General features: G+C 41.9%; 36 protein-coding genes and 2 tRNA genes (1 of these 38 cut by a window edge). 23 read left to right on the plus strand and 15 right to left on the minus strand.

The window, feature by feature from the left end; all coding sequences use genetic code 11:
* From AAEY98_RS05130 to AAEY98_RS05140, 3 genes are all read right to left on the minus strand, one after another.
* A protein-coding gene (locus AAEY98_RS05130; protein WP_351015361.1) for a TonB-dependent receptor crosses the window boundary here: on the minus strand, positions 1 to 1,517 show its 5' portion. Its footprint begins 637 nt before the window's first position; 1,517 of the gene's 2,154 nt are visible here — the first part of the coding sequence; its start codon is at positions 1,515 to 1,517; its stop codon lies beyond the left edge, outside the window.
* Between the two features lie 496 nt (positions 1,518 to 2,013).
* Positions 2,014 to 3,693, minus strand: coding sequence for a ShlB/FhaC/HecB family hemolysin secretion/activation protein (locus AAEY98_RS05135; RefSeq protein WP_351015364.1), 1,680 nt, complete (start codon positions 3,691 to 3,693; stop codon positions 2,014 to 2,016).
* A 254-nt stretch (positions 3,694 to 3,947) separates the two neighbouring features.
* Positions 3,948 to 5,168, minus strand: a complete 1,221-nt coding sequence (locus tag AAEY98_RS05140) for a threonine/serine exporter family protein (protein WP_011635884.1) — start codon at positions 5,166 to 5,168, stop codon at positions 3,948 to 3,950.
* A gap of 163 nt (positions 5,169 to 5,331) precedes the next feature.
* Between AAEY98_RS05140 and AAEY98_RS05145 the strand changes: the two genes are divergently transcribed.
* Positions 5,332 to 5,727 (plus strand): MAPEG family protein, encoded by a 396-nt coding sequence (locus AAEY98_RS05145; RefSeq protein WP_335692675.1) that lies wholly within the window; start codon positions 5,332 to 5,334, stop codon positions 5,725 to 5,727.
* 212 nt (positions 5,728 to 5,939) lie between these two features.
* On the plus strand, positions 5,940 to 8,261 hold the full coding sequence (locus AAEY98_RS05150) for a YgiQ family radical SAM protein (protein ID WP_351015367.1): 2,322 nt from the start codon (positions 5,940 to 5,942) through the stop codon (positions 8,259 to 8,261).
* Between the two features lies 1 nt (position 8,262).
* Here the strand turns inward: AAEY98_RS05150 and AAEY98_RS05155 are convergent, their stop codons facing one another.
* A complete protein-coding gene (locus AAEY98_RS05155; protein ID WP_182744422.1) occupies positions 8,263 to 8,451 on the minus strand; it encodes a hypothetical protein in 189 nt (62 codons plus the stop codon).
* A gap of 12 nt (positions 8,452 to 8,463) precedes the next feature.
* Between AAEY98_RS05155 and AAEY98_RS05160 the strand changes: the two genes are divergently transcribed.
* Positions 8,464 to 9,066: a hypothetical protein gene (locus tag AAEY98_RS05160; protein WP_502959522.1), complete on the plus strand. Its 603-nt coding sequence runs from the start codon at positions 8,464 to 8,466 to the stop codon at positions 9,064 to 9,066.
* A 611-nt stretch (positions 9,067 to 9,677) separates the two neighbouring features.
* On the plus strand, positions 9,678 to 10,766 hold the full coding sequence (locus AAEY98_RS05165; protein ID WP_351015370.1) for a hypothetical protein: 1,089 nt from the start codon (positions 9,678 to 9,680) through the stop codon (positions 10,764 to 10,766).
* Between the two features lie 778 nt (positions 10,767 to 11,544).
* On the opposite strand, the gene AAEY98_RS05170 is transcribed toward AAEY98_RS05165, so the two are convergent.
* The 3 genes from AAEY98_RS05170 to AAEY98_RS05180 all read right to left on the minus strand — a co-directional run bounded on the left by AAEY98_RS05170 (position 11,545) and on the right by AAEY98_RS05180 (position 13,686).
* On the minus strand, positions 11,545 to 12,126 hold the full coding sequence (locus tag AAEY98_RS05170; RefSeq protein WP_101087284.1) for a YSC84-related protein: 582 nt from the start codon (positions 12,124 to 12,126) through the stop codon (positions 11,545 to 11,547).
* A gap of 161 nt (positions 12,127 to 12,287) precedes the next feature.
* Positions 12,288 to 13,229: a hypothetical protein gene (locus AAEY98_RS05175; protein WP_162022158.1), complete on the minus strand. Its 942-nt coding sequence runs from the start codon at positions 13,227 to 13,229 to the stop codon at positions 12,288 to 12,290.
* Between the two features lie 64 nt (positions 13,230 to 13,293).
* Positions 13,294 to 13,686, minus strand: a complete 393-nt coding sequence (locus tag AAEY98_RS05180) for a nitrous oxide-stimulated promoter family protein (RefSeq protein ID WP_101087282.1) — start codon at positions 13,684 to 13,686, stop codon at positions 13,294 to 13,296.
* A 358-nt stretch (positions 13,687 to 14,044) separates the two neighbouring features.
* Here AAEY98_RS05180 and AAEY98_RS05185 point away from each other — a divergent pair, with 358 nt between their 5' ends.
* The 7 genes from AAEY98_RS05185 to AAEY98_RS05215 all read left to right on the plus strand — a co-directional run bounded on the left by AAEY98_RS05185 (position 14,045) and on the right by AAEY98_RS05215 (position 19,722).
* The gene (locus tag AAEY98_RS05185) at positions 14,045 to 15,007 is read left to right on the plus strand and encodes a hypothetical protein (RefSeq protein WP_351015373.1); all 963 of its coding nucleotides are present in this window, start codon (positions 14,045 to 14,047) and stop codon (positions 15,005 to 15,007) included.
* A gap of 107 nt (positions 15,008 to 15,114) precedes the next feature.
* The gene (locus AAEY98_RS05190; protein WP_351015376.1) at positions 15,115 to 15,447 is read left to right on the plus strand and encodes a hypothetical protein; all 333 of its coding nucleotides are present in this window, start codon (positions 15,115 to 15,117) and stop codon (positions 15,445 to 15,447) included.
* Entirely contained in the window at positions 15,437 to 16,918 is a 1,482-nt protein-coding gene (locus tag AAEY98_RS05195) for a protein adenylyltransferase SelO (RefSeq protein ID WP_101087279.1), read from the plus strand. The genes AAEY98_RS05190 and AAEY98_RS05195 overlap by 11 nt, the downstream gene beginning before the upstream one ends.
* A gap of 25 nt (positions 16,919 to 16,943) precedes the next feature.
* Positions 16,944 to 17,246: a DUF3630 family protein gene (locus AAEY98_RS05200; protein ID WP_101087278.1), complete on the plus strand. Its 303-nt coding sequence runs from the start codon at positions 16,944 to 16,946 to the stop codon at positions 17,244 to 17,246.
* A gap of 10 nt (positions 17,247 to 17,256) precedes the next feature.
* On the plus strand, positions 17,257 to 18,258 hold the full coding sequence (locus tag AAEY98_RS05205; RefSeq protein WP_101087277.1) for a serine/threonine protein kinase: 1,002 nt from the start codon (positions 17,257 to 17,259) through the stop codon (positions 18,256 to 18,258).
* Positions 18,259 to 18,389: 131 nt separating this feature from the next.
* Complete coding sequence (locus AAEY98_RS05210; RefSeq protein WP_351009768.1) at positions 18,390 to 19,007, plus strand: thiol:disulfide interchange protein DsbA/DsbL; 618 nt, start codon at positions 18,390 to 18,392, stop codon at positions 19,005 to 19,007.
* A 502-nt stretch (positions 19,008 to 19,509) separates the two neighbouring features.
* Positions 19,510 to 19,722, plus strand: coding sequence for a DUF1107 domain-containing protein (locus tag AAEY98_RS05215; RefSeq protein WP_101087275.1), 213 nt, complete (start codon positions 19,510 to 19,512; stop codon positions 19,720 to 19,722).
* Here the strand turns inward: AAEY98_RS05215 and AAEY98_RS05220 are convergent.
* Entirely contained in the window at positions 19,719 to 19,940 is a 222-nt protein-coding gene (locus AAEY98_RS05220; RefSeq protein WP_011635901.1) for a cell division protein ZapB, read from the minus strand. The genes AAEY98_RS05215 and AAEY98_RS05220 overlap by 4 nt on opposite strands.
* Before the next feature lie 172 nt (positions 19,941 to 20,112).
* Here AAEY98_RS05220 and AAEY98_RS05225 point away from each other — a divergent pair, with 172 nt between their 5' ends.
* Together AAEY98_RS05225 and AAEY98_RS05230 are read left to right on the plus strand one after the other, a co-directional pair.
* Complete coding sequence (locus AAEY98_RS05225) at positions 20,113 to 20,466, plus strand: RidA family protein (protein WP_351015380.1); 354 nt, start codon at positions 20,113 to 20,115, stop codon at positions 20,464 to 20,466.
* Between the two features lie 237 nt (positions 20,467 to 20,703).
* Complete coding sequence (locus tag AAEY98_RS05230; RefSeq protein ID WP_351015383.1) at positions 20,704 to 21,795, plus strand: branched-chain amino acid aminotransferase; 1,092 nt, start codon at positions 20,704 to 20,706, stop codon at positions 21,793 to 21,795.
* Between the two features lie 91 nt (positions 21,796 to 21,886).
* Here AAEY98_RS05230 and AAEY98_RS05235 read toward each other — a convergent pair whose 3' ends face one another.
* The 4 genes from AAEY98_RS05235 to AAEY98_RS05250 form a co-directional block, all read right to left on the minus strand.
* Positions 21,887 to 26,347 carry an EAL domain-containing protein gene (locus tag AAEY98_RS05235; RefSeq protein WP_351015386.1) on the minus strand — a complete coding sequence of 1,487 codons (4,461 nt, stop codon included), beginning with the start codon at positions 26,345 to 26,347 and terminating at the stop codon, positions 21,887 to 21,889.
* Positions 26,348 to 26,633: 286 nt separating this feature from the next.
* Positions 26,634 to 27,539: a 1-acylglycerol-3-phosphate O-acyltransferase, YihG family gene (gene yihG / locus AAEY98_RS05240; protein WP_350996780.1), complete on the minus strand. Its 906-nt coding sequence runs from the start codon at positions 27,537 to 27,539 to the stop codon at positions 26,634 to 26,636.
* Positions 27,540 to 27,545: 6 nt separating this feature from the next.
* Positions 27,546 to 28,442: a 1-acylglycerol-3-phosphate O-acyltransferase, YihG family gene (gene yihG, locus AAEY98_RS05245; protein WP_101087271.1), complete on the minus strand. Its 897-nt coding sequence runs from the start codon at positions 28,440 to 28,442 to the stop codon at positions 27,546 to 27,548.
* A 79-nt stretch (positions 28,443 to 28,521) separates the two neighbouring features.
* Positions 28,522 to 30,045 carry a YifB family Mg chelatase-like AAA ATPase gene (locus tag AAEY98_RS05250; protein ID WP_351009757.1) on the minus strand — a complete coding sequence of 508 codons (1,524 nt, stop codon included), beginning with the start codon at positions 30,043 to 30,045 and terminating at the stop codon, positions 28,522 to 28,524.
* 366 nt (positions 30,046 to 30,411) lie between these two features.
* Here AAEY98_RS05250 and paeA point away from each other — a divergent pair, with 366 nt between their 5' ends.
* Positions 30,412 to 31,719, plus strand: a complete 1,308-nt coding sequence (paeA, locus tag AAEY98_RS05255) for a polyamine export protein PaeA (protein ID WP_101087269.1) — start codon at positions 30,412 to 30,414, stop codon at positions 31,717 to 31,719.
* A 32-nt stretch (positions 31,720 to 31,751) separates the two neighbouring features.
* Here the strand turns inward: paeA and ilvY are convergent, their stop codons facing one another.
* A complete protein-coding gene (ilvY, locus tag AAEY98_RS05260; protein ID WP_101087268.1) occupies positions 31,752 to 32,624 on the minus strand; it encodes an HTH-type transcriptional activator IlvY in 873 nt (290 codons plus the stop codon).
* Positions 32,625 to 32,832: 208 nt separating this feature from the next.
* Between ilvY and ilvC the strand changes: the two genes are divergently transcribed.
* From ilvC to AAEY98_RS05290, 6 genes are all read left to right on the plus strand, one after another.
* The gene (gene ilvC / locus AAEY98_RS05265) at positions 32,833 to 34,314 is read left to right on the plus strand and encodes a ketol-acid reductoisomerase (RefSeq protein WP_192116352.1); all 1,482 of its coding nucleotides are present in this window, start codon (positions 32,833 to 32,835) and stop codon (positions 34,312 to 34,314) included.
* A 567-nt stretch (positions 34,315 to 34,881) separates the two neighbouring features.
* Positions 34,882 to 36,567 carry an acetolactate synthase 2 catalytic subunit gene (ilvG, locus tag AAEY98_RS05270; protein ID WP_351015390.1) on the plus strand — a complete coding sequence of 562 codons (1,686 nt, stop codon included), beginning with the start codon at positions 34,882 to 34,884 and terminating at the stop codon, positions 36,565 to 36,567.
* Positions 36,564 to 36,821, plus strand: a complete 258-nt coding sequence (gene ilvM, locus AAEY98_RS05275) for an acetolactate synthase 2 small subunit (protein ID WP_011635912.1) — start codon at positions 36,564 to 36,566, stop codon at positions 36,819 to 36,821. Before ilvG ends, ilvM begins: the two co-directional genes overlap by 4 nt.
* A gap of 116 nt (positions 36,822 to 36,937) precedes the next feature.
* Positions 36,938 to 38,797, plus strand: a complete 1,860-nt coding sequence (ilvD, locus tag AAEY98_RS05280; RefSeq protein ID WP_011635913.1) for a dihydroxy-acid dehydratase — start codon at positions 36,938 to 36,940, stop codon at positions 38,795 to 38,797.
* Position 38,798: 1 nt separating this feature from the next.
* Positions 38,799 to 40,370, plus strand: coding sequence for a threonine ammonia-lyase, biosynthetic (gene ilvA / locus AAEY98_RS05285; protein ID WP_351015394.1), 1,572 nt, complete (start codon positions 38,799 to 38,801; stop codon positions 40,368 to 40,370).
* Between the two features lie 436 nt (positions 40,371 to 40,806).
* The gene (locus AAEY98_RS05290; RefSeq protein ID WP_192116349.1) at positions 40,807 to 41,949 is read left to right on the plus strand and encodes a pyridoxal-phosphate-dependent aminotransferase family protein; all 1,143 of its coding nucleotides are present in this window, start codon (positions 40,807 to 40,809) and stop codon (positions 41,947 to 41,949) included.
* Positions 41,950 to 42,070: 121 nt separating this feature from the next.
* Here AAEY98_RS05290 and ubiK read toward each other — a convergent pair whose 3' ends face one another.
* Entirely contained in the window at positions 42,071 to 42,319 is a 249-nt protein-coding gene (ubiK, locus tag AAEY98_RS05295; protein ID WP_059746313.1) for a ubiquinone biosynthesis accessory factor UbiK, read from the minus strand.
* Positions 42,320 to 42,462: 143 nt separating this feature from the next.
* Between ubiK and rep the strand changes: the two genes are divergently transcribed.
* Positions 42,463 to 44,475, plus strand: a complete 2,013-nt coding sequence (gene rep / locus AAEY98_RS05300; RefSeq protein WP_350996798.1) for a DNA helicase Rep — start codon at positions 42,463 to 42,465, stop codon at positions 44,473 to 44,475.
* Positions 44,476 to 44,499: 24 nt separating this feature from the next.
* On the opposite strand, the gene AAEY98_RS05305 is transcribed toward rep, so the two are convergent.
* Positions 44,500 to 47,124, minus strand: coding sequence for a sensor domain-containing phosphodiesterase (locus AAEY98_RS05305; protein ID WP_351015398.1), 2,625 nt, complete (start codon positions 47,122 to 47,124; stop codon positions 44,500 to 44,502).
* A gap of 264 nt (positions 47,125 to 47,388) precedes the next feature.
* On the opposite strand from AAEY98_RS05305, the gene AAEY98_RS05310 reads away from it, so the two are divergent.
* Positions 47,389 to 47,465, plus strand: a tRNA-Arg gene (locus tag AAEY98_RS05310).
* 51 nt (positions 47,466 to 47,516) lie between these two features.
* Positions 47,517 to 47,589: transfer RNA gene (locus tag AAEY98_RS05315), tRNA-His, on the plus strand.
* The last annotated feature ends 2 nt before the right edge of the window (positions 47,590 to 47,591 follow it).

The following is a 47,591-nucleotide window of genomic DNA, read 5'->3' on the forward strand; positions in this document are numbered from 1 at the left end:
GCTGAGCGTAACAGGCGACCGATATCTGATATGTCAGCACCTTGAGAGAAGCTAATAAAAGGGCTAAATAGCGGGTTCATATTGTAGCGCAAACCAACATTATAGGTGGTGGAGTCATAGTTAAGCTCGCCGCCTGTAACATCAAAAGGTACTGAGCAAGTGCTTGCGGTACTGCATAGTTTCAATGTTTGATAATCTTCAACACTTAAGTCGACACTGTCTTGGCGAATACCGGCTTTAAAAACCCAATCATCAGCAACAACAAACTTGGTTTGCAAATAGGCCGCTAAGTTGCGCATGTCCATTTCTGGTACCCAAATTCGACCGTCTTCCAAAGGTTGTGAGCTAACATCTTCAAGTGCATCAATGCCGTAGATAAAGGTTGATTCGATGTTATCCCAGTCAATTTGGCTAGCAAAGTTAATCCGTAAGCCTTTCTTTTCGGACTTGATGATTGATTGACCTCCTTCGTAACCTTCACTTGGATTAGCTAACGCAGTTGAGAAGAAAAACATATTTTCTATTTTTTGCATATAACCATCAACGGTTAATTGGGTGTAAATAAATATCTCTTGGTCGACGTATTTTAACATTAGGTTATGATTACCGCGCGGCCCTTGAGGTACACCGGGTTTTACTATGCCGCTAGTATTTTCAATGGCGTAGGTTTTTTCGCCAGAGTTAACACTGCCAATAACATCAATTAAGTCTGCGTCTTGTTGGGCTTCGTAGTAGTTATAAGTCAGTTGAATTGACTTGTCGTCGTCGAGTTGATAGCCGAGTTTAGTAAAATAATTATTCGATTTAGTTTCTGATAAACCATAAATCAATCCGATAACGTCGCCTTCGGCATCACGCTCTAAACCTGTTTTTTCAGTAATGGCGCTAAATACATAGCTAAAGTCATCAATCGTACCGTCTATGGACGTATCAACTCGATAACCGGCACTATCTTGTAATTTTACTGCGCTAAATTTACTGGAAGCCCCAACATTAATTCGTGCTTTATCTTCGCTGGCACGCTTAGTGATGTAGTTAATAATGCCACCAGAGGCGCCATTGCCATAAATAGAGGTGGCTCCTTTAATCACTTCGATACGTTCAATGGCACCGGCATCGATAGAGCTTATGCCTAATTGACCATTACGTAATGGCGTTGACTGAGGCACGCCGTCAATCATCACTAATGCCGCGCGACCACGAAGGTTTTGCCCAGAATTACTTGATGTGCCAGTGCTTGGCGCTAATCCAGGAACGCGAAATGCGAGTAAATTTTGTAACTGCGAAGTGACTAACATATCTCGTGCGAGGGTTTGTTGTTCAATAAGCGTGACAGAAGAAGGGACTTCATCTATCCGTTCAGCAGAGCGACTGCCTGTAATAATCATTCGCTCCATTGAGGCTTTGTTTTCTGTGGCTTGTGTTGAAGATTCTGCATTGGCATGAGTGGCGGGGAGTACTAATAAAAATAATGCACAATGTGTCGCAATAGCCAGTTGGCTAGGTTTGAATAACATAGAGATACCGATTAACAAATAATGAATAAAAGGTAATGATATTCATTATCATTAAAAAGTACACATTATTTACATTTTTTACTTTTTTGCATTAAATCAGTTAGATATTAATCATTCACTTAACTAAAAGCCACAGATCTTCATAATGAATTTAACTGCTGCTTGTCGTCATTATATAAAAATCTGACCGCGTGATATGTCGTTGCTCTGTAGGAGTAGGCGATAACGCAGAAGTAAGAAACTATAAATTCAGTTAGAAGAGGTCTGTTAAGCGGTTTTTGCTTATTTTTGTAGTAAAAGTTTACGACAAGTGATTCGTGAATAATGATTATGCAACCTTGTCGCGCATTTCTGTATAAAGCAAACCGTTTTGTTGGCGAATCGTAATCACTAAAGATCAGCTGCACTTGGTGTGTTTTTAGCGTTTAATCTAAATTTTTCACACGTTAGCCAGCCGTTCTCGTTAGACACGATAACAATTGAACGGTTTACCTAATTAAAAATGGTCTTTCACTTGAAATCTGAACTCCCAAGCGTTGATGTCGTTGCCCGTAGTGATCGGGACGGCAATATCAACATGGGCTACGTTACCGTAACTGGATTTAGAAGAGTAAATCCGTGCGCCAATACCAATACTACCAATAGGGCCATCAACTTCATTTTGTTCATCTGGGCCACCGCTTGCTTGACCTATATCGGCAAATACAGCCCAACCTAACTCGGCCAATTGATATAAATTAATGTTTGGATAGTATCGGATTTCACTCGTGAGCAACCATTGATTGTCACCATGTTGGTAGTCGTTGGGATATCCCCGTACACCTGTTTCGTCGCCAAGAGCAAACGTTTGATCAAGATAGTTATTGTGTGAGGTTGCGATACGCGCCTTGGAGTAAGCGGTCCACTTAGGGCTGATTTGGTGAAAGAATTCAGCGGCTAAACCGACATTATAAAAGTCTTGTTGGCCAGTTTGAATATCTGTTCGAGCATTAACGGTCATTAGCAATAATTGATTGTCTTCCTGCCAACCGCGACTGCTTGAAGCCGTTATGTGATAGCCCACAGCAGCATTGTCGGCAACGTCATTGGTTTCCAATCCTAAACTTACTGTGTGATGCCAACCTAAGTTAAAGTCTTCGTTATTATTAATCAGGTGGATATTGTTCAGCACTGTGTATTGGTCTTGCAGGTATTCGTAGCTGATCCAAGGGTAAACAAACTCACGATCAAAAGGTAACGGTGAAATGGGGTATTCGTCGATGTTATTGAATTGATGTTGGTCTTGGGTTATCCCTAGGCTAATACGGTGCAATTGATCTGGCGTTTTATCGACTAACCAACCAAATCCGACGTTAGCATAATCGATAACATGTTCAAATTCGTTAATGTCTTGGCCATTTTGTCTTATGGTGTCGATGCGGGTATCCGTTAACCATGACAGGGCGTACATGTTCTGAGTATCAAGAGTATAAAAGGGCTTATTAAAGGCGATAGCAGACGCTTGGCCGTCACTGTTGTCGTAAAAATCGACCGACACATTACCGTGTTTAATCCATCTTACTGGAGCATCAAAGGCAAACTTATACCCGGTGCGGTCGGCACTTGACTGGTATTTTATTTTAGTTTTAACCCCTAATCCCAGTAAGTTATCTTCCTTCATGCCAAACGAGTATTTAGTGTCGCCGCCATTTTTACTCAAACTGACCGTTGGCAGTAATGACCAGTTATCCCACGTTTCGACTAATACCACGTCTTCAACGTTGTCGTCGGCGAGTGGATCTTTTCTGGCAATGTTGATATCAGCATCACGAATGTAAGGTTCGTAGCGCAATAATCGCTGCGCTTCTTCAAGATCTTTCTGAGTGATTTTTTCACCTTTTTCAAAGCTTAAGCTATTGAGAATAGTCGACTCTTTGGTATTGATATGCAGATAGTTTGCCCAACGATGAAGGAAAATAGCATCCGGAGCTGACTCATCAAAAATAGGATGACTAACGACTACAATATTCGCGACTTTTTCGACATCATGTTTATTCGTTGTCGACGGACTAGAGGGCGTGGTGACAGAGTCATCGTTGGCTTTTAACTGTGCTTCACTGTCAGCAATAGTTGCTTGAACAGCAGACGAAGAAAGCAGGATGACGAAAAAAAATACTGCCATAAATATGATTGGCATAGCTTCGTCCTTATTTTTATTGTTATGTTTTTGAGAGGCCTGTAAGAATAGAACTATTGTTTTCAATATGAACTTTTTATGTTGCCTCTTTGTTTCATATCATACCTGAATAACATAATAGTCAAGCATTTAGCTTGAATAAATATTTCATTAATCCATTTAAATTATGTGGGTATTTGAGTTGTTAAAAAATAAGGGCAGCGTTTATAGCTGCCCTTTAATACCGATAGGAAGGTAATGTTAACTTGTAAGATTTATAACGAACGGCGAGGGGGCACGATAACGTTAGCAAAAATAAGCCCAGCGATTAAGGACATAAAAATTAAGAATATTTGTGAGCCTAAATGGGCTTGATTGAGCATGGTTTCGCCCGAAATTAATGCATTGAGACCAATATAGGTTTTGCTACCAGGGACCAGAATAACGATGCCTTGCAGTAACGCAATCGACACAGGTGCTTTCATCCAACGCGCATACAGATTTGAATAGATGCCCACGGCTAGTGCACCGACAAAAATACCAATAGACTCACCTAAATAAATCCCGCCTAACATGGCAGAGAAAAATGCCACAATTCCGGCAAATATGCCCCAAGGGGAATCTTTTAAGCGTGCTTTAAAGATAATAACCAACGACATCGACAATAACGGCACCGCAGACCAAATCGCCCAACGAGGTAATGGTATTGGTTCGACATAGATAGTTTCACCAAAGATGGCTTTACCAATGGTCATGCCAAGCACAGCACCAAAATACAGTTTAAATAACTGCATCACAGCATCCATGATACGTGCCGTACCGGAGATTAAATCGCGGGCGGCAAGTTCCGCTAAGCCGAGAGTGAGTGCAAGACCGGGAACAAAAATAATAATCCCCGATAAAATGGTTACGGGTAAATTGATACTCGGGTCTAATTGCGCAATCCCTGACGCTAAGATAGCGCAAACTACTGCCGCCATGGGTTCGAGCATCTCTGCGATACGTTTTGAGCGTTCAGCCCAAAAAACTAAGCTGTATACCAGTAAACCAAAAATAGCTGACCAAAAAACGTCATGCCAACCGGTACCCATTAACATGGCAAAAGCACCCGCACTGGATCCAAAAGCTAACAGCGTCAGTTTATGGCCATAAGGATTGGGTTTATTGGCGATTTCTTCTAAGCGTTCTAATGCTTCTTGCAAGGTTCGCTGCCCAGAACTAAGCTCTTCAACCAATTCAAAGGTACGTGCTAACGAGCCTAAATCTAAGTCGCCAGGTTTAACGCGTGCAACGTGATTGTATTCTTGCTCAGTGTCATGTTGGAGTACAAATGTCATCGATGTGGGCGATATTAAAAAATATCCTTCAATACCAAGGGTATTACATACCGTTTGCAAGTGGGATTCTAAGCGATACGCAGGAGTACCAAATTTATGCAGGTACTTACCTAGTTTAATGATAAATCTACGTTTTTCTAAAAAATCCTGATTATCCACTGGGCAGTAGTCACTCTTGTTAAGGTATTGAGCTTATTTTGGCGCGAATATTAACCGATTAAGGCGTGTGTTTACAGCCAAACTGATTCAAAATGTAGTGATCACATCAACAAATCAAAGATTAGTATAATAACAATAATATAGACGACTTAAGGAATAACACATGACATTGATGATATCGGGTTTATATGCGGGCCTAACAGCGTTGTTGGTTTTAGCATTATCTTACAAAGTGGTTAAATTTCGTCGAGTGAATAAAATAGGTATCGGTGATGGTGGCCATCAAGGATTATCCATTGCGATCAGAGCTCATGGCAATTTAATTGAAAATGCACCCATAGTACTCATTTTGTTAGCACTGGCTGAATTGAATGGCATGCCGGTTTACTTGATACACTGTTTGGGCACAGCTTGGATTGTTGCGCGTTTATTACATGCTATTGGATTAAACCAAGGTCAAGGCGGCCATCACTTCGGCCGTTTTTGGGGTGTATTAATTACTTGGATAATACTATTAATCTTAGCGGTTGCTAATATTGGCTTCTTTATTGGGTTATAACATTGAAAGCATAAGGGAATAGCAATATTCCCACGTGTTTTACAAGGTTTTACAAGGTTATAAAAGGATAAAAATATTTCACTTTTGGTGTTTTTTTAGTCACACTTAGTGTCGCTCTACTGCTATACTCCGCGTCCGTTAAATTCAGCCGTAGGCTGATGTTGTCATCGGATCAGCTAGGCTGGTTTTCCCCATTTATGTAGGTCATATACATGCAAGTTGAGTCAACGTTATTTAATTATCCAAAGTTTTGGGCTGAATGCTACGGAACAGCACCTTTTTTACCCATGTCTCGTAAAGAGATGGATATTTTAGGTTGGGATAGTTGCGATATTATTGTCGTGACTGGCGACGCGTATGTTGATCACCCAAGTTTTGGTATGGCGGTGATTGGGCGAATGTTAGAAGCCCAAGGTTACCGTGTGGGTATTATTTCGCAGCCTGATTGGTCAAACAAAGAAGACTTTATGCAGCTAGGTCGCCCAAATCTATTTTTTGGGGTAACCGCTGGCAACATGGATTCGATGATTAACCGTTACACCGCTGACCGTAAGTTACGTCATGATGATGCTTACACTGCTGGTGATATTGGCGGCAAACGCCCCGATCGTGCCGTGACCGTGTATACCCAGCGTTGTAAAGAAGCCTTTAAAGACGTACCCGTTGTTATCGGTGGCATTGAAGCCAGCCTACGCCGTATTGCCCATTATGATTATTGGTCAGATAAAGTGCGTCGCAGTGTGATTTTTGACGCCAAAGCCGATATTTTAATTTACGGCAATGCTGAACGACCATTAATGGAAGTTGCACGCCGTATTGCTGCGGGTGAGGCCATTGGCGATATTGACGATGTTCGTGGTACCGCAACAATGCGTAAAGAGCCTATGCCCGGTTGGCGTGGCATGGATTCACGCAAAATTGACCAATTACATAAAATTGAGCCATTACCTAGCCCATATGGTGCTGATGATGTTGGTTGCAGTAATTTGTCAGGTCCAACAGACGAAAAGATTTTTGATAACGAGGCACCTAAAGCCATTAGCGTTCAACCGCCTCGTCCAAAGCCATGGGAAAAAACCTATGTACTGCTTCCTGCCTATAACAAGGTCAGCGAAGACAAGTATTTGTATGCCCATGCCTCGCGTATTTTGCACCAAGAGCAAAACCCAGGCTGTGCTCGTGCGCTGTTTCAGCCACATGATGCCAACCGTGGTGTATGGGTAAATCCACCTGCGTGGCCATTAAACACCGACGAAATGGATGCAGTATTCGATTTACCTTATCAACGCATCCCGCACCCTGTGTACGGCAAAGAAAAAATTCCTGCCTACGACATGATTAAGACGTCAATCAATATCATGCGTGGTTGTTTTGGTGGTTGTTCATTCTGTTCGATTACCGAGCATGAAGGACGCATTATTCAAAGTCGCTCGAAAGAGTCGATCATCAAAGAAATTAAAGATATTCAAGAAAAAGTGCCAGGCTTTACCGGCGTTATTTCTGACTTGGGTGGCCCAACGGCGAACATGTACCGTTTAGGTTGTACCAGTGAGAAAGCGGAGAAAACCTGTCGACGTTTATCATGTGTGTTCCCGTCTATTTGCGGCCATTTAGGCACCGACCATAAACACACCATCGACTTATACAAAGCGGCACGTGAAGTACCTGGTATTAAAAAGGTGTTAATTGCTTCGGGTGTTCGTTACGATTTGGCTATCGAAAACCCAGAATATATTAGAGAGTTAGCTAAACATCATGTGGGTGGTTATTTAAAAATTGCTCCTGAACATACCGAAGAAGGCCCGCTCAGTAAAATGATGAAGCCAGGTATGGGAACCTATGACAAGTTTAAAGAACTGTTTGATAAGTTTTCTAAAGAAGCGGGTAAAGAACAGTTTTTAATTCCGTACTTTATTTCGGCGCATCCTGGTACTACCGATGAAGACATGGTTAATTTGGCATTATGGTTAAAAGGGCAGAAATTTAAGCTCGACCAGGTGCAAAACTTTTATCCATCTCCGATGGCAAATGCGACCACGATTTATCATACCGAACTTAACTCACTGAAAAACATTAAGCATGATAGTGAACAAGTGACAGTGCCTAAAAAAGGTCGTCAGCGTAAATTGCATAAATTCTTGTTGCGTTACCACGACCCAATGGGCTGGCCGATGATCCGTGAAGCCTTAGCTGCTATGGGTAAAGAGTCGTTAATTGGTAATGGTCCAAATCATTTGGTACCACCCGAAACGCGTAACGAGCAAACTAAAGTGAAGTGGGGCCAAAAGCCATCGGCTAAAGCGAAAGAACAAAGCGGCCAAAAAGCCATGACCCGTTTTTCTGCAGATCAGTTTGAAGACCGTAAAGGTAACACTAAAGCGGATAAAGGCAGTGCTAAGCCGGTAGGGCAGAAACCAAAGTCTCCAGCTAAGGCTTCGGGCCAAGCGGCAAAAGGGCAAGCGCCCACAAGCCAAGGCGCTAAGCGTCCAGCTAAAGCGACCACTTGGGCGACTAAGTCTAAATACGCTAAGTAAGCTAACACGTTAACTTATTGTCATAAAAACCCGCATTAACGTTTGCGGGTTTTGTTTTTCTAGCAGCAATAGATTCAATAACAAGGTAATCTTGTTCGGTACTTTCGTCTTTTAATTTAGTCTGCTCAGTAGCCGTTGTGTTACACAACTGCACTTTATTGATTAAATTACTCAATGGTTTGATAAACAAGGAATGATCATTATGCCAACATTAATTAGGCTTAGCGCATATCTTAGTGGTGTATTACTGTGTGGTAGCGCTATGTTGGTTAATCCTGCTTATGCCGCAAACTCGGTACAGCAACAGCAATTTTTTGAAGCGATTAGCGCTCTGTGTGGCAAAGCTTTTGCCGGTAAAATCACTGCTGGTGGCAGTGAAGGAGATGGCTTTAGTGGCAAAACATTAATTATGCATGTAAGAGATTGCACCGATCATCAGTTGCGTATTCCATTTCATGTTGGCGATGATCACTCTCGCACTTGGGTGATAACTCAAACTGATACCGGATTGCGCTTAAAGCATGATCATCGCCATAAAGATGGCACCGATGATAAAGTGACTATGTATGGTGGAGAGACCCGCGATACTGGCACTGCCAACTTGCAAACGTTTCCTGTGGACGATGAGTCTATTGCCAACTTCAAGCAACATGGCTTAACGCAATCGGTCACTAATGAGTGGCAGATGATGATTGAAGCGCATACTTTTACTTATCGTTTAAGTCGTGAGGATCGAGATTTTAAAGTCGAGTTTGACCTCTCTAAGCCTGTAGCATTACCGCCAGCACCTTGGGGATATAAATAGGTTGTCTACTTACGCAGGCTAATTTAATCGTCATCCCGGCAATGCTCGTGAGCCGGGATCCAGGTTTATTTTTTTGTGTTTTATGCTTAGTACTTATGTACTTATGTACTTATGGCCTGCGGCCACTAACGTCGTGGCGCTTCACCCACACCAGACCAAGAGGAAACCAACGGCTGTTCCCTCTTGGAACTCCCAGCCGCCCCGCAACATTTTCAAACAGCGAAAAGGTCGCCATGGGGATTGATCCAGCTTTTAATTTCGCTTGTAGTCTGCTTCGGCCTTATTCGAAAATGCTAACGCTTCCGATGGTACATCCTGTACCGCGAAAGCTAGCTGGCCATCCTTGGCCAGCTCACGTCATTTTCTTCAACGTCCTCAAGTTCAGAGTTGAATCGGTCCATTTTCAAGTAAAGAAAACTAACTCGTTTTTGCCCCTTTCTGTGTTTCAGCCTCTTTGTAAAAGATTCCAAAGCGCATTTTCTATTAAATTAGATAAACAGTCGTATTATTATCCCATTAATTTTGCTTCGTAATTATTTTCAGAGTTCTAGACTAATGCTAAATTGATGGTATTTTAATACTTATTAGTCAGTTATTAGGTTAGTTAACGAATGATAAACGTGGTTAGTGACGATAAGATCACAGAATTTAGAGATTTAGTAAATTCTAATTCAAGCTTTGTCTATCAGACTTATAAAGATAAAAATGGAAAAAATCTCTTCAACTTAGTCTGTTCTTGTATGGACTGGATCACAGTATCAATTCGACACTTAGAGAATGTGCCTGATTTTGACAAAAATATTGATACAAGAGTTATGCAAATGTTTACCCTTATCTCTTCAATTGACCTTATTTCAGAGTCAATCACTCAATTGCACCGTGTATTTATCAACCCCCAAACGATCCCCTTTACAGGTGAGAATAAATGCTTTGCTAATCGACTATTCGCTGATGAAGATGATAATAGCTACTTTAAAACGGTAAGAGCTTGCTTTGGTGCTCACCCTGTTAATCTTAATCAGTCTAATACTAAGCGTTTCGCTAGTTGGCCGTTCGATAGTCATTCCAACACTGCCGAACTTACTGTTCATTTATATAGTTCAAATATAAATGATGAAGATTTACCACTTCATCTAAATAGAAATGAATTATTGGAATTTCTAACGACTCGATATGACTATCTTGATGTAATTGCAGACAAGATAGAAAGTTTGTTCATCGAGTATCAGAAAAATTTATCAAAGCAGCTAATTGAGAGTAAGTTCGATCCCCTAGAACAGCTCTATGTTCTTAAAGCAGAGTCTGTGAAGAGGTTAGACAACGATTATTATAACGGTGAGATTGATGATCTGATTATGATTTTCGAAGCAGAAGTAACGGATCCTGACCTTATGCCAATTGCTGATAGCTACAAAGATTCTCTCATACCCCTAATTGATGAAATTAAGACTAATCTTCAATCTATGAATATCGTTGATTTGGAAAATGACTGTGAGCTAAGAATTAGGTCAGATCTTAGCAGAGAGTTGAGTTATGAACTTGGGAAATTTTATAGTTGGATACACGGTGATAGATACGATCCATTGTTACACTACTACTTAGAACGGTTCAACGCTTTAACTGGCGGAAAGTTTAACTTCACTAATACTGATGAAATTAACCTGACTTTTCTTAAAGCGAAGCTAATGTTAGCTGAGTAATTACCTGGACAATTGAATAAAACTGCACCGGATAATTGAAGATTAATTTTATCTGATTTATTCGCATTAACATGAAAAGTCTAACAAGTTTCTGTCCATAAATGAGTCAGAAGTCATGATTGAAAATGGATAAATTCAACTCTGAAATTGAGGCCGTTGAAGAAAATAGCGTGAGCCTGACAGGACGTCAGGCTAGCTTTCGTTGGCCATGGATGGCCTATCGGAAGCGTTAGCATTTTCGAATAAGGCCGAAGCAGCCTGCAAATGTAGGTCAAAGTTAAATCTGACCCCATGGCGACTTTTCGCTTTTCAGAAAATGTTGCGGGGCGGCTGGGAGTTCCAAGAGGGAACAGCCGTTGGTTTCCTCTCGGTCTGGTGTGGGCGAAGCGCCACGACGTTAGTGGCCGCAGGCCATAAGTACAACGTATGAAAAAGCTGGATTCCGGCTTAAAAACATTGCCGGAATGACAAAGTATTTGGCCCGTGCAGGGTGGAACCTTGCGATGTTAGTCTGGTGTGGGCGAAGCGCCACGACGTTAGTGGCCGCAGGCCATCAATACCAAACATAAAAGAATAAACCTGGATGCTGGCTCAAAAGCATTACCGGGATGACGAGAAGGTTGTCCACAAATGCATCAGCAAGGTTAATTTGACCGCTGTGTATATGCTAATGCCATTGTTTGGACTCTGCGATAATAAACCACTTATTCCAAATAATTCAGGCTGCCAATGGCAGCCTGAATGTTATGTACTTAACGAGTGTTAAGACTCGCAGTGGTTACTTGCCATCAAAGGTAAACGACTGACCTGCAAGAGCGGCTTCAAACATTAACCCACCCTTTGCGGCGGTAAATATCGCCATACCATTGATATAGGCTGCGGCTGCGGCATGATTACTGCCTGCTTGTCCTGCGCCTGCTGAATTACCTGTAGTACCAACTTGCGCATTGGCACCAACGTTAATGGCCACTGCTGACGCTTGCGCGCTAAATTCAAAGCTACCGCTGGTGAACTCATTATAAGCTTTGGCATCTTTAAAGAAGATAATTTCACTATAGGCTTGTCCGCCTAACTGAAAGCCAATAGATAGTTGGGTTAATGTGGAATCCCCCATATAAGCATCGCTTTGGTATACACGACCATTTCCATATGCGGCACCAATTCCGATACCGCCTTTGGCTACGGTTGGGAAGACTGCATAACCATAAGCCGTATTAAATAAATGTCGGCTTTCATTGGCCTTTTTAAAATTAGTGATGGCATCGTTATAAGCATCTTCGTTTGCAAAACTAGGAGCTGAAAACGCGAAGCTTAATAACACGAGTAAACTGGAAAAAACTAAGCTAATTGAACGTTTCATAAATAACCTCAGTGACTAAATTGTCATGGTAAAACTCGCCATAGAGTAGCATAACCCCTAATGGGTGCGAGTTAATAAACATTTATACTCGGCGAGCATCGGTAAACGGTTGAACATTTTTTCAGTGTGATGTGTACGGGGAAATCAGTCAGTTTTCTGTCTTACTCATCCTTTTTTTTATCCCTCTCTACAGCTGAATTATCGTTTGGGTCGCGCCCATCCTCATCGACCATTAAATGATGTAAGTAAGTTATTTCTTCCTCGTCCAGCAGTGGATCAGTGTGCGGCTCTTTGCTTGATGGCGTAGCTTGGTTGGAGGCATTGAGCGACCCGCGCAAATAGGCCGATCGGGTGACTTGCTGGATGCCATATAACGCCAACACATATACGGTTAATAATAGGCTTAAACGTGTTACCGCTTGGGTTAATAATAAAACGGAGTCGCCTAAGTAAAACGGTAAATAGACCAACACGATACGCAGTATCCAATTAATGAGAATGCCGATAGTTAATACACTTAGCCAGCGAAATCGTATTACTTGTAAGTTAGGCTGCCTATTGGCCAAATATTGTGGGCGATAGTGGGATAATAAACGATAAATAGCCCCAAAATAGCCAAAGGTTTGTAGCATTAATAGGATGGGTAAAACCACAGCTAATAGATTAATACTGTTTATTTCACCCAGAGTTCCAATGGTGTTATTGGAATTTTTTGGATCGATACCAATATGAAATAATATGGTTGAACTGGTCACTAAGGCGATGATAATGGCAAAGCCAAAATGTTTGATTAACAGTGGTTGGTAATCTTGTGCTGTTAGGCTGCTTTTACAATATAAATACAGCATTGGCATTAGTAAAAAATAGATAGGGATAAACAGTGTAAGGGTTAAATGTATCGGGATAGGGGTGGTTTCAGGGGTAAGTAAACCGGTTAAAAAATAACAGCCGATAAGTAAAAAGATCCCAGCCAACAGGCTATGGCTGCGGGTGGCACTTTGGTAAATATAATGAACATACAAGCCTACTCCAAGACAATGAATGCCTCCTAGCAAGGAGAGCCACCAGTATGTTTGAATGAATAAATCGTTAAATTGGTTCATTTTCACTCTCTTTGACGATAGTGAATACTAACCTACTTTGTGTAAACCGAGTAGTTCTCGGTTATTAACTTTGCTTTACTTTACGTAAATGTCTGTTTGAAACTCTTTCTGGCGGCAGGCCTGGTGCCGGTTTGCGTTCTGCCAATAAATGCTTAATGGCAAAAATTGGATGAGGCAACAGCATTCTTGGCCCTGCATACATCATGATTTCACGTGCTCTTTGTTTCATATGAGGTTTGTAACAATGCACCGGGCATTTATTACAAGTGGGTTTGTCTTGGCCGTAGGGGCACCGATCGAGTCGAGTATTGGCATAGCTTAAAAACTCACTACATTGCAGGCATACACCCTGGGAGGGTTTAAGAGGATGGTGTGCTTTACAGTAGATTTCGACCATGGCTTGCATGGTTCGAAATTCGTAGAGTAATTTACCGCTTAATAGTTCTGTATCATCCATAGTGTTATCTCTTATTAAATACCTTAGTAAAACAGTCGGATATTAGTAGTGTAAACTTGGCAATAGTAGCTGACAAACTCCGCTTATTTAACTTTGATCTTTGGCTCAAAATGTCCTTTTTTTGAGGTTGAGATCGCAAAAATGATTAAAACTGATGCGAAATGGCGAGTGGTCTACGACTTGTTACAGATTAAAATAGATAAATACTTGATTTTATAGTGTACATTGAAATAATAATGGCTAGTGCTTAAAAAAACAGCGCAGTATCATTAAACCATTACATTGCCTCACAATGAATGCTGTTGTGAGTGAGTTAAAACAATGTGCTCTGGCACATAATCAGCAAGGTGGAAGCCTAATGAAGGTAATTTTAACTGTCATATTGATTGCAATTGCTCTGTATTTGTACAGACGTACTCAAGCAGTGGCAAAACAAGAACGTGATAAAACCGATCGTAATGCCACATCGCATTCATCAAGTGAGGTTGCTCAACCTTTAACGGCAGCAGATGATACGACTATGGCAGAGTCTGAGCATGTCGTTATGGATAAGTCGGCAGCAGATGAGGTATTAACTGAGGTTACAGTGAAGACCGATGAACTTATATTAGTTGATGTTGATCCTGTTGACGAGTTCAGCGAAAAGCCAACAGCGCCAGTTGAGCAAGTTTGTGAGCCTGTTGATGCTGTCAAAATTGCTCCGGAACCGACTAAGCCCAAAACTCCTAAATCCGAAAGTATAGTCACTGAGGTGGTTTCTGCGCCTGAAGTTGCCCCTAAGGATGTTGCTACGGCAAACGAGAACAAAGCTAGCGAGAACAAAGCTAACGTGAGCAATGCAGACGCCGAGCCTAAAGTATCTGCTACTGCAGAGGTTGATGCGCCAAGTGATCAAGGCTTGTCCTTGAGTCTAAACCGTGTTGAAGGCGATTGGGCCAGCGAAAGTTTTCTGCAACAGGTTGATGCTGCCAATAACGCTAACGATCTTCAAAGCCAGCATAATGGCTTAGCCAGTGTGATTAATCATTGCTATAAAATGCGTAAACAGAGCGATTATTGTCAATATGGTGCGGCGTTACAATTAACCTATGTAGGGTTATATCGCTCATTACATCAACAATATGTCTCTCAAAAAAGCACTGATGAAATCAAATCGCCAGCGTTTATGCAGTTATCGACATTGTTAAATGATGTTGGTCAGTTTGATGAGGCGATTAAGGTGTGCGAGCAAGCGCTTGAATACCAGCTAACCGACGGCACTGTCACTGGCTTTGAAGGACGCATAAAGCGGATCGAAAAGGCCAAAACCAAAGCGAGCTAACAGGCTAATCAATACTGTTGGATGGATATCAGGTATGATATTCAAAAGGAAAGCGGACCTTGGTTCGCTTTTTTGTTGCTTCAAATCCAATGCTTTCAAGGTTTAAAATGACATTAATGACTCGTACATTAACAAAAACATTGCTGTTTACTGCCACAGTAGTTTTACTTGCCGGTTGTATTCGTACACCTGAATGGACCTTATTTTATGTTGCAGACAGAACGCCTATACCGACCCAAATAGTACTGCAAGACCACATTACCGGTTTTTACGATTCATTGGAGCAATGCCAAGCTAAAGGTGCTGGAATGTTACGCTTGCAAGCCTCGTCAGTGCCTGCAGAGCAAGCGTTTGCATGTGGCGAGTTGTGTCAGATAGATGAAAAGCAACAATTGCAGTGTGAAAATCAGGTCGTGGGTACAAAGCATCATGCAGTTTAAGCAAGATTTTTTTGAGCAACTTGAAGGCTTTTATTCGCAAGTTTATCCTTTACCCATCAGTAATCCTCATTGGCTGGGTTGGAGTGATGACGCGGCTCAATTAATTGGTTTAGAAAAACCCAATACTGAACTGTTGATGCAATTATCGGCCAACTATGCAGCTCCTGGTGCCAGTTATTACGCTCAAGTTTATAGTGGCCATCAATTTGGTGGCTATACACCAAGATTGGGCGATGGTCGTTCAATTATATTAGGTGAAGCTATTGGTCCAAATGGGGCTTGGGATGTCGCGTTAAAAGGCGGCGGTCCAACACCGTATTCTCGCCAAGGTGATGGTCGGGCGGTAATGCGCTCAGCAGTACGAGAGTTTTTAGTATCCGAAGCGCTTGCTGCGCTAAATGTACCTACCAGCCGTGCGTTAGCGGTTATTGGTTCCGATTTACCCGTATGGCGCGAAAGCCAAGAAACGGCCGCAATAACGGTACGTTTGGCAAAAAGTCACATTCGGTTCGGCCATTTTGAATATTTCTTTCATAGCGAGCAAGGCGATGCAGCCAAACTGACTCAATTAGTTAATTTTACCATTCAACAGCATTTTCCACATTTATCAACCGATGCAGCAGGTTACAAAAAATGGTTTTATGAGGTGGTGCAGTCTACCGCTAAAATGATTGCTCATTGGCAGTCTGTTGGTTTTGCTCACGGGGTGATGAATACCGACAATATGTCGATACTTGGTGATACCTTCGATTTTGGCCCATTTGCTTTCTTAGACACCTTTAAAGAAGACTTTATCTGTAATCACTCCGATCACGAAGGTCGTTATGCCTTTGGACAGCAACCAGGAATTGGATTATGGAACCTCAAGCGTTTGGCGCAAACATTAACGCCTATTATCGAGTCGGATGATTTAATCGCAGCGCTAAATACGTATCAATTTGAATTAGTTCAGCAGTATTTATTACTCATGCGCGCTAAGTTAGGCCTTTCTCAATCCAATATTAACCCAAATGTTGTTAATGCAGAGGAACAGGCCGAATTCGATAACAAAGATTTGCAGCTTGTGGGGCAATTAACCGGATTACTCGAAACTAACCAACTTGATTATACCAATAGTTTACGCCGTTTTGGCCAGCTAGACCCGAGTAGTGTGCATTCTAGTTTACGAGACGATATGGTCGACCTTGCTGGCTTTGATACTTGGCATCAAGCTTATCAAAACCGAGTAGGTGAAGTGGCGGATGTGAATGCATGGCAATGTGAGCGTAATAGTGCCAACCCTAAATATATTTTGCGCAATTACCTTGCCCAGGAAGCTATTATCGAGATTGAAGAAAATGGCGACAACAGCAAGTTATTGCAACTTCAACAACTTTTACAACGTCCTTTTGACGAACAACCTGAGATGGAAGATTTTGCCAAACGCCCACCTAAATGGGGACAAGGCTTAATAATGTCTTGTAGCAGTTAATTGATGTATTTTATCTGAGTCGATTATGAAATTATTATCAGCCAAATTAGATCCCGCAGCATTGAGTATTGTTATTCAAGCTGAAGTGGATTTTGAGCAATTTGAACGATTTGCAGAACCGCTAGCGGCTGCACTTGATTGTGATATTCGAGAGCGCCAATGGGGCGCAGATCGTCATCAATGGTTACTGAACTTTGAAGGCAGCCCTTTATGGTTACATTATGAGTTTTATGGTGATATTTGTTGGATTTCCACCGATAGCGCAAATGAGTTAGACGTATTAGCGTTTTTATTAACGCTACTTGCCCCACATATTCAAACTGCTTAAGAAGGTATACATGGACAACGATACAGGCGCAGAGTTTCATTTTCAGGCATTGAGACCCGATCTCATTTTAGATGCCATCGAAAGCATCGGCGTCTTCCCTGAGACGGGGCTATTAGCATTAAACAGTTACGAAAATAGGGTGTACCAATTCCGCTGCGATCAAGGCATTCGTTATGTGGTGAAGTTTTATCGGCCGCATCGTTGGAGCAATGAACAAATTCAAGAAGAGCACGATTATGCCTTGGCATTGGCGGCAGAAGATATTCCTATTGCCGTTCCTGTCGTTATTGAAGGTAAAACCTTATTTGAGTATCAAGGTTATCGTTTTGGTCTTTTTCCGTCTATTGGCGGGCGGGCATTTGAAGTAGACAATCTTGAACAACTTGAATCGGTTGGCCGCTTTATTGGCCGAATTCATCAATATGGCGCAATGCAGCCTTTTAAATACCGTGAATCGCTGACCCCTGCCATTTTGGGCGATGAGTCTTATCGCTATTTACGCGAAAGTGGTATTGTTGCCAGTTCAATGCAGACAGCTTTTTTCACCGTAGTAGAGCAAGTTTTAGAGAAAGCCAAGCAGATATGGCAGCAGCACAATTTTACCTCTATACGCTTGCACGGAGATTTACACCCTAGTAATATTTTATGGACACCAGATGGACCTGGATTTGTTGATTTAGACGATGCCAGGCAAGGGCCAGCAGTACAAGATTTATGGATGATGTTGACCGGAGATCGTCAGCAGCAATTATTACAAATTGATATTTTATTAGAGGGATATCAAGAGTTTTGTGATTTTGATGCGAGACAGTTGGCACTCATTGAGCCGTTAAGGGCTTTCCGGATGGTGCATTATAATGCGTGGTTAGCCAAGCGCTGGGATGACCCTGCATTCCCGATGAATTTCCCATGGTTTGGCGATATTAAGTATTGGGAACAACAAACTCTGGCGTTTAAGGAGCAGTTATCTGCGCTTAATGAGCCACCATTGAGTTTACCTAGTTTTAATTAACAATATTTCATAATCACTACCTAATAGTATTTAGTTACAAATACAATTGACTAGCGATTGAGTTACAGGCTAACGCTAGACTATGATAGAGCCAGCGTATTTATATTTTTGCCTATTTAGAAGGAAGTAAAATGAAAAAAGCATTACTGATGGCTGCTGCACTCCTGCTAGCGCCTATGGCTGCGATGGCTGCCGATTATAAAGAAGGTGTACATTACACGGTTATTAATGATGGCCCTGAAACCGCCAAGCCAGAAATTACTGAGTTTTTCTCATTCTATTGTCCACATTGTTTTAATTTTTCTAAAACAGTAGTGCCTAAAATTGAAGCGAACTTACCTGAAGGTGTCACATTTAATCAGTCCCACGTTGAGTTTATCGGTCGTGAAATGGGCGTAGAAATGTCACGTGCTTTTGCGGTTGCTCAGCAGTTAAATGTCGAGAAAAAAATGGACGCAGCTTTATTTAGCGCTATCCACGACAAGCGTCAGCAATTTACTCGCGCAGACGATATCAAAGCAGTATTTATCGCTAATGGCGTAGATGGTAAAGCTTACGATGCAGCAGCAAGTTCATTTATGGTTAACGCACAGATGTCGAAAATGAAGCGTGATACTGAAAATGCTAAAATTTCTGGTGTACCAACATTAGTAGTTAACGGCAAATATCGCGTCGAAACCAGCTCGATTAAATCTTATGATGAATTAATTGATATCGCATTTTACTTAACATCAATGAACAAAAAGTAATCTACACAACTTATGTTTGTTAAATAAGGAGCTTCGGCTCCTTTTTTGTTGTCTAAATTTCAGCAAAGGTTATCAAACAATACTCATATTTTTAAACAAGAGGCTGACGCTGTGATTTAGGCGGGATGTTGATTGCGCGGAGTGGAAGTTTATCGCAGGCAAAAAAAAACCGTATGTCTATAAAAGACGATACGGAGATGAGTCAAATGACTCTTTTTTACCCTGAGTAACATCAAAGATCTTAACATGGCGTCAAAATATTGGCAAGCGGCATTAAAGTGTCACTTGAGATTTATGGGATTTATCAGAACAATAAAAAATAGGATGTTAATGAAACTCTTTCGGCATCATGTGGTCAAACTTGATGACATTGAAGTTGTGCTTAACAAGAAAGTGAATAGTGGTTTATATCTGCTTTGAACATTTACATTTCCGACTTATACATGGCTTATCGTCGTTATTTCATTGCACCTTGTGCATGTATTTTCTTGGAGGAAGTCGTATGAGAATGTTCCCTGTTTATGCACCTAAATTGATAGTTAAGCATGCTAGGATCTTTTTGAGTGGCGTGATTTGGGTAAAAGACTTAGGGTTACTCGAGTTTGATAAAGGGCGCTTTTTGCAGACGAAAAAAAGCCTGCCGAAAGTTAAGCAGGCTATCAGTGAATTAAATGCTTTGATTGAAATACAATCAAAGCAGTATCAATCCATTTAGATTTCGTTATTCAATAAACCAACAAGGCCGTTGACCTTATCACTCCAAGAGTTTAGGTCTTGCTGCAATTGTTGGTTTTTTTGTGTCAATTCTTGTTGCTGTGAAAGCAACGCTTCGTTCTTTTGCTTCTCTTCATCAAGCTCCATTTTTAGTAGCTCAATATTTTCGAGAGTTGCCTGGATTTTGGTTTCCAGTTGGGACAATAATTCAAGGCTCATGGGGAGTCCTATACGTTTCTGGATGGAAACCCGATTCTAGCAGTGACAAGGCCTATAGGAATAGCCTTTAAAACTAAGTGGCTAAAATATATTCAATAAATCGTACTATATTGTGCTTTATCTCAGATCGCGCTATTTTCATCTGCTAACCAAGACAGTAAAAGACCTTTTTATGACAATTACCCGACTCGATGTTAACACTCGCATGAGCGGTATTGTGATCCACAACAATACCGTTTATCTGTGCGGCCAGGTGGCTAAAGATAAGTTCACCGATATTAATACCCAAACTATTACCATGCTTGAAGAGGTCGAAAGCTTGCTCGTACAATCTGGTAGTCGACGCGATCATATTTTATCAGCCACTATTTACCTTAAAGATATGGCTGATTACGATGCAATGAATCAAGTGTGGGACAACTGGTTACCCAAAGGGCATGCCCCAGCAAGAGCTTGTGTACAAGCAGCGATTGCCGAACCTGAATACTTGGTTGAAATTTCGGTGATTGCAGCAGTGGCAAGTTAGCCATAAATGGATAATCATTCTTGGTGACATAACTTTGATTAATCTTGATTGATGCGTTGTGATTAGGCTAGTGACAGAATGAGATATGCACTGACAGTTTGTCTGTTGCAGTATGAATAAATATATTGATGCTTGTTACGTTCAATTGACGTATTTTGATTTAGGATCTAGGGCTGCGACTTGACATTATTCTCTAGCCTCCATAGTCTGCAAGCTCAGTTTTTAAGGTGGTATGCAATGGACATAAAATATAATTTAAAATCAGCGTCAGAGCGCCGCACAGAGCCATTTAAGCCTGAAGGCGATGTGGGTTTCGGTAAGCTTCGTACTGATCACATGTTTTTGATGGATTATCGTGATGGTCAATGGTGCGATCCGCGCATAGTTCCTTACGGCCCGTTTGAAATGGCACCCGGTGCAATGTCATTGCATTATGGCCAATCAATTTTTGAAGGCGCTAAAGCCTTTATGCACGAAGATGGCGAGATTTACACCTTCCGCTTAAATAAAAACGCTGAGCGCATGAACCGTTCTGCCGATATCGTGTGTATTCCGAATATCGATGAAAGTATGCAAGTAAAGGCAATTAATGCCCTTATTGATGTTGACCGTTTGTGGTTCCCACAGCAACAAGGTGCGTGTTTATACATTCGACCTTTTATTTTTGCAACAGAAGATCGTTTGTCTGTTAGCCCTAGTCAGCAATATACATTCTGCGTCATGCTAAGCCCATCTGGAGCGTATTATGCCTCTGGGGTTAATAATGGTATTCGCTTGTTAATCAGTACTAAGTACCACCGTGCAGTATCTGGTGGTACTGGTGCTTCAAAAGCTGCTGGTAACTATGCTGCTTCACTGCGTGCAGGTAAAGCCGCTGTAGAATATGGCGCATCGCAGGTATTGTATTTAGATTCAACTAACACTCAAATTGAAGAAGCTGGCGCGATGAATCACTTTCACATTTTAAAAGATGGCACTGTGATTATTCCGACATTCACAGACACCATTTTAAAATCCATTACCTCTCAGTCCATTATGGAACTTGGGGATATGCTGGGTTGTGAAGTGAGACAAGAAACGGTGATGTTAGATAAATTCATTGCTGATATTGAAGCGGGTGAAATTATTGAAGCGGGTGGATTTGGTACTGCTGCGGTGGTATCGCCTGTCAGTTCATATATCTTCGAAGATGGTCGGGTTTTGACCGTTGGCGACGGTAAGGTAGGTCCTAATATTCAGCGTATTTATAAGCTGTTTACTGAGCTACAAAAAGGCAACGTTACTGCACCGCCAGGCTGGGTAAAACGCGTTGAACGTGTTGCACCGTAGTTTATAGCTTATAGTTTATAGTTTATAGTTTATAGTTTATTCAATCAGTAAAATACACATAAAAGCTCCTAAATGGAGCTTTTATTTTGCCTTATGAATGACTAATCTTAACTTTGTCTTGCGTTAATAATGCAAGGCAATTAACCGCACTCAGTGGCTTACTGAGCAAGAAGCCCTGTACTTGATCACAACCCCCCTCACGTAAGAAATTCAATTGCGCTTGGGTTTCAACACCTTCAGCCACAACGTTAAGCTCTAAACTGTGGGCCAAGGTTATAATGGCGCTAGTGATGGCAGCATCGTCAGGATCTTCAGTTATATCACGCACAAATTCACGATCAATCTTCAAGGTATCAATTGGGAAGCGTTTCAAATAGCTTAAGCTTGAGTATCCGGTACCAAAGTCATCAATCGCAATGGTTAAGCCTAATGCTTTGAGTTGCGATAGCACGGCAACGGAATCCTGTGGATTACCCATAATCATCGATTCGGTTAATTCGAGTTCTAAGGCGCTTGCCGGTAATCCAGATACCGCTAATGCGACTTCTATGGTCGAAATGATATCGGCTTTCAATTGTCTGGCTGAAAGGTTAACGGCGACAGATATATGCTCAAACCCTTGTTGATGCCATTGCGCCAGTTGGTTACAGGCTTGTTGAATCGCCCAATGACCAATCTGATTGATGATGCCTGTTTCTTCCGCCAGCGGAATAAACTCAACCGGTGAAATAAAGCCAAGTTCTGGGCTTTCCCAGCGCATTAACGCTTCCAGTCCGATAATTTTTTCAGTTTTTACATCGTATTTAGGTTGATAAACCAAGTATAGCTCATTGTCTTGAATCGCTTTTTTAAGTCCGGCCTCTAACTGAACATGACGTGTAGCATATTGGTTTAATTGCTCGGTATAGAATTGGAAGTTATTGCGCCCCAGTGATTTTGCGTGATACATGGCGGTATCAGCATACTTAATCAATGAGGTGGTATCATCTGCATCTTCTGGGTACAAACTGATACCAATCGACGGTGATATAGTCAGTATTTTATCGTCAAGTAAAAAAGGTGTTTGAAAAGCGTGTAACACTTTTTCGGCAATAATGGTGGCGGCTTTCGTTTTGGCAACACCTTCTAAAATAATGGTAAATTCATCTCCGCCTAAGCGTGCAACGGTATCGCCATCTCGTACAGCATTTTGCAGGCGATGCGCGACGGCTTTAAGCAGTAAATCACCGATGTGGTGGCCCATTGAGTCATTGATATGTTTAAATCGGTCAAGATCTAAAAATAACAATGCTACGATGCTATTGGCACGGTGTGCTTTCGTCACGGCTTGGTTGAGCCTGTCCTGGAATAAAGTGCGGTTAGGCAGTCCGGTCAGTGGATCAAAGTTAGCCAATACTCGTAAATCTTCTTCGGCTTTTTTACGGGCAGTAATATCGGTGAACACCGCCACAAAGTGACTCGTTTCACCTTTATTATCGATAACTTGGTTAATTTCTAGCCATGCAAGAATACCGCGACGGTTGCGGGTTCTAATGTGAATTTCACCGGCCCAATGTTTGTGTCTTAATAGCTGGGTTTCAACTGAGTTATAAAACTCGCGCGACTGCTTTCCCATGGTTAAAAACAAGAAATGCTTACCGACAACATCACGATGTTTAAAGCCAGTAATGCGACTAAAAGCTGGATTGATTGAGCGTATTTGATAGTCTAGTTCACCAACGACAACGGCTTCGTTCATACTAAACAAGACTTGCGATGATAGCTTGAGTTCGTTTTCTGTGATTTTTCGGCTAGTAATGTCTTTATGAGTTCCAGCCATTCGCACTGGAATATTATTGCCATCACGTTCAACAATTTGACCACGATCTAACACCCAAGCCCATTCTCCAGGTTTAGTTTCAACGCGATACTCTGCTTCAAAGAACTCACTTTCACCGTTAAGGTGATCGTTAAGCAGTTTTTGCACTCGTGGTCGGTCTTCTGGATCAATATTTTTATTCAATAACTGATCTTTTAACGAAAAACTCATCGGCTCGATCATGTTAGTTCGATAGACTTTATCGTCTTTAATATTCCAATCCCACATACCATCGCCAGAAGCCCAAAGTGCCAGTTTTAGACGCTCTTCAGAGGCGCGAATACTGTTGTCAAATTCACGTTGCTTGGCCTGTTTTTTCTTTCGGGCATAAAAAAACCAAACAATAATTAATAATCCGACCGTAATATACAGAATATAAGCTGTGTTGCTCATATACATTGGTGGCACTACTGACACGTTCACATTAAGTGTGTATTGGCTGTATCTATTCGTCCCTAGCGCATGACGAACCACTAACTTGTATTCACCAGGTGGTAAGTTGGTATAGGTGATTTCGTTGCCATGGGATAATTCGCGCCAATCGTTGTCATAACCGTCTAAAAAGTAGCTAAAACGGCTTAATCCTGGGTAACTGAAATTGAGCGAGCCGACTTCAAAGCTGATGAGTTGTTGTTCATAAGGCATGATAATGCGCGGAGCATGGCTTAAGTCGCGAATAGGGTGTTGGGTTTCACCAATCGTGTATTTTGTCAGCGCCAGTTTGTTCTCAGACCTTTGGCTTGGAATAGTGCTTGGGTTAAATTGGTTAAGGCCTCGAATACCACCAAACCATAAGGTACCGTTAAGCTCTTTAAACTTAGCTGAACCATTAAATTCATTGGCTTGCAAACCTTCGAATTTATTATAAGAAATAAAGCTTTTATTACTCGGGGTAAAACGTGAAATACCCGAGTTAGTACTTAGCCATAAATCGTGTTTTTCGTCTTCTAAAATCGCATAAACTGTATTACTGCTTTTGTCTGCGTTGACGTCCATTCTTTCAAATTTAAATGTGCCGTATTCTATTGTTAGCTTGTCTATACCACCATGAGTCGCCACCCAAAAGTCGCCATTTTCTGCTAACAAAAAGTCTCTGACACGATTGTCACTCAGACTGTAAGGGTTTTCTGAATCATGGCTCAAAAAGTCTAGTTTTTGTGCTTCAGCTGAAAGCCTTACCACTCCGCCCATAGTGCCTAGCCATAAATAACCTTGGCTAAAATAAAGCTTAATAATTTGGTATTTGAATGGCGAAAAATCAGCTTGAAAGCCGAAGTTATAAGCCATCATGCGATTTGTATACTCAGAGATAAAATACAAACCTTGTGAGCTGGCTATCCATAAACGGTCTTTGTCATCAAAGGCTAAACTGCGGATTTGGGTATCGGCATAAAATTGTGCGTTTGCCGGTTTAATTTGCTGCAGGGTATTGCTCTTATCTAAGGTAAACAGCCCTACGTTGGTGGCAAACCATAGTAAACCTTGTTTATCTTGTTTAATGTCATGCACTATCAAGGATAATTGTTCTGTAGGTATCGCTAATGTTTTTGCAAATAAATCATTGATGTAATGATATTGGTTATCATCGGGGGCCAAATACTTAAGTCCAGCACCATCGGTGCCTATCCACAGGCGTTGCTGTGTGTCCCTGAAAATGACGCGGATCATGTTTGCCATGCCCGGAGCATTGGTTTGGTAGTCGTAAAAGTGGCTAAAATATTGATGGCTGAGATTTAGTTTATCGATGCCCGAATAACCTGTACCAATCCATAGGGTGCCGTTTTGATCTAGCATTAGGTTTTGTAGTGTATTAGCACTGATGGAATTGAGTTTTTGCGGATCATGTTTATAAAGCGTGCTGTGCCACTTGCCACCCATAAAATCGAGTTTGAATAAACCGGTATTGTTGCCGATAGCAAAAATTTGATTGGCATTAACCACGATAAAATCAATTATCTTTCGGTTATCGCCAAAACTATCATCATGCGACCATATCAGTTCTTTTTTATGGGTATCGAGATTGTAGCGCCAAATTTGGTTGTCGATGGCCAGCCAGACGGAATAAACAGAGCTGGATTTGATTTGGTTTACCGTCATATTGAGCGGGATATCAAGCCGAATAATAGTATTACTATCAATGGCAAATGTGCCATGTGATTGAGTACCAACGACAATATATTTATCGTCAATATTGGCAATGCTGGTAATATTGGGCGTGATATTATTGCCTAAACTGACGAGAATAATTTTTTCGGTTTTTAAGGATAGTATGTACAAACCCGAACGAGTACCTACCCATAAGGTATCGCCAATCACGGCAAGATGGGTTACCTGAAGTTCAGTTAAGCCTTGGGGTTGTTTAAACGCAGTAAACTCCCCTGTAGTAAGGTTAAATCGATTGAGTCCATTGTTGAAGGTGCCTATCCATAAATCGCCGTCAGGTGACTGCAAAATATCAGTAATTAAATTGCCTGAGATAGAGTTGGTATTTTTTGGCTGTTTTAAGTATAAATCAAACTCAACACCATTATAGCTGTGTAGACCGTCTTGAGTCCCTATCCAAAGCATTCCTGAGCTGTCCATAAACAGACGAGTAATCGAGTTTTGATTAAGGTCCCCTTCGGTACTGAAGTGGTCAAATTTTACTTCGGTTAAGCTGTCATAAGGATCATTTTTTTGCGCTGAAACAGACACTGAAAAACTCAATGTTATGACTAAAATTAGCCAGTGTGTTAAAAGCGTGAATGCACGAAAATTCAAATTTCACCTATAAAAAATTTATTGGAAAGGCTGTGACAACTTTCAATTATATTAACAATAAAACCCGACATTAAGTCTTACACATTCAATTGTTAATTAATTTTATCAATTGAGTTATCGATAAACTCTTTTTCCTTATAAAACTGACAGTTTTACACCTTTAACGCAACAGAAAATCGTCATTTGTCGGTTTTATGACAGTTTAACCTCTTCAATGCAGTTACTGCTGTTGGTAAGCTTTTATTATGTCATCTATTTGCTGATCTTTTTCAAGCCAAAGCTGATTTAACCACCGCTGAAATTCGACACGAGTTTCTGGGCTTGAAAAGTAGACCTCTGAGTCCACTTTGGGTACGGGCAGAGTTTCAATACGGATCACCACTTTTTTAGTGCGTCCGTGCATCACATTCGCCAATACTTTTTCCGAGGTTTCAGGATAAACCAAGGTGATATTTAGCAGGCCGGTAAACTGTTCGCCCATTGCTGAGAGTGTAAAAGCTATCCCACTGGCTTTAGGACGTAATAAATGGCGATAAGGTGAATTCTGACGTAGTCGTTTTTCTTCGGTAAACCGACTGCCTTCAACATAATTAATAATCGATGTAGGCATGTCCTTAAAACGCTCGCAAGCTTTGCGGGTTGTTTGCAGATCTTTGCCTTTCAATTTAGGATTTTTTTTCAGTTTTGCTGCACTCGTACGATCCATAAACGGCATGTCGAGCGCCCAGCAACCTAAGCCCATTATTGGTACATATAATAGTTCTTTTTTTAAAAAGAACTTCAACATTGGAATATGGTTACGCAATAAATACGTTTGGGCTGCAATATCAAAGCCACTGACATGGTTACTGATCAGTAAATACCAACCGTTTGGGTCGAGTTTATCTAACCCTTTTACATCCCATTCAATGTTGGATATCAAATATAAAATACCGCCATTGCATGTGGCCCATGACCACATAAAACGGTTCATTATTCGCGTTAATAATCGGCGAGCAGGCAAGAACGGAAGTAATAATTTAGCCACACCGCCAATGGTTAATAATGAGCTCCATACAATGGTATTGATGATCAATAGCGTCAGACTGATAATAAACAGTATTGGACCAGGTAAAAAAGCCAGCATATTGTGTTAACCCTCTTGTTTTGCTTGTGACGCAAAATTTTGTAACTGCAGGTCTTTATCTAGCCAAAGTTGATTGAGCTGCTCTTGAAATTCAATTTTAAATTCGCGATCTTTTAGGTAGTCACCACGCATACGCTGAGGAATATCAGTGATTTTAATGTCCACTCTTACCTCTGATAATCCACCACAAATATAGTGCCAATAAGTCGGTACGGTATCTGGATAATATATGGTGACATTAACCAGTTTATTAATGTGCTCTCCCATAGCGGATAATGCGAATGCCATTCCTCCAGCCTTAGGTTTTAGAAGGTGCTGAAAAGGTGAGCCTTGTTTATCATGTTTAGCTGCTGTAAAACGAGTACCTTCAACAAAGTTCATAATACTCACAGGTTTCGTTTTAAATTTCTCACAGGCTTTACGAGTAATCTCGATATCTTTACCTTTCAATTTAGGATTTTTTCGCAACTGTGAGGTGCTGTAACGGCGCATAAATGGAAAGTCTAATGCCCACCAAGCGAGGCCAAGTACTGGGACAAAAATCAGTTCTTGTTTGAGGAAAAACTTTAAAAAGGGAATTTTGCGGTTAAATACTCGCTGTAAAATGAGGATATCGACCCACGATTGATGGTTAGCAATAACCATGTACCATTCTTGTTCAGAAAAAGATTGGTCGCCAGTGACATTGATACGCATTGGATGAAAAATTGATTCTACTATCGTATTGACACTGATCCATGCAGTAGCGCAATTATCGAGAATATAACTACATATTTTTTGACAAATGCCAATCGGGATCAATTTTACAATACTGAACGCCAAGATAGGGATGGTCCAAAAAATGGTATTAAATAAATAGCATAAGAATGCAATTGAACCTTTGATTTTCGAAAGCAGCGACATTTTTCTCTCCTATTAAACGGAGGGCTATGTTACTCGTAGTCGCAGTTTTGCTCAATCTATACGATAGGTTAAATTACGTTTATTGCTGATTCAATTTTGCCAGTAATCGATCCATGGCCCTATAACCAAGGGCTTGAGCTATGTGACTGCGCTCAGTTGTAGGGGATTGCTGTAAGTCGGCAATGGTACGAGATACCCGTTGAATCCGATGAAAACTACGTACAGACAATCCTAAGCTCACGACACTTTGTTCCAAAAAAGCGAGATCTGGTTGAGTTATAGCGCCATCTTGTTTGAGTTGTTTTGGGGTTAATTCACTGTTTAATACCCCAGCGCGGCTGAGTTGTAGATCGCGTGCTTGTTTGACCCGTTTAGCTATTTCAACGCTGGACTCACTGGGTTGGTGTTGTTGGGTTAAGGTGCCAGCAGGAAGTTTAGGAACATCTACGGTTAAATCGAAGCGGTCTAAAAACGGCCCAGATAAACGTGATAAGTAACGCTGAATTTGATCCGGGGTCGAACGTGCGCGCTCCGTATCACCACAAGGGCTTGGGTTCATTGCGGCAATGAGTTGAAATCGACTTAAGAAGGTCAATTTTGCTGCCGCACGTGAAATCTCAACTTGACCCGTTTCCAAAGGTTCACGCAGACAATCCAATACTTTACGAGGAAACTCTGCTATTTCATCAAGAAATAATATTCCACGGTGCGCCAATGATATCTCACCTGGTTTGGGATGGCTGCCGCCGCCAATAAGTGCAATAGATGATGATGTATGATGCGGCGAGCGAAAAGGGCGGTTAAGGAAGTTTTGCGGTTGTACATGTAATCCGGCGACAGAGTGAATCGCTGCTACTTCAATGGCTTCGTCGTAGGTGAGTTTTGGCAATAACGGAATAATACGATTGGCTAACATACTTTTCCCCGTCCCTGGGGGGCCAATAAATAGCATGTTATGTCCTCCGGCTGCGGCGATTTCAAGCCCGTGTTTTGCCTGATATTGGCCAATAACATCGCTCATACATAGCGATGATTGCATCAGAGGTTCTTCTTCAATCCACTCGGGTAAGGTATCGAGTAACGGTAATTGTGCTTGGCCATGTAGAAATGCCGCCAAGTTTTGCAAGTGAGCGACAAAATAACTGTGCTTATAGCCAACCAGCTCTGCTTCATGTCTATTTTCGATGGGCATAAAAAAATGGTGCTGATCATTACGTGCCGCAATAATGGCTGGCAATAATCCACTGCAAGGTCTAATTTGCCCAGAAAGAGCCAGCTCACCAACAAACTCGCATTGGTGTAACGCTTTAGCTGGAACTTGATTTGATGCGGCGAGAATACCGACTGCAATAGGCAAATCATAGCGGCCACCTTGTTTTGGTAAATCTGCTGGGGCTAGGTTGACGGTAATTCTTTTTTGAGGGAATTCAAATCCCGCATTAATCAACGCACTTCTGACACGCTCTTTGGCTTCTTTGACAGAAGTTTCTGGCAGTCCGACTAGATTAAATGCGGGTAAACCGTTGCTTAAATGAACTTCAACAGTGACTCTTGGCGCTTCTACACCACAACTTGCTCGAGTAAATACACAGGCTATCGCCATCAACAATTCCTTTTGTTTGAATAATATACAAATGAAGAGGTGGTTACAGTTTAGCAGTGATGTTTTTTTTTGCGTGATAAAGGCTAAATAAGTGAGATAAAGTTGTGCTTGTAAGCTAGTTTAAATGACTGATGTTGAGTAGAATACCGTCGCTTTATAGTTCGCAGAGACCGAGTATAAATAGGTCTGTTGTCGTGAAACACTATAATGATATTCCATCACTCGTTATTTCTATCTGTATTGAATCATTAGCCTTATTAATTTGAATGTTAATAAATGGCTGAGGTCTTGCATTTGCCCATTTTGCAACAAAGATATGTACATACATTCCTGATATTTTGGCTAGTATTCAGGTAAAGGTAAACTATGAGCCTCTCTGATAATTTATTGATCATCTTGTGCCTGATCGGCATTAGTTGTTTTTTTTCTATGTCTGAAATTGCCCTCGCGGCATCACGAAAAATGCGTTTGCAATTAATGGCTGATGAGGGCGATTTACGTGCCGCAAAAGTGCTTAAACTTCAGGCGCATCCAGGCAGTTTTTTTACCGTGGTACAAATCGGACTCAATGCGGTCGCGATTATGGGCGGTATTGTGGGTGAATCAGCCTTTAGACCTCATTTTGAACAATTACTGTTGCCTTTATTGGGCAATGAGTGGGGTTTACAGCTGAGTTTTGTTTGTTCATTTGTGACGGTCACTTCGTTGTTTATTTTATTTGCTGATTTGATGCCTAAACGAATTGCTATGGTGATCCCAGAGCAAGTCGCGGTCACTTTTGTAATGCCAATTATTTTGTGCATTAAAGTATTAAAGCCGTTTGTGTGGATTTTTAATGGTTTGGCCAATGCAATTTTTAAATTGTTGCAAGTGCCTACAGCACGTAATGACCAAGTCACCCATGATGATATTTACGCCATGATGACAGCCGGTACTGAAGCTGGGGTGATGGATAAAGGCGAACAACAAATGATGGAAAACGTGTTTGAAATGCAGTCGGTGTCGGTGACCTCTGCAATGACAGCACGTGAAAGTTTAGTGTATTTTTTACTGCAAGACAGCGAAGAAGACATCAAACAGAAAATTGCTAAAAACCCGCATAACAAATTTTTAGTTTGTGATGGTCAACTGGATATGATCAAAGGTTTTGTTGATGCAAAAGAGTTACTGATTAGGGTAATTAACGGCGAGAACATCACCTTAAAAGGCAGTACGTTAGTGCATAACTGCCTCATCATTCCAGATACGTTAACCTTGTCTGAGTCGATGGAATATTTTAAGAATAATCGTTCCGACTTTGCGGTGGTGATGAACGAATATGCTTTGGTTGTTGGCATAGTTACCACCAATGATTTACAAAGTGCCGTTATGGGCGCGTGGTCATTACATGAAAGTGAAGAACAAATTGTTGCCCGTGATGGTAACTCTTGGTTAGTCGATGGGGTTACACCGATTACTGATGTCATGCGAGCATTTAATATTGAAGTGTTTCCGCATAATCAAAATTACGAAACCATTGCTGGTTTTATGATGTATATGTTGCGCAAAATCCCCAAACGTACTGACTTTGTCAATTATGCAGGTTACAAATTTGAGGTAGTCGATATTGACTCATACAAAGTCGACCAACTACTGGTTACTCGGTTAGATATTGAGATGCCGCCACTGCCTTAAGTCAATTAGCTTAAACAATCTACACGGCACCATTAAATGATGTCTAAGAACGCACTAATGATTGGATCATTGGTGCGTTTTTCTTTGCAGCAACAGCCTAATTCAAATGGCGGGATCGGGATTGGCGAAGCTAAGGTTTGGATGCGATCGCGTACCGGACTATTGTGGATCACCGCTTCTGGACTAATACCAACACCACAGCCGAGCGCGACCATAGAGACAATCGCCTCCTGACCAGAGACTTGGGCATAAATATTGGGTTTTATGCCCATTTGCTTAAACCATAAATCAATCCTTTTTCTGCCGGGACCATGGTCCGGTACGATATAGGGCAGTTTAGCCCAGTCAATTTTTGGCTGGTTTACCCATTGCTGAACTTGGCATTGTATTGTGGGCGCAATGACGGAAATCGGTACTTTATCAATCGGAGTAAAATGCAAGCTACTTGGAAACGCCTCCGGTAATGCAATAATCGCGATATCGGCGCGATTTTTTTGAATTTGGTTGACCGCATTGGCTGGATCTCCCGTGTTGAGATTGATATCGACATGGGGATGCTCACGTCTAAACCGATCTAACAGTGCCGGTAAATGGCTATAAGCTGCGGTAACTGAACAGTACAAATTAAGATTGCCATGTAAAAACTGTTGGCTTGGGTCAATTCGACTGCGCAGCTGGGTCCATTCCGATAATGTTTGCTCTGCAAAACGTTTAAATTCAACGCCTGCATGGGTAATCGTGACGCTTCGATTGTCTCGGTCAAATAATTTACTGCCCAGTTCCTCTTCTAACCGCTGCAACGCACGGCTTAAGGTTGACGGACTAACATGCGATTGCTCCGCCGTTTTGGCAAAATGCAGGCTATCGCATAAGTGTAAATACATTTTAAGTGAACGGATATCCATCACAGCACCTTCAAGCACGCATTAAGTTGAGTGTAAGTTAAATATTAGGTTAAGCATTCCATGTTGCATTAATTGCAACGTCATGTCCCGAATATATCATTTTAAGCAATCATATGCATGCGCTATAGTGACTTCAATCACAACGCTTAAGGTCGCTGACTTATAAGATGTTGAGTCCCAAATTACTAAATTTTAAAGGTGGTATCAGATGGCTAACTATTTTAACTCTCTGAATTTACGTCAACAATTAGCTCAATTAGCACAATGCCGCTTTATGGACCGTACTGAATTCAGTGACGGTTGCCAATATATTAAAGATTGGAACATCGTGATTTTAGGTTGCGGCGCACAAGGCCTTAACCAAGGTTTAAACATGCGTGACTCAGGCCTAAATATTTCTTTTGCCTTACGTCCGCAAGCCATTGCTGAAAAGCGTGCATCATGGCAAAAAGCCACCGATAACGGTTTTAAAGTTGGCACCTTTGAAGAGCTTATTCCTGCAGCTGATTTAGTGTTAAACCTAACACCAGATAAGCAACACACTAATGTCGTTAATGCGGTTATGCCATTAATGAAGCAAGGTGCTACGTTATCTTATTCACACGGATTCAATATCGTTGAAGAAGGTATGCAAGTTCGTCCAGACATTACTGTGGTTATGGTTGCGCCAAAATGCCCTGCTACGGAAGTCCGTGAGGAATACAAGCGCGGTTTTGGCGTACCGACATTGATTGCAGTACATCCAGAAAATGATCCAAATGGTGATGGTTTAGCGATTGCTAAAGCTTATGCCAGTGCTACCGGTGGCGACCGTGCCGGTGTATTAATGTCATCGTTTGTGGCTGAAGTTAAGTCAGATTTGATGGGCGAGCAGACCATTTTGTGTGGCATGTTACAAACGGGTGCCATTTTAGGTTATGAGAAAATGGTCGCTGATGGTGTTGAACCTGGTTATGCCGGCAAGTTAATTCAGCAAGGTTGGGAGACTGTTACCGAAGCGCTTAAGCACGGCGGCATTACCAACATGATGGATCGCTTATCAAACCCAGCAAAAATCAAAGCATTTGATATGGCTGAAGAGTTAAAGGTTATCCTTAAACCGTTGTTTGAAAAGCACATGGACGACATTATTAGCGGTGAATTCTCTCGCACTATGATGGAAGACTGGGCTAATGATGACACCAACTTGTTACGTTGGAGAGCTGAAACTAACGAAACCGCATTTGAAAATGCGCCAGTATCATCTGAACATATCGATGAACAAACCTATTTCGACAAAGGTATTTTCTTAGTGGCAATGATCAAAGCGGGTGTTGAACTTGCATTTGATACCATGGTTGCAGCAGGCATTGTTGAAGAGTCGGCTTATTATGAATCGCTACATGAAACACCGTTGATTGCCAATACAATTGCACGTAAGCGTTTATATGAAATGAACGTGGTTATCTCGGATACGGCTGAATACGGTTGTTACTTATTCAACCATGCAGCGGTACCTATGTTACGTGATTATGTTAACGCTATGCCATCTGAGTATTTAGGTGCTGGACTTAAAGATCAAGCAACAGGTGTTGATAACCTTCGCTTAATCGACGTCAATGAACAAATTCGTAATACAGAGGTTGAGTATATCGGCGCTGAGTTACGTGGTTACATGACCGATATGAAAAGTATTGTTGAAGCGAGCTAACGTATAAGGTCACTGGTGAAGTACCTGTTCAGTGTTTTTTGCAACATGTTTATGTTGTCGTTGTCGGACAGGCATCAATCGAAACGTCCTAATGTTATTGATTAGGACGCTGAAAAAACAAATTGTTAGATTGAGTTCTAATTATTTATTCGTTGAACTCATGCGTTAAGTTTTTGTTGTTGTTTGCATTGTCTCGGCAGGGAAGCTGAATTTTTTTTATAATGGCAATTTTTTAGTTGTGCTGGATAAATCTTTTATGGTACTTGTTAGTTATACCGTAATGTTATTTGAACATAACCAAACGAATTAATACTAGAAACTTAGGATACAGTCTAAAACATGTTAAACCACACAGCCATTCTCATTCTCGAAATTATTACCGTAGTGATTATTAAGTCACAGCGGGGGTGGCGTTTTGGCAACTAGACTGACCTAAGAGTCAAACAGATTGCAAAAACCCCCGCTCCGAAAGGACCGGGGGTTTTTTAGTTTTAGGCTTAAGTAAAACCAAAGACCCAATATTACACAGTAGAGTAGCAGATACATTGACGAAGTAGAGAGCAACATATGGAAGCAGGACAGAAAATGCGCGGCGCGGATGCAGTAATCAAAGTGCTAGCAGCACATGGTGTGACAACCGTATTTGGTTATCCTGGTGGGGCGATTATGCCAATCTATGATGCCCTTTATGGTGGTCCTGTAGAGCACTTGCTTAGCCGTCATGAACAAGGTGCCGCGTTTGCTGCCGTGGGATATGCCCGTGCTAGTGGTAAAACCGGGGTGTGCTTTGCAACATCAGGCCCAGGGGCCACTAACTTAATCACCTCACTTGCCGACGCTTTACTTGACTCGGTTCCACTAGTTGCCATAACGGGCCAAGTGTCTACTAGTGTTATCGGTACCGATGCATTCCAAGAGATAGATGTATTAGGTATGTCGTTGTCATGCACCAAACACAGTTTTATGGTCACCGACATCAATGAGCTTATTCCCACCTTATATCGCGCTTTTGAAATTGCAGCAGAAGGACGTCCTGGTCCGGTTTTAGTTGATATTCCCAAAGACATTCAACTTGCAGCATTAGAATACAAAACCCCCCTTCAAAGTGTTAATGATGAATTACAGCCTCTGGTGACTGACTTAGATGCGGCAGCGGAATTAATTAAGCATGCTAAGAAGCCTATGTTGTATGTTGGTGGTGGTGTGGGTATGGCTGGCGCAGTTGCGCAGTTGCGTCAGTTTATCGACACCACAGGCATTCCATCAGTGGCAACGTTAAAGGGTTTGGGCAGTATTGCACATGGCTCTAAAGGTTATTTAGGCATGTTGGGTATGCATGGTGGCAAAGGGGCAAACCTTGCTGTGCAAGAATGTGATTTATTGATGGTCGTAGGCGCGCGTTTTGATGACCGCGTTACCGGTCGGCTTGCGAGTTTTGCCAGTAATGCCAAAGTATTGCATTTAGACATCGATGCCGCCGAAATCGGTAAGTTACGTCAAGCTGACGTGGCGATAGCTGCTGAACTTAGCATAGTGTTACCTGCATTAACGGCCGCCGTTACTGGCAAACTGGATATTGCTCAATGGCAAGCCGATGTTGAGGAGTTATCCCGTAAGCACCAATGGAATTACCAACATCCAGGTGATTTAATTTATGCGCCAGCGATGTTACGCCGTTTAGCCAATAAACTACCAGAAGACAGTGTTGTTGCTTGTGATGTCGGCCAGCATCAAATGTGGGTTGCACAGCACATGTGGTTCCGCCGTCCTGAGGATCATTTATCCAGTGCTGGCTTAGGCACTATGGGTTTTGGCTTACCTGCTGCTATTGGTGCCCAAGTTGCCCGACCTGATGCTACTGTGGTCACGGTCTCTGGTGATGGTTCGTTTATGATGAATGTTCAAGAATTGACCACCATTAAGCGTCGTAAATTACCGGTAAAAATCTTACTGATTGATAATCAAAAACTGGGTATGGTTAAGCAATGGCAACAGTTATTTTTTGAAGAGCGTTACAGTGAAACAGATTTATCTGACAATCCTAACTTTGTCCTGATGGCATCGGCGTTTGATATTCCAGGTCGAACGATAACGCGAGCGGATCAAGTCGAACAAGGGTTAGATGATATGTTGAACAGTAGCGGTCCTTTTATGTTACATGTGTCGATTGATGATGCTTTTAATGTATGGCCTCTAGTGCCACCGGGTGCGAGTAATAGTGAAATGATGGATCAAATGGAGAAGCAAACATGATGCATGCATTAGAAATAACCGTTCAACAACGTCCCGAAGTACTGGAACGCGTGCTACGTGTTACTCGCCATCGTGGTTTTAAAGTCACCCAAATGCAGGTTCGCATTAATGAAGACGCCAGTATGGCGGTCGACTTATGGGTTGAGGCCGAACGTGCCATTGAATTGCTCAGCAACCAGTTAGATAAATTAATTGATGTCACGCACTGTAAAGTGCTATCGGCGGCACCATTAAACCAAGTCGCCAACGGCTAAAGTTTACGATTAAATCCAGCACGATTTAGTTAGAGACTATTTATTTAGAGATTATTTTAGTCGTTATAAGGTGAATAAACCGATAACGCGATCCACATTAAACAAGGATATTAGCAATGCCAAAATTACGTTCAGCAACCAGCACCGAAGGCCGCAACATGGCAGGCGCCCGCGCACTATGGCGTGCCACTGGCGTGAAAGAAAATGATTTTGGTAAACCTATCATCGCGATAGCCAATTCGTTCACTCAGTTTGTCCCTGGGCATGTGCATTTAAAGAATATGGGATCATTGGTTGCAGGTGCCATTGAAGAAGCAGGTGGCATTGCCAAAGAATTTAATACCATTGCCGTAGATGACGGTATTGCGATGGGCCATGGCGGCATGCTGTATAGCTTACCGTCGCGCGAGTTAATTGCAGACAGTGTTGAATACATGGTGAATGCGCATTGTGCAGATGCATTAGTGTGTATTTCTAACTGCGACAAAATTACTCCTGGCATGTTAATGGCGGCGCTACGGTTAAATATTCCGGTGGTATTTGTATCCGGTGGACCAATGGAAGCGGGTAAAACCAAGCTATCTGATCAAATTATTAAGCTTGATTTAGTTGATGCCATGATCGCCGGTGCAGACTCTAATGTCAGTGACGAAGACAGTAAGCAAATCGAACGCAGTGCTTGCCCTACTTGTGGCTCATGCTCGGGCATGTTTACTGCTAATTCGATGAACTGTTTAACCGAAGCCTTAGGCTTATCGTTACCGGGTAACGGTTCTATGCTCGCAACTCATGAAGACCGTCGTGAATTATTTTTAGAAGCGGGTCGTCGCGTGATGATGTTGGCTGAACGTTATTACAAGCATGACGATGAAACGGCATTGCCACGTAATATTGCGTCATTTAAATCATTTGAAAATGCCATGGTACTTGATGTTGCCATGGGCGGTTCATCTAATACAGTGTTGCATTTAGTGGCTGCCGCGCAAGAGGCGGAAATTGACTTTACTATGGCCGATATTGATCGCATATCGCGCTTAGTGCCTCATCTATGTAAAGTTGCACCATCAACGCCTAAATATCATATGGAAGATGTTCACCGTGCTGGTGGGGTGATGGGTATTTTAGGCGAGTTAGATAGAGCAGGTTTAATCCATAACGATGTACCGCATGTGGCCGCAGACAATGGCGGCGATTTAAAATCAGTTTTAGCTAAATACGACATTAAACAAACTAACGACCCAGATGTAATCCGCTTTTTTAGTGCCGGCCCTGCTGGTATTCCAACCACTAAAGCATTTAGCCAAAATTGTCGTTGGGACAGTGTTGATGACGACCGTGAAAATGGCTGTATTCGTTCGCGTGAGTTTGCCTTTAGTCAAGAAGGTGGCTTAGCGGTATTGTCAGGTAATGTGGCCGTTGATGGCTGTATTGTCAAAACGGCAGGGGTTGATGAGTCTAATTTAACTTTTGTTGGTAGTGCCCGCGTGTACGAAAGCCAAGATGATGCGGTAGCCGGTATTTTAGGCGGCGAAGTGGTTGAAGGTGATGTGGTTGTTATTCGCTACGAAGGCCCAAAAGGTGGCCCTGGTATGCAAGAAATGCTGTATCCAACAACCTATTTGAAATCGCGTGGTTTAGGCGCTAAATGTGCGTTAATTACCGATGGTCGTTTTTCGGGTGGTACTTCTGGTTTGTCTATTGGCCATGTGTCACCAGAAGCTGCATCAGGTGGCACTATTGCACTGATCGAAAACGGCGATCAAATTGCGATCGATATTCCCAAGCGCAGCATTCAATTAAATGTTAGTGAAGCAGAGCTGACTCAGCGTCGCACTGCGATGGATGCTAAAGGCCCGTTAGGTTGGAAGCCGGTGTCTCGTGAGCGTTATGTGTCATTAGCCCTTAAAGCTTATGCATTACTTGCAACCAGTGCAGATAAAGGTGCGGTACGCGATCGCACTAAGCTGGAGGGGTAATATGTTGGCTTTGGCGTCTCAAACTCAATTAGATTTAGCGCATTATTATTTACAGAAAATTTTGCTATCGTCTGTTTATGATGTGGCTAAAGTGACGCCATTGTCGAGCATGAATAAATTGTCTGCTCGCTTTGGTTGTCAGGTGTATTTAAAGCGTGAAGATATGCAACCTGTGCATTCATTTAAAATACGTGGTGCCTACAACCGTATAGCAGCGTTAACTCAAGATGAGTGTGATAGAGGTGTGGTGTGTGCATCGGCGGGCAATCACGCTCAAGGGGTAGCGATGTCTGCTGCCAGTCGCGGTATTGATGCCGTAATTGTAATGCCTAGTACCACGCCAGATATTAAGATTGATGCTGTGAAACGCTTAGGTGGCAATGTGGTGCTTCATGGGCAGGCGTTTGATCAAGCCAATGACTATGCAAAGAATCTGTCGGTAACAGAAGGGCGTGTTTATATCGCTCCTTTTGATGATGAAGCGGTTATTGCGGGGCAAGGCACTATTGCGCAAGAAATGGTCCAGCAGCAACGCGATATCGAAATCGTGTTTGTGCCCGTTGGCGGTGGTGGCTTAATTGCCGGTATTGCGGCTTATTATAAAGCGGTAATGCCACAAGTGAGGATCATTGGAGTCGAACCCGAAGATGCAGCATGTTTAAAGGCGGCATTAGAAGCCGATGAACCAGTGACACTGGCTCAAGTCGGTTTGTTTGCTGACGGCGTAGCGGTTAAACGCATTGGTACAGAGCCATTTCGCTTAGCGCGTGAATACGTTGATGAAGTGGTTACTGTTACTTCTGATGAAATTTGTGCGGCAGTAAAAGATATTTTTGAAGATACCCGCGCGATAGCTGAACCTGCAGGGGCCTTGTCGATTGCTGGGCTTAAAAAATACATGGCCCAACAAGATGACTCCATTAATGCACCGAAAAAAGTCGCGGCAATATTGAGTGGCGCTAATGTGAATTTTCATAGTTTACGTTATGTGTCTGAACGCTGTGAATTAGCTGAGCAAAAAGAAGCGGTACTAGCGGTAAAAATCCCTGAAAAGCCTGGCAGCTTTTTACGTTTTTGCGAGTTACTCGATAAACGGGTGATGACCGAATTTAACTATCGCTTTAGTAGCCGTGACATTGCGGTGGTATTTGCCGGCATTCGTCTTACCGGTGGCCAAGCAGAGCTAAGCGAAATTATCGCTAAACTTGAGTCTGAAGGCTTTGAAGTTCAAGATTTATCTCAAGATGAAACCGCTAAATTACATGTGCGTTATATGGTCGGTGGTCACCCACTTGAGCCACTAGAAGAGCGCTTGTTTAGTTTTGAATTTCCTGAGCATCCAGGGGCATTGTTGAAGTTTTTAACCACTTTACAGAGTAAATGGAATATCAGTTTATTTCATTACCGCAACCATGGGGCAGCCTTTGGCAGGGTGTTAACTGGGTTTGAAGTTCCGGCTAAAGACGACGTGGCATTTGCACAGTTTTTAACGGAGTTAGGTTTCGTTTATCAAGAAGAAACCCACAGCCCGGCATATCAGTTATTTTTAAATAGCGCTAAAGCAAAATCGTAAGCCATTTTTAACTAACCTGATCTCGGAATAAGAGACCAAGATATGATAATAAAGATCATAAACTTAGACGTTTATCACTATCAAACTTGTCATTTGTTTTACTAACAAGGCGAATAGACGCGTCAATAGCGCGGGTCTATTGCAAGTTAATTCAACACCGTTAGCAAGGCAAAGGGCTGTTTGAGAGGCGTTTGTTATCCCTAGTTCAGGTTAACGACCATTCTGAGGTGATTTAGTGCTTCAATGTGGTATTGTCAGTTTGCCTAAAACGAAAAAATATTCGTAGGTTTGTAGAAACGATTACCAACGACCACTAATAAATTGATGTTAATGTATTTTGCAGCAACTGATTGGTATAGTTTGCTTTATATGTAGGGTAAATTTTTCCAGATTCATACTGAATTATGAATTTCGACCTCATTTTAAGGAGACATTGATGTTACCCGTACCAACAATTCCAGCTTTTATGCCACCGCGCCGAATCTTAATGGGTCCAGGCCCATCTGATGTGTATCCTGAAGTGCTTGCGGCACAATCAAGGCCGACTATTGGCCACCTTGACCCATTATTTGTTGGCATGATGGATGAGCTAAAAAGCTTAATTCAATATGCTTTTCAAACTAAAAACGAAATGACCTTAGCTGTATCTGCCCCAGGCAGTGCTGGCATGGAAACCTGTTTTGTCAATTTAGTTGAACCAGGTGAAAAGGTAATCGTGTGTCGTAATGGGGTGTTTGGTGAGCGCATGCGCCAAAACGTTGAGCGTGTTGGCGGTGTTGCAGTTGTGGTCGACAATGAATGGGGCGAACCCGTATGCCCAGATAAAGTTGAAGCTGCACTTGTCGCGCATCCTGATGCCAAATTTTTAGCCTTTGTACATGCAGAAACCTCGACGGGTGCGCTGTCGGATGCCAAAACATTGTGCACCTTGGCGCAATTACATGACTGTATCAGTATTGTTGATGCGGTGACCTCATTGGGTGGCGTTGAATTGCTGGTGGATGAGTGGGGCATTGATGCCATTTATTCAGGCAGCCAAAAGTGCTTATCTTGTGTGCCCGGTTTATCTCCGGTGTCATTTTCGCCTAAAGCCGTTGCTAAACTAAAAGCTCGTACCACCCAGGTGCAGAGTTGGTTTTTAGATCAAACCTTAGTGATGGGTTATTGGGGCAACGGCGCTGGTGCTAAGCGCAGCTATCATCATACTGCACCCGTTAATGCATTATATTCCCTCCATGAGTCTTTACGTTTGTTAGCCAATGAAGGGCTCGAAAATGCCTGGGCAAGACACCGTAAAATGCATCAGTTATTACGCGATGGATTAACCAAGCTTGGATTGAAATTTGTGGTTGAAGAAGCGTCTCGTTTACCGCAACTTAATACCGTTTATATTCCAGATGGTGTTGATGATGCTGCAGTGCGTAAGTATTTATTGGAAGAATATAATTTAGAAATTGGTGCAGGCTTAGGTGCTTTAGCGGGTAAAGCATGGCGCATCGGCTTAATGGGCTATGGTGCCCGTCGCGAAAACGTCGCTCTTTGCTTGTATGCATTAGCAGAGTCTCTTAACCAGAACTGAGGTTAACAAGCTTAGTGGGTGTAAAAAAATGACGCTAAATAGCGTCATTTTTTATGTCTGTAAATGAGTTAAAACGATTACAGAGTCAGTAATATCAATCGTTATTCCGAATTTAGGTTAGTTACTCGGCAAACTTTTTTTCTAACTCATTCACTTGCGCTTGTAATGCTTCAAGCTTCTCGCGGGTTTTAAGCAACACATGTTGCTGAACCTCAAACTCTTCGCGCGATACCACGTCCAGTTTCATCAATTGGTTTTGTAATATCTGCTTGCTGCGTTCTTCAAACTCACCGGCAAATTGCTTAACACCGCTGGGTAAGTTATCGCTAAGTTGTTTCGCGAGCTCTTCTATTTTCTTTGGATTAATCATGATGATTCCCTACTGAGACATTGATTTAATTGTAACCGAGGTAAGCGCTTTTCCAAACACTAAGTGTGATTTTTCGTTAACCGTCATCAGTTGATTCTGCTATGATCCGCCTTCGTTTAAGGCTAAGCAAGGTGTAATGATTAATGAAACTCAATCCAGGGCAAAATGAAGCCGTACATTATGTATCGGGTCCATGCTTAGTGCTCGCTGGCGCGGGGAGTGGTAAAACACGTGTAATCATTAATAAAATTGCTTACTTAGTTGAAAAGTGTGGCTATAAAGCCCGTAATATTGCCGCAGTAACCTTTACCAACAAAGCCGCCCGTGAAATGAAAGAACGTGTTGCTCAGTCGATGGGGCGCAAAGAAGCGCGCGGATTATGGATTTCTACTTTTCACACCTTAGGGCTCGAAATCATTAAGCGCGAGCATAAAGTGCTTGGGCTTAAAGCGGGTTTTTCATTGTTTGATGACCAAGACACTTTCGCGTTATTAAAAGAACTGACCGAAGATGAGTTAGATGATGATAAAGACCTGATCAAATCTTTGGCATCAGCGATATCGAATTGGAAAGGGGGATTAGTGATCCCTCAGCAAGCAAAAAGTATGGCAAAAGATGAGCAAAGCCAATTATTTGCCATGTTATATGCCAGGTATGCTCAGCATATGAAATCTTACAATGCGCTCGATTTTGATGACCTAATCTTAATTCCAACCTTATTATTGCGGATGAATGAAGAAGTCCGCACCCGTTGGCAGACTAAAATTCAATATTTGCTGGTGGATGAGTATCAAGATACCAATACCAGCCAATATGAGTTAGTTAAATTACTGGTGGGCGAGCGAGCACGTTTTACGGTGGTAGGTGATGATGATCAGTCTATTTATTCTTGGCGTGGTGCAAAGCCACAGAACCTGGTGTTATTAGGGACTGACTTCCCAAAACTTAAACTCATAAAGTTAGAGCAAAACTATCGTTCAAGCCAACGTATTCTTCGGGCAGCCAATATTTTGATTGCTAACAACCCTCATGTGTACGACAAAGCGTTATTCAGTGAGTTAGCTTACGGTGAGCCCTTAAGAGTATTAATTGCCGCTAACGAAGAGCAGGAAGCTGAACGAGTGGTTGCCGAGATCATTCGGCATAAGTTTGTTGGGCGGACTAAGTTCGGTGATTACGCCATTTTATACCGAGGTAATCATCAGTCTCGTTTACTCGAACGATCGCTTATGACCAACCGTATTCCTTATAAGCTTAGTGGTGGTACTTCATTTTTTTCTCGTGCAGAAATTAAAGATATCATGGGATATTTACGTTTAGTGGTGAACCCTGACGATGACAATGCTTTTTTACGGGTGGTTAACTTACCTAAGCGTGGTATCGGCCCTGCGTCGCTGGAGCGTTTAGGTAATTTTGCCAATCAAAAGCATATATCATTATTTGAAGCTATTTTTGATGTTGAACTCAACCATCACTTAGCACCAGCTGCGGTTAACTCCTTGTATCAATTTGGTAAATTTATTGTTGATACTGGTGAAGTTGCCACGCGGGGTGAGCCTGTTGAAGCGATTAAACAGCTTATACGTAAAATAAATTACGAAGATTACTTATACGAAACGAGTACCAGCGCTAAAGCAGCTGAAATGAGGATGAAGAATATTTCGGAATTATACCGCTGGGTTACCGAAATGCTCGAAGGTGATGAGTTAGATGAACCGATGACGCTACCAGAAGTGGTTACTCGATTAACCCTGCGCGACATGATGGAACGCAACAGTGAGGATGAAGGTGGCGATCAAGTTCAGTTAATGACGTTACATGCCTCTAAAGGACTGGAATATCCTTTTGTATTTATGGTGGGCGTTGAAGAGCGCATTTTGCCGCATCAGTCGAGTATTGACGAAGATAATGTCGATGAAGAACGCCGTCTTGCGTATGTGGGTATTACCCGTGCACAACGTGAATTGTGGTTTGTAATATGCCGTGAACGTCGCCAATTTGGTGAAACAATGCGATGTGAGCCGAGCCGTTTTTTACTTGAGTTACCGCAAGATGACTTAATTTGGGAAAACCGTAAGCCTGTTCAAACAGAAGAGCAGCGTGTCGAAACCAGTAAAAGTCACATCGCCAACATACGCGATATGTTTAAAAAATAGTGCTAATTGGGTTGGACTTATTGATTAGGCACAGGCCTTATGTGGCTTTTTTTTTTCGTTAAAAAGTTTACTGATCGCTCGTCCTTGACCACGCACATAACCCAGTTCTAAAAACTGCCTTACTTGTTGTTGTGTGTCTACTGTGGTGGCGTACATATCGAAATTAAGTGTTTGTGCCGTCAGTTGGTAAGCTTTGACTAATTGTAACTGTTTGTCATTGAGTAAATGCTTACTGATGTCATCATCTAACTTTAATGCCTTAATCGGTAAAAAGCTCAGGCAACTGAGTGAACTGTAACCTGTGCCATAGCCATCGATCCCGATTTGCACGCCTAGTTGCGAGATTAGCTCGAAACCATTGATGTGGTTTTCGGTGTCTTGCACTAGTGCTTTTTCGTTAAAGAATAATATTAATTTCTCAAGATTGATGTTGCTACTTTTAATCGTTTGCTTGAGATTGCGTAATACGAATTTATTTTTGATGTGCTGGCTGCTAATGGATAGATGTAAGTATACTGACGGTCCATATTTTTGTTTAAGAAATTGATACTGTTCACTTAAGTGAGAAAAAATATAACCGTCGATATTAAGTGTGAGCTGGTATTGTGCGGCAAGACTTTTCATTTTGCCATGTTCAATTATGCCTTGTTTGGGATGGTGCCACTCAACGTGAGGTTCAATAGCAATGATTTCACCATTAGTAAAATCGACCACTTCAACGTAGTTAATTTCAAATTCTTGTTTGTCTAGGGCGTTTTTAAAATCAATTTCCAATTCATGTTGTAGCTTAGATTGTGCGCTGAGCTTGTCGTCAAAAATAACATAACAACCTTTACCATTGGCTTTAGCCTGATACATAGCAGCGTCAGCATCACGAAGTAGTGACTCGCTGGTGACTAATTTATTACGTCCACTAAATGCAATTCCGATACTGGCACCTGAGATGAACTCTTGTTTGGCGAGCTGATAGGGCATCGACAACGCTTGTAAAATACGATCACTGACCTCGATAGCATCTTCCGTGGCATTAATAGAATCCAGCAAAATAACAAATTCATCACCGCCCATTCTTGCTAGAGTGTCATTTTCACGTACACATGACTTGATACGTTGTGCGGTTTCAATTAAAAAGCGATCGCCTTCGAGATGACCAAAAGAATCATTGATCACTTTAAAGCGGTCGAGATCGATAAATAATAATGCAAACTGATCCAATCCATGCCGGCGCAAGTGTTTTAATGCTTGTGATAATCGTTCCATTAAATAGCTGCGATTGGGTAATCCTGTCAGTCCATCATGCTGAGCATCGTATAAGAGTTGATCTTCAATCTTTCGGCGCTGATTAATTTCTTGTTGAAGATTGCTGTTCAGTTCAGCGAGTGCTCGAGTGCGTTTAACGACTTTATCTTCTAACTGCTCATGGCTATTTTTCAGTGACTCAGCTGCCAATTTACGTTCAATAGCATTGGCCATATGCTGAGACACAAACGTCAGCAACTCTAAATCTTTCAATTGATAAATATGAGCGTCACCCAAGCTATAAATCGTTAATGCGCCAGCGACATCGCCATTAATGATCAGCGGAATGCCTATCCATTGATGCATTCTATCGGTTTTGTTTAATTCTGGTGATTTTGCGTAAATCTCACCATTAGCAACCATGTCAGCGATATCTTTAGATGATAATAACCGCGGTAATTTATGTTCTAGGATGTATTCTGTTAGCCCATCCTGCATAGGACGAGAGGCTGGATATTCGGTTGTCATTTGCGAAACATAGAAAGGAAACGACAACATATTGTTATCGTTTATCAATGAGATAAAACAGTTATCAGCCGGTATTAATTGACTCATAATAGTGTGAAGTCGTAAATAAAAGTCTTGTTGGAGTACATTTGATGCAGATAAATCGGCAATTTCGAATAAGGCTTTTTGCAATTTTTCGGCTTTAACTCGTTCCGTTATCTCTTTTTTGACTTTTTCATAAGCTTGGCTGAGTTCTTTGGTGCGTTCAACAATGGCTTGTTCTAGTTGTTCATGATGCTCAAGCCGTTCCATTACCCCAGAAATATGATGGCAAATGAAACCCATTAATTCTAATTCAAGTTCACCGTAGGTATTGGCTTCGTTATAGCTTTGTACAACAAGTACACCACTGACGACATCTTGGTTCTTGATGGGTACGCCAAGCCATTGATGACTTGGAGAGCCAAGGCTTTTAATATCGCCACTGGCGATCAATTCATTAAACTTATTATCGTCGCATAACAAAGGTGTGCCATTACGGAGCACATAACCTGTTAAACCACTATTAAGTAATGCTGATATTTCCTGGTCTGGGTAGAGTTCCGTTGGGTGAGAATCTTGTTGGTCGGCAAAAAAAGGTAAACTTGTCAGTCCGGTTTTTTGGTCTTGAGATGCAATAAAAAAGTTTTCTGCAGGGATAAGTTGCTGCAGATGTAAGTGTACTCGTTGATAAAAATCATCAAGTGAAGTGACCTGGGTCGCAATATTAGAAATACCCAGTAAAGCGTTCTGAATAGTCTCAGAACGTTTATATTTTTTAGCCAAACGCTTTAAGCGAGCGATCCTTTTTTGCAGATGCTCGACTCGTGGAGAGGCTATTGAGTGACTTATTGCAGTATCCATACCCTTGTTGACCGTTATCCTATTAATTATGTGAACAAATTATTGTTGAACAATCATTATAATTACCATAAATACAAATGTGATCCAAGCTAAATTAATGTCAGTATAAAGTTAATAACTCTCGTAAATGAGTGCGAATAAGTAAGAAGTGAGCAAATAGTTAGCGCAAATGAGTCAAAAGTTAATCAGTCAGTTAAAAAAAGCAAATCAGGGCTAGACGTGACGGTGTTTTATCCCTAATATATGCGTCGCTAACCAAGGCGAGCGCCCATAGCTCAGCTGGATAGAGCGTACCCCTCCGGAGGGTAAGGCCGAAGGTTCGAATCCTTCTGGGCGCACCATTCGGCATGTACTGTTTCTGTCGTATTGGTTAGTAGAATTGAAAGTCAGTGGTGATTGTAGCTCAGTTGGTAGAGTCCCGGATTGTGATTCCGGTTGTCGTGGGTTCGAGCCCCATCAGTCACCCC

Origin of the sequence: Shewanella sp. AC91-MNA-CIBAN-0169 (genome assembly GCF_040310165.1) — a bacterium.
GTDB lineage: Bacteria > Pseudomonadota > Gammaproteobacteria > Enterobacterales > Shewanellaceae > Shewanella.

Excerpts from the sequence above, each read along its gene's own strand:
- ilvG (WP_351015390.1), top strand. The coding sequence starts at position 34,882 with ATGGAAGCAGGACAGAAAATGCGCGGCGCGGATGCAGTAATCAAAGTG.
- AAEY98_RS05175 (WP_162022158.1), bottom strand. The coding sequence starts at position 13,229 with ATGAACCAATTTAACGATTTATTCATTCAAACATACTGGTGGCTCTCC.
- AAEY98_RS05210 (WP_351009768.1), top strand. The coding sequence starts at position 18,390 with ATGAAAAAAGCATTACTGATGGCTGCTGCACTCCTGCTAGCGCCTATG.
- ubiK (WP_059746313.1), bottom strand. The coding sequence starts at position 42,319 with ATGATTAATCCAAAGAAAATAGAAGAGCTCGCGAAACAACTTAGCGAT.
- AAEY98_RS05135 (WP_351015364.1), bottom strand. The coding sequence starts at position 3,693 with ATGCCAATCATATTTATGGCAGTATTTTTTTTCGTCATCCTGCTTTCT.
- AAEY98_RS05195 (WP_101087279.1), top strand. The coding sequence starts at position 15,437 with ATGCAGTTTAAGCAAGATTTTTTTGAGCAACTTGAAGGCTTTTATTCG.
- ilvM (WP_011635912.1), top strand. The coding sequence starts at position 36,564 with ATGATGCATGCATTAGAAATAACCGTTCAACAACGTCCCGAAGTACTG.
- AAEY98_RS05205 (WP_101087277.1), top strand. The coding sequence starts at position 17,257 with ATGGACAACGATACAGGCGCAGAGTTTCATTTTCAGGCATTGAGACCC.
- AAEY98_RS05190 (WP_351015376.1), top strand. The coding sequence starts at position 15,115 with ATGACATTAATGACTCGTACATTAACAAAAACATTGCTGTTTACTGCC.
- ilvY (WP_101087268.1), bottom strand. The coding sequence starts at position 32,624 with ATGGATATCCGTTCACTTAAAATGTATTTACACTTATGCGATAGCCTG.
- AAEY98_RS05185 (WP_351015373.1), top strand. The coding sequence starts at position 14,045 with ATGAAGGTAATTTTAACTGTCATATTGATTGCAATTGCTCTGTATTTG.
- yihG (WP_101087271.1), bottom strand. The coding sequence starts at position 28,442 with ATGTCGCTGCTTTCGAAAATCAAAGGTTCAATTGCATTCTTATGCTAT.
- AAEY98_RS05170 (WP_101087284.1), bottom strand. The coding sequence starts at position 12,126 with ATGAAACGTTCAATTAGCTTAGTTTTTTCCAGTTTACTCGTGTTATTA.
- AAEY98_RS05225 (WP_351015380.1), top strand. The coding sequence starts at position 20,113 with ATGACAATTACCCGACTCGATGTTAACACTCGCATGAGCGGTATTGTG.
- AAEY98_RS05145 (WP_335692675.1), top strand. The coding sequence starts at position 5,332 with ATGACATTGATGATATCGGGTTTATATGCGGGCCTAACAGCGTTGTTG.
- AAEY98_RS05180 (WP_101087282.1), bottom strand. The coding sequence starts at position 13,686 with ATGGATGATACAGAACTATTAAGCGGTAAATTACTCTACGAATTTCGA.
- AAEY98_RS05200 (WP_101087278.1), top strand. The coding sequence starts at position 16,944 with ATGAAATTATTATCAGCCAAATTAGATCCCGCAGCATTGAGTATTGTT.
- AAEY98_RS05305 (WP_351015398.1), bottom strand. The coding sequence starts at position 47,124 with ATGGATACTGCAATAAGTCACTCAATAGCCTCTCCACGAGTCGAGCAT.
- AAEY98_RS05215 (WP_101087275.1), top strand. The coding sequence starts at position 19,510 with ATGAGAATGTTCCCTGTTTATGCACCTAAATTGATAGTTAAGCATGCT.
- ilvA (WP_351015394.1), top strand. The coding sequence starts at position 38,799 with ATGTTGGCTTTGGCGTCTCAAACTCAATTAGATTTAGCGCATTATTAT.
- AAEY98_RS05150 (WP_351015367.1), top strand. The coding sequence starts at position 5,940 with ATGCAAGTTGAGTCAACGTTATTTAATTATCCAAAGTTTTGGGCTGAA.
- AAEY98_RS05165 (WP_351015370.1), top strand. The coding sequence starts at position 9,678 with ATGATAAACGTGGTTAGTGACGATAAGATCACAGAATTTAGAGATTTA.
- yihG (WP_350996780.1), bottom strand. The coding sequence starts at position 27,539 with ATGCTGGCTTTTTTACCTGGTCCAATACTGTTTATTATCAGTCTGACG.
- ilvC (WP_192116352.1), top strand. The coding sequence starts at position 32,833 with ATGGCTAACTATTTTAACTCTCTGAATTTACGTCAACAATTAGCTCAA.
- paeA (WP_101087269.1), top strand. The coding sequence starts at position 30,412 with ATGAGCCTCTCTGATAATTTATTGATCATCTTGTGCCTGATCGGCATT.
- AAEY98_RS05290 (WP_192116349.1), top strand. The coding sequence starts at position 40,807 with ATGTTACCCGTACCAACAATTCCAGCTTTTATGCCACCGCGCCGAATC.
- AAEY98_RS05230 (WP_351015383.1), top strand. The coding sequence starts at position 20,704 with ATGGACATAAAATATAATTTAAAATCAGCGTCAGAGCGCCGCACAGAG.
- AAEY98_RS05220 (WP_011635901.1), bottom strand. The coding sequence starts at position 19,940 with ATGAGCCTTGAATTATTGTCCCAACTGGAAACCAAAATCCAGGCAACT.
- rep (WP_350996798.1), top strand. The coding sequence starts at position 42,463 with ATGAAACTCAATCCAGGGCAAAATGAAGCCGTACATTATGTATCGGGT.
- AAEY98_RS05250 (WP_351009757.1), bottom strand. The coding sequence starts at position 30,045 with ATGGCGATAGCCTGTGTATTTACTCGAGCAAGTTGTGGTGTAGAAGCG.
- AAEY98_RS05160 (WP_502959522.1), top strand. The coding sequence starts at position 8,464 with ATGCCAACATTAATTAGGCTTAGCGCATATCTTAGTGGTGTATTACTG.
- ilvD (WP_011635913.1), top strand. The coding sequence starts at position 36,938 with ATGCCAAAATTACGTTCAGCAACCAGCACCGAAGGCCGCAACATGGCA.